General features: G+C 65.8%; 50 protein-coding genes and 1 pseudogene. 27 read left to right on the top strand and 24 right to left on the bottom strand.

Features of this window, described 5'->3' with window-relative positions; all coding sequences use genetic code 11:
* Together ACLQ7E_RS03400 and ACLQ7E_RS03395 are read right to left on the bottom strand one after the other, a co-directional pair.
* Window positions 1-284 (bottom strand): annotated as a pseudogene (locus ACLQ7E_RS03400) (malic enzyme-like NAD(P)-binding protein); the annotation flags it as partial.
* Between the two features lie 80 nt (window positions 285-364).
* Window positions 365-1,540, bottom strand: coding sequence for an NADP-dependent malic enzyme (locus ACLQ7E_RS03395; RefSeq protein WP_411731145.1), 1,176 nt, complete (start codon window positions 1,538-1,540; stop codon window positions 365-367).
* Between the two features lie 355 nt (window positions 1,541-1,895).
* Between ACLQ7E_RS03395 and ACLQ7E_RS03390 the strand changes: the two genes are divergently transcribed.
* From ACLQ7E_RS03390 to ACLQ7E_RS03375, 4 genes are all read left to right on the top strand, one after another.
* Window positions 1,896-2,297: a helix-turn-helix domain-containing protein gene (locus ACLQ7E_RS03390; RefSeq protein ID WP_411731144.1), complete on the top strand. Its 402-nt coding sequence runs from the start codon at window positions 1,896-1,898 to the stop codon at window positions 2,295-2,297.
* Between the two features lie 98 nt (window positions 2,298-2,395).
* Complete coding sequence (locus ACLQ7E_RS03385) at window positions 2,396-3,178, top strand: GerMN domain-containing protein (RefSeq protein ID WP_411731142.1); 783 nt, start codon at window positions 2,396-2,398, stop codon at window positions 3,176-3,178.
* Between the two features lie 68 nt (window positions 3,179-3,246).
* Window positions 3,247-4,500 carry a PLP-dependent aminotransferase family protein gene (locus tag ACLQ7E_RS03380; RefSeq protein ID WP_411731141.1) on the top strand — a complete coding sequence of 418 codons (1,254 nt, stop codon included), beginning with the start codon at window positions 3,247-3,249 and terminating at the stop codon, window positions 4,498-4,500.
* A 106-nt stretch (window positions 4,501-4,606) separates the two neighbouring features.
* Complete coding sequence (locus ACLQ7E_RS03375; protein WP_411731140.1) at window positions 4,607-4,903, top strand: DUF503 domain-containing protein; 297 nt, start codon at window positions 4,607-4,609, stop codon at window positions 4,901-4,903.
* A 51-nt stretch (window positions 4,904-4,954) separates the two neighbouring features.
* Here the strand turns inward: ACLQ7E_RS03375 and ACLQ7E_RS03370 are convergent, their stop codons facing one another.
* The 3 genes from ACLQ7E_RS03370 to ACLQ7E_RS03360 form a co-directional block, all read right to left on the bottom strand.
* The gene (locus tag ACLQ7E_RS03370; protein WP_411731139.1) at window positions 4,955-6,424 is read right to left on the bottom strand and encodes an L-lactate permease; all 1,470 of its coding nucleotides are present in this window, start codon (window positions 6,422-6,424) and stop codon (window positions 4,955-4,957) included.
* 207 nt (window positions 6,425-6,631) lie between these two features.
* The gene (locus tag ACLQ7E_RS03365) at window positions 6,632-7,084 is read right to left on the bottom strand and encodes a DUF4383 domain-containing protein (protein WP_411731138.1); all 453 of its coding nucleotides are present in this window, start codon (window positions 7,082-7,084) and stop codon (window positions 6,632-6,634) included.
* A gap of 115 nt (window positions 7,085-7,199) precedes the next feature.
* A complete protein-coding gene (locus ACLQ7E_RS03360; RefSeq protein WP_411731137.1) occupies window positions 7,200-7,577 on the bottom strand; it encodes a winged helix-turn-helix transcriptional regulator in 378 nt (125 codons plus the stop codon).
* 112 nt (window positions 7,578-7,689) lie between these two features.
* Between ACLQ7E_RS03360 and ACLQ7E_RS03355 the strand changes: the two genes are divergently transcribed.
* From ACLQ7E_RS03355 to ACLQ7E_RS03335, 5 genes are all read left to right on the top strand, one after another.
* Window positions 7,690-8,298 carry an NAD(P)-dependent oxidoreductase gene (locus ACLQ7E_RS03355; protein WP_411731136.1) on the top strand — a complete coding sequence of 203 codons (609 nt, stop codon included), beginning with the start codon at window positions 7,690-7,692 and terminating at the stop codon, window positions 8,296-8,298.
* A 280-nt stretch (window positions 8,299-8,578) separates the two neighbouring features.
* The gene (locus ACLQ7E_RS03350; RefSeq protein WP_411731135.1) at window positions 8,579-10,243 is read left to right on the top strand and encodes an ABC transporter substrate-binding protein; all 1,665 of its coding nucleotides are present in this window, start codon (window positions 8,579-8,581) and stop codon (window positions 10,241-10,243) included.
* 28 nt (window positions 10,244-10,271) lie between these two features.
* Entirely contained in the window at window positions 10,272-11,249 is a 978-nt protein-coding gene (locus ACLQ7E_RS03345) for an ABC transporter permease (protein WP_411731134.1), read from the top strand.
* Entirely contained in the window at window positions 11,246-12,139 is an 894-nt protein-coding gene (locus tag ACLQ7E_RS03340; RefSeq protein ID WP_411731133.1) for an ABC transporter permease, read from the top strand. The genes ACLQ7E_RS03345 and ACLQ7E_RS03340 overlap by 4 nt, the downstream gene beginning before the upstream one ends.
* Window positions 12,136-13,773: a dipeptide ABC transporter ATP-binding protein gene (locus ACLQ7E_RS03335; RefSeq protein ID WP_411731132.1), complete on the top strand. Its 1,638-nt coding sequence runs from the start codon at window positions 12,136-12,138 to the stop codon at window positions 13,771-13,773. The genes ACLQ7E_RS03340 and ACLQ7E_RS03335 overlap by 4 nt, the downstream gene beginning before the upstream one ends.
* 18 nt (window positions 13,774-13,791) lie before the next feature.
* On the opposite strand, the gene ACLQ7E_RS03330 is transcribed toward ACLQ7E_RS03335, so the two are convergent.
* Both ACLQ7E_RS03330 and ACLQ7E_RS03325 read right to left on the bottom strand, forming a co-directional pair.
* Window positions 13,792-14,877, bottom strand: a complete 1,086-nt coding sequence (locus ACLQ7E_RS03330) for a cation diffusion facilitator family transporter (protein WP_411731131.1) — start codon at window positions 14,875-14,877, stop codon at window positions 13,792-13,794.
* On the bottom strand, window positions 14,874-15,236 hold the full coding sequence (locus tag ACLQ7E_RS03325) for an ArsR/SmtB family transcription factor (RefSeq protein WP_411731130.1): 363 nt from the start codon (window positions 15,234-15,236) through the stop codon (window positions 14,874-14,876). Before ACLQ7E_RS03325 ends, ACLQ7E_RS03330 begins: the two co-directional genes overlap by 4 nt.
* Before the next feature lie 143 nt (window positions 15,237-15,379).
* On the opposite strand from ACLQ7E_RS03325, the gene ACLQ7E_RS03320 reads away from it, so the two are divergent.
* From ACLQ7E_RS03320 to ACLQ7E_RS03310, 3 genes are read left to right on the top strand one after another with little or no spacing between them, the layout of a single operon-like run.
* Entirely contained in the window at window positions 15,380-15,946 is a 567-nt protein-coding gene (locus tag ACLQ7E_RS03320) for a Chromate resistance protein ChrB (RefSeq protein ID WP_411731129.1), read from the top strand.
* A 13-nt stretch (window positions 15,947-15,959) separates the two neighbouring features.
* Entirely contained in the window at window positions 15,960-16,412 is a 453-nt protein-coding gene (locus tag ACLQ7E_RS03315) for a YkvA family protein (RefSeq protein WP_411731146.1), read from the top strand.
* On the top strand, window positions 16,409-16,918 hold the full coding sequence (locus ACLQ7E_RS03310) for a DUF2127 domain-containing protein (protein ID WP_411731128.1): 510 nt from the start codon (window positions 16,409-16,411) through the stop codon (window positions 16,916-16,918). Before ACLQ7E_RS03315 ends, ACLQ7E_RS03310 begins: the two co-directional genes overlap by 4 nt.
* A 47-nt stretch (window positions 16,919-16,965) precedes the next feature.
* On the opposite strand, the gene ACLQ7E_RS03305 is transcribed toward ACLQ7E_RS03310, so the two are convergent.
* Window positions 16,966-18,267: a benzoate/H(+) symporter BenE family transporter gene (locus tag ACLQ7E_RS03305; protein ID WP_411731127.1), complete on the bottom strand. Its 1,302-nt coding sequence runs from the start codon at window positions 18,265-18,267 to the stop codon at window positions 16,966-16,968.
* Between the two features lie 294 nt (window positions 18,268-18,561).
* Here ACLQ7E_RS03305 and benA point away from each other — a divergent pair, with 294 nt between their 5' ends.
* The 7 genes from benA (at window position 18,562) to ACLQ7E_RS03270 (ending at window position 28,154) form a co-directional block, all read left to right on the top strand.
* Complete coding sequence (gene benA / locus ACLQ7E_RS03300; protein WP_411731126.1) at window positions 18,562-19,962, top strand: benzoate 1,2-dioxygenase large subunit; 1,401 nt, start codon at window positions 18,562-18,564, stop codon at window positions 19,960-19,962.
* Window positions 19,946-20,485, top strand: coding sequence for a benzoate 1,2-dioxygenase small subunit (gene benB, locus ACLQ7E_RS03295; protein WP_411731125.1), 540 nt, complete (start codon window positions 19,946-19,948; stop codon window positions 20,483-20,485). Before benA ends, benB begins: the two co-directional genes overlap by 17 nt.
* 120 nt (window positions 20,486-20,605) lie before the next feature.
* Window positions 20,606-22,159, top strand: a complete 1,554-nt coding sequence (benC, locus tag ACLQ7E_RS03290; RefSeq protein ID WP_411731124.1) for a benzoate 1,2-dioxygenase electron transfer component BenC — start codon at window positions 20,606-20,608, stop codon at window positions 22,157-22,159.
* Window positions 22,156-22,995 (top strand): 1,6-dihydroxycyclohexa-2,4-diene-1-carboxylate dehydrogenase, encoded by an 840-nt coding sequence (locus tag ACLQ7E_RS03285; RefSeq protein WP_411731123.1) that lies wholly within the window; start codon window positions 22,156-22,158, stop codon window positions 22,993-22,995. Before benC ends, ACLQ7E_RS03285 begins: the two co-directional genes overlap by 4 nt.
* Before the next feature lie 185 nt (window positions 22,996-23,180).
* Window positions 23,181-24,542, top strand: a complete 1,362-nt coding sequence (locus tag ACLQ7E_RS03280; protein ID WP_411731122.1) for an MFS transporter — start codon at window positions 23,181-23,183, stop codon at window positions 24,540-24,542.
* 118 nt (window positions 24,543-24,660) lie between these two features.
* Window positions 24,661-27,321: a LuxR C-terminal-related transcriptional regulator gene (locus ACLQ7E_RS03275; protein ID WP_411731121.1), complete on the top strand. Its 2,661-nt coding sequence runs from the start codon at window positions 24,661-24,663 to the stop codon at window positions 27,319-27,321.
* Window positions 27,322-27,359: 38 nt separating this feature from the next.
* A complete protein-coding gene (locus tag ACLQ7E_RS03270) occupies window positions 27,360-28,154 on the top strand; it encodes an alpha/beta fold hydrolase (RefSeq protein ID WP_411731120.1) in 795 nt (264 codons plus the stop codon).
* Between the two features lie 179 nt (window positions 28,155-28,333).
* Here the strand turns inward: ACLQ7E_RS03270 and ACLQ7E_RS03265 are convergent, their stop codons facing one another.
* The 12 genes from ACLQ7E_RS03265 to ACLQ7E_RS03210 form a co-directional block, all read right to left on the bottom strand.
* On the bottom strand, window positions 28,334-28,522 hold the full coding sequence (locus tag ACLQ7E_RS03265; RefSeq protein WP_411731119.1) for a hypothetical protein: 189 nt from the start codon (window positions 28,520-28,522) through the stop codon (window positions 28,334-28,336).
* A 79-nt stretch (window positions 28,523-28,601) separates the two neighbouring features.
* Window positions 28,602-29,162: a flavin reductase family protein gene (locus ACLQ7E_RS03260; RefSeq protein ID WP_411731118.1), complete on the bottom strand. Its 561-nt coding sequence runs from the start codon at window positions 29,160-29,162 to the stop codon at window positions 28,602-28,604.
* A 171-nt stretch (window positions 29,163-29,333) separates the two neighbouring features.
* Window positions 29,334-30,188, bottom strand: a complete 855-nt coding sequence (catA, locus tag ACLQ7E_RS03255; protein WP_411731117.1) for a catechol 1,2-dioxygenase — start codon at window positions 30,186-30,188, stop codon at window positions 29,334-29,336.
* A 423-nt stretch (window positions 30,189-30,611) separates the two neighbouring features.
* A complete protein-coding gene (gene catC / locus ACLQ7E_RS03250) occupies window positions 30,612-30,890 on the bottom strand; it encodes a muconolactone Delta-isomerase (RefSeq protein WP_411731116.1) in 279 nt (92 codons plus the stop codon).
* 33 nt (window positions 30,891-30,923) lie between these two features.
* On the bottom strand, window positions 30,924-32,024 hold the full coding sequence (locus ACLQ7E_RS03245; RefSeq protein WP_411731115.1) for an enolase C-terminal domain-like protein: 1,101 nt from the start codon (window positions 32,022-32,024) through the stop codon (window positions 30,924-30,926).
* On the bottom strand, window positions 32,021-32,914 hold the full coding sequence (locus ACLQ7E_RS03240; protein WP_411731114.1) for a LysR substrate-binding domain-containing protein: 894 nt from the start codon (window positions 32,912-32,914) through the stop codon (window positions 32,021-32,023). The genes ACLQ7E_RS03245 and ACLQ7E_RS03240 overlap by 4 nt, the downstream gene beginning before the upstream one ends.
* A gap of 174 nt (window positions 32,915-33,088) precedes the next feature.
* Window positions 33,089-33,769 (bottom strand): phosphoribosylanthranilate isomerase, encoded by a 681-nt coding sequence (locus tag ACLQ7E_RS03235; protein WP_411731113.1) that lies wholly within the window; start codon window positions 33,767-33,769, stop codon window positions 33,089-33,091.
* Between the two features lies 1 nt (window position 33,770).
* A complete protein-coding gene (locus ACLQ7E_RS03230) occupies window positions 33,771-34,586 on the bottom strand; it encodes a hypothetical protein (protein ID WP_411731112.1) in 816 nt (271 codons plus the stop codon).
* A gap of 163 nt (window positions 34,587-34,749) precedes the next feature.
* Window positions 34,750-36,180 (bottom strand): dihydrolipoamide acetyltransferase family protein, encoded by a 1,431-nt coding sequence (locus ACLQ7E_RS03225; protein ID WP_411731111.1) that lies wholly within the window; start codon window positions 36,178-36,180, stop codon window positions 34,750-34,752.
* A gap of 60 nt (window positions 36,181-36,240) precedes the next feature.
* Window positions 36,241-37,221, bottom strand: coding sequence for an alpha-ketoacid dehydrogenase subunit beta (locus ACLQ7E_RS03220; protein WP_411731110.1), 981 nt, complete (start codon window positions 37,219-37,221; stop codon window positions 36,241-36,243).
* Window positions 37,218-38,366 carry a pyruvate dehydrogenase (acetyl-transferring) E1 component subunit alpha gene (pdhA, locus tag ACLQ7E_RS03215; protein WP_411731109.1) on the bottom strand — a complete coding sequence of 383 codons (1,149 nt, stop codon included), beginning with the start codon at window positions 38,364-38,366 and terminating at the stop codon, window positions 37,218-37,220. The genes ACLQ7E_RS03220 and pdhA overlap by 4 nt, the downstream gene beginning before the upstream one ends.
* Window positions 38,367-38,489: 123 nt before the next feature.
* Entirely contained in the window at window positions 38,490-39,611 is a 1,122-nt protein-coding gene (locus ACLQ7E_RS03210; protein WP_411731108.1) for a histidinol-phosphate transaminase, read from the bottom strand.
* A 118-nt stretch (window positions 39,612-39,729) separates the two neighbouring features.
* Between ACLQ7E_RS03210 and ACLQ7E_RS03205 the strand changes: the two genes are divergently transcribed.
* Window positions 39,730-40,125 (top strand): phage holin family protein, encoded by a 396-nt coding sequence (locus ACLQ7E_RS03205; RefSeq protein ID WP_411731107.1) that lies wholly within the window; start codon window positions 39,730-39,732, stop codon window positions 40,123-40,125.
* Between the two features lie 40 nt (window positions 40,126-40,165).
* Here ACLQ7E_RS03205 and ACLQ7E_RS03200 read toward each other — a convergent pair whose 3' ends face one another.
* Window positions 40,166-41,590 (bottom strand): hypothetical protein, encoded by a 1,425-nt coding sequence (locus ACLQ7E_RS03200; RefSeq protein ID WP_411731106.1) that lies wholly within the window; start codon window positions 41,588-41,590, stop codon window positions 40,166-40,168.
* A gap of 16 nt (window positions 41,591-41,606) precedes the next feature.
* Complete coding sequence (locus ACLQ7E_RS03195) at window positions 41,607-41,927, bottom strand: hypothetical protein (protein ID WP_411731105.1); 321 nt, start codon at window positions 41,925-41,927, stop codon at window positions 41,607-41,609.
* A 182-nt stretch (window positions 41,928-42,109) separates the two neighbouring features.
* Between ACLQ7E_RS03195 and purB the strand changes: the two genes are divergently transcribed.
* From purB to ACLQ7E_RS03175, 4 genes are all read left to right on the top strand, one after another.
* Window positions 42,110-43,519, top strand: coding sequence for an adenylosuccinate lyase (purB, locus tag ACLQ7E_RS03190; protein ID WP_411731104.1), 1,410 nt, complete (start codon window positions 42,110-42,112; stop codon window positions 43,517-43,519).
* A 279-nt stretch (window positions 43,520-43,798) separates the two neighbouring features.
* A complete protein-coding gene (locus ACLQ7E_RS03185; RefSeq protein ID WP_411731103.1) occupies window positions 43,799-45,193 on the top strand; it encodes an MFS transporter in 1,395 nt (464 codons plus the stop codon).
* Window positions 45,194-47,365, top strand: coding sequence for a molybdopterin oxidoreductase family protein (locus ACLQ7E_RS03180; RefSeq protein WP_411731102.1), 2,172 nt, complete (start codon window positions 45,194-45,196; stop codon window positions 47,363-47,365).
* Complete coding sequence (locus ACLQ7E_RS03175; RefSeq protein WP_411731101.1) at window positions 47,362-48,870, top strand: FAD-dependent oxidoreductase; 1,509 nt, start codon at window positions 47,362-47,364, stop codon at window positions 48,868-48,870. Before ACLQ7E_RS03180 ends, ACLQ7E_RS03175 begins: the two co-directional genes overlap by 4 nt.
* Here ACLQ7E_RS03175 and ACLQ7E_RS03170 read toward each other — a convergent pair.
* Together ACLQ7E_RS03170 and ACLQ7E_RS03165 are read right to left on the bottom strand one after the other, a co-directional pair.
* Window positions 48,856-49,425: a cupin domain-containing protein gene (locus tag ACLQ7E_RS03170; RefSeq protein WP_411731100.1), complete on the bottom strand. Its 570-nt coding sequence runs from the start codon at window positions 49,423-49,425 to the stop codon at window positions 48,856-48,858. The two genes, ACLQ7E_RS03175 and ACLQ7E_RS03170, sit on opposite strands and share 15 nt — an antisense overlap.
* Before the next feature lie 302 nt (window positions 49,426-49,727).
* A complete protein-coding gene (locus tag ACLQ7E_RS03165) occupies window positions 49,728-50,507 on the bottom strand; it encodes a VOC family protein (RefSeq protein WP_411731099.1) in 780 nt (259 codons plus the stop codon).
* Between the two features lie 302 nt (window positions 50,508-50,809).
* Between ACLQ7E_RS03165 and ACLQ7E_RS03160 the strand changes: the two genes are divergently transcribed.
* From ACLQ7E_RS03160 to ACLQ7E_RS03150, 3 genes are read left to right on the top strand one after another with little or no spacing between them, the layout of a single operon-like run.
* Window positions 50,810-51,772, top strand: coding sequence for a metal ABC transporter substrate-binding protein (locus tag ACLQ7E_RS03160; RefSeq protein ID WP_411731098.1), 963 nt, complete (start codon window positions 50,810-50,812; stop codon window positions 51,770-51,772).
* Window positions 51,769-52,512 (top strand): metal ABC transporter ATP-binding protein, encoded by a 744-nt coding sequence (locus ACLQ7E_RS03155; RefSeq protein WP_411731097.1) that lies wholly within the window; start codon window positions 51,769-51,771, stop codon window positions 52,510-52,512. Before ACLQ7E_RS03160 ends, ACLQ7E_RS03155 begins: the two co-directional genes overlap by 4 nt.
* On the top strand, window positions 52,509-53,414 hold the full coding sequence (locus tag ACLQ7E_RS03150; protein WP_411731096.1) for a metal ABC transporter permease: 906 nt from the start codon (window positions 52,509-52,511) through the stop codon (window positions 53,412-53,414). The genes ACLQ7E_RS03155 and ACLQ7E_RS03150 overlap by 4 nt, the downstream gene beginning before the upstream one ends.
* The last annotated feature ends 118 nt before the right edge of the window (window positions 53,415-53,532 follow it).

The following is a 53,532-nucleotide window of genomic DNA, read 5'->3' as shown; positions in this document are numbered from 1 at the left end:
GCCTGAGCGACGGCGGCGGCCACGGCGGGGCCCACGCGGGGGTCGAACGGCGACGGGATGACCAGGTCCTCGGACAGGTCGTCGCCCACCAGCTCGGCCAGGGCCCGCGCCGCGGCGAGCTTCATGGCCTCGGTGATCGCGGTGGCGCCGACGTCGAAGGCCCCGCGGAAGATGCCGGGGAAGGCCAGCACGTTGTTGATCTGGCTCGGGAAGTCCGAACGGCCCGTGGCCACCACGCGGGCGTGACGGCGGGCCACCTCGGGGTGCACCTCGGGGGTCGGGTTGGGGTATTGGCCCCCGCCCGGCGCGGGCCGGGCACCCCCGTGGGGTGGCGGGGCCGGAGCCGTTCAGCGAAGTCGAAGCGCTACTGGCCCTGTGCGGCTTTTCCGACGGCCGCGGCGACGGCCGGCATGACGCGCGCGTCAAGCGGCGAGGGCACGATGTAGTCGGCGGAGAGCTTGTCATCGACCAGCTCGGCAATGGCGTGGGCCGCTGCCAGCTTCATGGCGCCGGTGATGCGGCGGGCGCCGGCATCCAGTGCGCCGCGGAAGATGCCCGGGAAGGCCAGCACGTTGTTGATCTGGTTCGGGAAGTCCGAGCGTCCGGTGGCCACCACGGCTGCGTACTTGCGGGCAACATCCGGCATGACTTCCGGGTCCGGGTTGGACAGGGCGAAGATGATGGCGTTCTCGTTCATCTTCGACAGGTCTTCTTCCACGAACTTGGAGGAAGAGACACCCACGACAACGTCGGCGCCGTCGAGGGCCTCGCGGATGCCGCCGATCAGTCCGTCCTTGTTGGTCAGCGCCGCGTACTTGGCCTTCACTGCGTTCAGGTCGTCGCGGTCGCGGTGGATGATTCCCTTGGAATCGACAAGCACCACATCGCCCAGGCCCACGTTGATGAGGATCTCGGCAATCGCGATGCCGGCAGCGCCTGCACCGGAGATGACGGCGCGCATCTGGCCCAGTTCCTTGCCTGCAACCTTTGCCGCGTTGATCAGGGATGCGAGGACAACCACGGCGGTGCCGTGCTGGTCATCGTGCATGACCGGGCAGTCAAGGGCCTCGATGAGGCGTTCCTCGAGTTCGAAGCAGCGCGGGGCCGAGATGTCCTCGAGATTCACGGCGCCGAAGCTCGGGCGCAGGCGAACCAGGGTTTCGATGATTTCGTCGACGTTGGTGGTGTTCAGCACCAGCGGGATGGAATCCAGGCCGCCGAATTCCTTGAAGAGCGCGCTCTTGCCTTCCATGACCGGCAGCGAGGCGGCGGCACCGATGTTGCCCAGCCCCAGCACGGCGGTGCCGTCGGAGACCACCACGACCAGGCGCGAGGCCCAGGTGTGGGTGGCGTGCATGGCCGGATCCGCGGCAATGGCGCGCGAAACCTGGGCAACACCCGGGGTGTAGGCAATGGAAAGGTCCCGCTTGGTCGCCAGCGGCATCTTGGACTGGACGGTGAGCTTGCCGCCGATGTGTGCGTCGAAGATATCAGCGTCGGTAATGGCGGCGGCAGCGTTAAGAGAGGTATCGATAGACAATGGAAGTCTCCTTGAAAGTTCTGAAATGTGTCGGAGCGAGGAATCGATTCGATGATCGTAGATGTCACAAGTTTCAGCCGATCCCACGTCTACGTGGCGATCACCTACTGCTTGGCCTCGCTGTGCGTCTGCCGGCCCGGGGGTGGGGGCTCAGGCGATGCGCACTGGTCAGTACTTTCTTTAGACCGTATCTCTCACGATACTGCACTTCGCCGCACTTGTGCCACCACTTGTCGCAACCAGCTGGAAACGACCACTTCACGTGGCGCGCTTGGGGCCGCGGTTTCGACAGGCAGGCACGCGTCGCCGACGCGCCTGACCGGCACTTTTGTGCGGCATCATGCATGATGGAAGCATGTCGTCTCCCACACCGTCATTGAGCAAGGTCACGGCGTTCCCCGCCCTGGAAAAGAAGGCCGCGGCAAGGCTGGCGGCAGCCCTGGACGAGTCCGCTGACACCACGGTCTTCGTCAATGGCACCACTCTGCAATTGCCTGATGTCGCGCACGCGGCACTCATCGATGTGCTCCAACGCATGGCGCGCGGCGACGAGGTGAGCGTGAGCACCGTCGAGTCTTTGCTGAACACCTCGCAGGCGGCGAAAATGGCAGGCGTTTCGGCCAGCTACCTGCGCAAGCTCACCGACTCCGGAGTCATCCCGGTCGAATACCGGGGCACGCACCGCAGGATCCGCCCCGCCTCCGTGCAGGCCTGGCTCGATAACCGCACCGAGGCCCCGACCGACACCCCGGAATAGACCCAAACGCAACCCCGTCGTGCTGGATTGGATGGGCAAGACCTTCGTATGTTGGAAGTGGCCGCAGCGGCCATCGAAGGTGCTTGAAGGAGAGGGTCATGGTGTTCCGGAATCGCTTGATTCGACTCTCGCTGGGTGGGCTTGCGGGTGCCGGCATGGTCCTTGCCCTCTCAGGTTGCCTCGGCGGCCCGGCACAGCCCCCGACAACAACCGGGGCTTCGGAAACCGTAGCCCCCTCGGCCACCGCTTCTCCGTCAACCGCACCTTCACCTGCACCAACGCCGGCACCGTCTGCCACCGCTTCGGCCAGCGCCACCGAGACTCCGTTCAGCAGCGCCCCGCCGCCGGCAACACCTACGCCATCCGCCACCCCCTCTGCGAGCGCCACCGACATTCCGGCCAGCAGCGCCCCGCCGTCGACAACGCCCGCACCCCTGCCCTCCGCTTCGCCATCGGATGAGCTTCCGGCGACAACGACCTCCTCGCTGACGGTTTTCTATGTGGCACTGGGCGACCAAGGCCAGGCCGGTCCCATGATCGGGTGTGGCGACAGCATCGTCGCCACCGAAACCGGGCCCGTGATCTACGCCAGCCAGGTGGAAGCGTCGATGAGCGACCTGCTTGAGAACAAGGACACTGTGCATGGCGAGTCGGGACTGATGAATGCGCTCGCAGGCTCGGACCTGAGATACGTGTCATCCTCGGTGTCGGGTGACACCGTGACGGTCGAGCTCACCGGGGAGCTCAGCTCAGGCGGCATTTGCGACGATCCGCGCATCATTGCCCAGCTCACCTACACCGCCTTGGTTGCCGCAGGGACCGGGGAAGCGAAGGTCCTGGTTGACGGCACCGACATCAACGACAAACTGAGCCAGAAATAGCCAGATGTTGACTTATAGGCAACAAGTGTTGATAAAGTGCCGGTGTGACCTCTACAACAGAACCCGGCATGGGCAGTGAAACCGAAATCGCCATGGCTCGTGCGGCCGCGCACGAATCGCTCTTTTCCGAGCGGGCATCGCACATCAAGCAATCCGCGGTCCGCGACGTCTTTGAGCTCTCACTCGATCCCTCGCTGGTCTCGCTGGCCGGCGGCAACCCCTACCTGCAGTCGCTGCCCCTGGAAAAGCTCGGGGCCATGGCTTCGGAGATCATCGCAACCCAGGGCATGACCGCGTTGCAATACGGCAGCGGCCAGGGCATGGAGGAGCTGCGCATCCAGATCTGTGAAGTCATGGCCGAGGAAGGGATCACCGGGGTCGATCCAAATAACATTGTGGTCACCACCGGGTCACAGGCCGCACAGGATGTTGCCTGCAAGGTCTTCTGCAACCCCGGGGACACCGTATTGTGCGAGGACCCGACCTATGTGGGCGCCCTGAACACCTTCGAGGCCTATCAGGTGCGCGCGGAACCCGTTGCCACCGACGAACACGGACTCGTACCCTCCGCCCTGCGCCTGCGCATCGACGAGTTGCGGGGCGAAGGAGCACGGATCAAGTTCCTCTACACGATCCCCAACTTCAACAATCCCTCCGGCATCACCCTGGCCGCCGAGCGCCGGGCCGAGATCGCCGAGATCTGCATTGCCGAGAACATCCTCATCTTGGAGGACAACCCGTACGGCATGTTGCGCTATTCCGGGGAACCGATCAAGCCGCTGCGCGCCTACCACCCCGATCACGTCATCTACATGGGCTCGTTTTCCAAGATCCTGGCCCCCGGCCTGCGCATCGGCTGGGCAGTGGTGCCGACCCACCTCTTCCGCCGCTTCTACCTGGCCGCCGAGGCCGTCACGCTCTGCCCTGCAACGTTCAACCAGATGCTGATCAGCAAGTACCTCACGGAGCACGACTGGCGAGGCCAGATCGCCACCTACCGGGACCTCTACGCACGGCGTTGTGAGGCGATGCTCCAGGCCCTGGATCAGTTCATGCCCGAGGGCGTGAGCTACACCCGGCCCGAGGGCGGCTTCTTCATCTGGGTCACGCTGCCGGAAGGAATCGACACCTACGGGCTCTTGTCCAAGGGCATCGAGGCGGGAGTGGTCTTCATTCCCGGCGCCGCCTTCAGCCCCCACGACGGCGCCAGCCACCGGCTGCGCCTGGCCTTCAGCGCGGTGCCCGAGGAGAAGATCCGCGAGGGCGTCAAGCGCCTGGCCCCGGTGCTGGCCGAGGCCATCGCCGAAAACCGCGACCGATAGGAACCTGCCGATCCTCCCCCCGTTGCCACGGGCGCCACCTTCACGGATCTCCCGTGCACAGGGAATGCAAGACCCTGCCCGAAGCTCGATGGCGCATGATGTATCCATGTGGTTTGGGTGGATCGAGTTCGACCTGTTGCTGGGCGATGTGCATTCGCTCAAGCAGAAACGTGCCGTCGTGCGCCCGATCCTTGCCGAGATCAGGCGCCGGTTCGAGGTTTCCGCCGCGGAGACCGGCGGCCAGGAACTCCACCGGCGCGCCGGGTTGGCTGCCGGGCTCGTCGCGGCGGACGCCACGCACGTGATCGAGGTGCTTGACGGGATCGAGCGCCTGGTCGCGGCACGCCCGGAAGTGCAATTGCTCAGCGCACACCGTCGCATGGGTTCTTCCGAGGACGAATAGATGCCTCGGCACACGGGCCGGCTCGCCGTCGTGGAGTCAACGGAAACCGCGTTAGTGGATGACCCAGGTGACCAGGCCCAGCAGGGTGCAGACAACTGCCAAGAGGATTCCGAGCCGAGGGGCAATCCAGGCGGTGACCTCGGCTTCGCTCGGCGGCGCCGAATCCGGGGCCGGGGCCGGGACCGCGGCGACGGGCACGACCGCCATCTCATAGGCCAACAGGATTCGCGAGGGCGCCAGCATCGTGGCCATGGAGGCGGTCACGTTGGAGACGGCGACGATCTGCAGGACCGACGATCCCATGCTTGCGGCCGCCTGCGCCTGGGTTGCCGCCAACATGGAGTTTGCCGCGGTGTTGGATCCGGAAATGAATCCGGCCAGTCCGTTGACTACCGGCCCCAGGACCAGATAGCCGGCACCGATTCCGGCGAGCGCGGCACCCAGTTCCCTGCCCATGCCGGTTGCAGCGAGCAGTGCACCCAGGATGGTGAATCCGCCGGTGGCGATTCCCACGGGAATCCAGCTGCGGTAGGCCAGGGAAGCGCGTGCGCGCAGGCTGGCGGTCCCGCCCCCCAGGGAGGCGGAACCGTATTGGGCGACCAGGCAGGCGACAACCAGCCAGACGCCGCCGCTGGCGAGGGTGCGCTTGAGCAGGGAAGTTTCCATCGGCGAGCTCAGGGCGCGGGCAGCCAGCAATCCCAGGGTGAGCACCGCATAGGGCAGCAACGCCACCGCGACCGCGCGTCCCGCCGGCACCAGCGACCCGCCGATCCTGAAGGCCAAGAGGTGCGCCGCCAACACCAGTAGCGAGCCGACGATGCCCGCCGGCGGGGTGCCCATGAGCAGGTTGGCGGCCAGGATGCCGGCGTTGAGCAGCACCGCCGCACCCATCAGGTGCGCCAGCAGCCGACCGGGCCTGGGCGATTCGCCGCGCAGCACGAGCCACACGGTGATTCCCGCGCCAAGTACCACCGGCAAGGTCATCAGCGCCGAGCGGACGCCCACGTCAAAAAGGGTGAGTCCGGCCAGGTCCGCCGCCACCAGCGTGCCCGGGCCCAGTGCTCCCCAGGGCACGGCCACCAGCCCGAGCAGGCTCAGGATCGCCGAGTGCTTCACCGAATGGCCCAGCTGGATCAGCAACGGGACCCCCACGGTGACGCCAATGCCGAAACCCGTCACCGACTCGGCAAAGGGAACCAGCCCGAAGACCACCAGCACGGTCCCGGCTTGCTGGTTGGAGGCGCTTTGGCGCAGCCAGCCGGAGATCCTGTCCATGGCGCCGGTTTCGGTGGTGATGCGCGAGAGCAGCACGCCGCCAAAGAGGATCAGTAGCACCTCGAGGATGGTGGGGCCGAACATGGCCCCTGCCCGCATGAGTTCAACGATCGGTGTGGGGAAGAAAAGAATGGCCGCGAGAACACCGGTGAGCAATGAATAGATGGCCATGGTGGTGGCCTTCGTCCGGGCCAGGAACAAGGCCATGGCCACCACGATCGGGGAGGCGGCAGCCAGTGCCAGCATGCGGCGGATCCTTTGTTCGGGGTGCCGCACAGGGGGGTTCACGCGGCAGGCTCTGCTGCGATTGACGATACCGGTCCGGCGCAAGAACAACGACTTGGTTGCGGCGACAGTGCCATGAGGTCATGACAACCGAGAACCGCCGCACGTTTCACAATGTGAACGTACGGCGGGCCACGGGATCTGATTCAGTTTGTGGTTGGGCCTTGCTTAGGCGGTACGCCGGGCCGGGGTCAGGTTCCGACCCAGGGCCAGGCCCAGTCCGGCCATGCCCACGCCCAATGCGAAGTGCAGGATGTTGTCCGCCGTGTTGACCGGGACAAAGTTCGCGGCACTGGACTGGTCGATGAAGACCCCGTAGAAGCCCAGGACCAGGTAGATGATCCCGCCGACGACCAGGAAGGTCTTTGCCTTCGCCGCGCTGCGCCAAAGCGTGACTCCAAGGACTCCGAAGAGCAGGTGGACAATGTTGTGGAGGACCGATACCTGGAAAATGCCAAGCAACATTGAGCCGGAGTGGTGTCCGGCCATCCCTAGGTGTTCGGTGTTGCTGGTGATGCCGGGAATGAATCCCAGGACACCAACCAGCAGGAATACCGCACCAACCGCCAGTGCAACGTATTGCACCAGGGCGCGGTGGGTGGTGGTGTGTGTCGAGGCCATGGTGGGCTCCTTGGGTTCCTGTCGATTTTCAACGCCGCAGCGTTGCTGACACCAGGTATTCGGAACCGCTGCGCCGGCGGATTGCCCGCGGCGAAAAAACTTTTCAGGCCAGCCCTTACGCCTCGTGGAGCTCGTCGTAGTCGTTCCGGGCCCGGATGATTTTTTCCGCGTGATCCTGTGACCATTCCCGCATGATTTCCAGGGGTCCCTGCAAGGTGGCGCCGAGGTCGGTAAGTTCGTATTCCACCCGCGGCGGCACCTCGGGATAAATGGTCCGGGTCAACAACCCGTCACGTTCTAGGGAGCGCAGGGTCTGGGTGAGAACCTTGGGTGTGACGCCGCCAATGTCCTGCCTCAATTGAGAGAAGCGCCGGGGCCCGGACTCCAGGGCCAGGAACACCAACGCCGTCCACTTGTCGCCCATGCGTTGCATGATCAGGCGCGAGGGGCAGTCGGGGCTCATGACATTGAAGGCCGAAGGCTTGGTATCCATGAGGTAACTATATTACGTTGAGGTACTGGGTTTCAATTAGATACCATGGTGCCATTGAAGCGATGTCGTGCTTCAATCGCCCGACATCAACTACAGAGAAGGGAACAGCCCCATGAAGATTGCCGTTTACGGAGCCACCGGAATGGTCGGCAGCAAGATCGTCGCCGAGGCAGCCAAGCGTGGCCACGAGGTCACCGCGGTATCGCGCAGTGGACGTGAAGTCGAAGGAGCCTCCTCGGCGACGACCGCCGAACTTGGCGATATGTCGGCCTACCGCACCTTGACCACCGAGCACGACGTGGTCGTCATCTCGGTTCCGCCGTCGCGCACCGGCGATTCCCACCAGCCATTCATTGACGCCCACGAGGAAATCTCCGAGACCCTCGTTCCCGCCCGCGTGTTCATCGTCGGCGGCGCCGGCGCGACCGAGGTTGACGGCGTGCGCCTGTTCAACATCCCGGGCTTCCCCGAGGAATACAAGCCAGAGGCCCGCACCATGGGCGAGGTCCTGGACTTCTATACCTCGGCTTCCGGCCTGGACTGGACGATGTTGGCACCGGCACCGGTCATCGCACCGGGCGAAGCCTCAGGCGCAATCGTCCTGGGCAACGACTCCCCCGCGGGAGACCACGTCAGCACCGGAGACTTCGCTGTTGCCGCCCTGGACGAGCTCGAGGACCCCAAGCACCAGCACCGCCGCTTCACGGTCGCTAGCGCCTAAGCAATATCCGCACATGGCGGCGTCCGAAAATCTTTCACACGCCGCATAACGGGTGTGGTGGGACCGGCAATACCGGTTCCGCCACACCCGTTGGCAGTTAACCGCACCCCTGTCGCCCACTCGCCGGCGCTATGAACTGTCCCACACACCCCTGCGCCGTGCCCGCCACGCGGACTAAGGTTGAGGGCGGTACCCACCTGCCCGTTCCCGCCGCCATCCGCCCGGGAGCATCGCGGCCGGCGGCCACACGTCACTTCATCGGTTCGCAGGAAGCAGTTTCATGAGACACGTTCGCCCCTTGGCAACCCGCCTATTCCCGGCCGCCACGGCCCTGGCCGCGGCATTGGTGCTCGCGGGCTGCGCCCCTGCCACCACGGCACCCGAGTCCGGCAACGATCCCGGGATCCCGGTCACCGGCGGCACCCTGGTCTACGCCTCCGGCGATGCCGAGCCCACTTGCCTGGATCCGCACGTGGGCGGCAACTACCCCCAGGCGCTAGTCTCCTCCCAGTACCTGGAGACCCTGTACACCAAGGACGCCGAAGGCAAGCTGATCCCCTGGCTCGCCGAGGACTCCACCGTCTCCGACGACGGGCTGACCCGCACCGTGAAGATCCGCGAGGGCATCACGTTCACCGACGGTGCCCCGCTGACCGCCGAGGCAGTCAAGGCCAACTTCGAGCACCTGCTGGATCCCAAGACCGCTTCCTCCACCGGCTTCCTGGCCCTGGGCAAGATCGATTCCATGAAGGCGATCGACGAGGCCACCCTCGAGCTGAAGCTCAAGACCCCTGACAACTCCCTGCTGGAATCCTTCTCCATGCCGTGGGTTTCCATCCAGTCACCGGTTGCGCTCAAGCGCAGCCAAACGGAGAACTGCGCCGCCCCCGTGGGCACCGGCCCGTTCGAGGTCGAGTCCTGGAAGAAGCAGGATGCGGTGAACCTGGTGCGCAACGAGGACTACGTGCAGCCGGTTGCCACGCCGGGCCACGAGGGAGCCGCCTACCTGGACGGCATCACCTGGCGCTTCATCCCCGAGGCCGCCACCCGTTACGCCGCGCTGCAGGCCGGCGAGGTGCAGGTCATTGACAACGCCCAGCCGGACACCATTGCCGCAGCGGCGAAGAACCAGGACATCAAGCACCTGGACGCCCCGCGCCCCGGTGCCTCGAACCGCATCGAGCTGAACTCCTCCAAGGCCCCGTTCAACGACGCCTTGGTCCGCGAGGCCTTCATCCACGCGGTGAACGTCAACGCGGGCGTCGACTCGCTCTTCTTCGGCACCGCGCCGCGCTCCTACTCGCCGCTCTCCAGCGCCGAGCCGCTGGCCTACTCCGCCGAATCGCTCTTCACCTACGACCCGGCCAAGGCAGGCGAACTGCTGGACGCCGCCGGCTGGACCGAACGCGACTCCGAAGGCTACCGCGTGAAGGACTCCAAGCGCCTGTCCCTGACCTTCCCGGTGAGCACCAGCCAATCGATCCCCGCCGAACAGTCGCTTTTCCAGCAACTGCAGGCCACCGCCAAGGAATCGGGCATCGAAATCAAGATCAACCTGCTGGATCTCTCAAGCTGGTACGGCGAACTGTTCAAGAACAACTACAACCTGGTCTCCGCCCCGTACACCAAGGTCGGCCCGAGCGTGTTGGGCATCCTCTTCCACTCGGATTCCACCATCCCGGCGCCCTCGGGCTACTTCTCCAACCTCTCCCAGGTCAAGGACCCGGCGCTCGATGAGCTGCTGGACAACGCCGGTTCCACCAAGGACGAGGAGCAGCGCAAGGACCTGTACGCGCAGGCGCAGAAACTGGTGCTCGAGGGCCATTACCTGCTGCCGCTCTACAACCAGCAGAACCACTTCCTCTACTCGGAAAAGCTGAAGAACGTGGGAACCACCACCGCCGTGGCAACCCCGACGTTCTTCGACGCCTGGCTGGCCAAGTAGCCAGGCGCCGGAAATTCAGATTCCACCGATGAGCCTTCACACCCATGCAGGCGGACGATCGACCCGGATTGCCGGGACGGCCGCCCGCTGGGTGCTGGGCAAGATCGGCGGAGGGCTGTTCGTGCTGTGGGCCGTGGCCACCGCGATCTTCTTTGGCATCCGGATGATTCCGGGCGACCCTGCCGAAGCCATCATGGGCGGGCCCGGCTCCCAGGCCTCGGCCGAGGCCTTGGCCCAGGCGCGCGCCGACTACGGCCTGGACCAACCGCTGTATGTGCAATATTTCGGCCAGCTGTGGCGCCTGGCCACCGGGGACCTGGGCACCTCCTACTCGCTGAAATCCCCCGTGGCCGAGGTGCTCGGCGAGCTCGTCCCGCCCACCCTGGTCCTGGCGGTGCTCGCCCTGGGCGTGGCGTGGGCGTTGGCGCTGGTTGTCGCGGTGCTCTCCACGCGCAGCGGTGCCCTGGGTTCGGCCCTGGCCTCGGGCCTGGAGATCGTCTCGGCAGCCGTCCCGCACTTTTGGCTCGCCAGCGTGCTGATCATGCTCTTCGCCACGGCGCTGGGCTGGCTGCCGCCGGTGAGCACCAATTCACCGGCCGGGCTGGTGCTGCCGGTCTTCACCCTGGCACTGCCGCTGGCGGGGTTCCTGGGCCAGGTCATGCGCGACACCCTGGATGCGGCGCACCGTTCCCCCTTTGCGCTCTCGGCCCGGGCGCGCGGGGAATCGGAGACCGGGGTGCTGCTTCGACACTCCATCCGCCATGCCGCGCTGCCGGGCATTGCCCTCTCGGGCTGGGCATTCGGGTCCCTGCTCTCCGGAGCGGTCGTCGTGGAATCCATTTTCGCCCGGCCCGGCCTGGGCCGCTCGCTGCTGTCGGCTGTCACCGCCCGAGACATCCCGATGGTCACCGGCGTTGCCCTGCTCTCGGCCGCCGCCTACGTGGTGATCATGGCATTCTCCGACATTGCCGAACGCCTGGCCGACCCGCGGATGGCCGGGTCATGAGCATCGACAAGAACGAGCTGAGCCCGGGCGACCCGGTACTGGCACCACACGCCGCAAAACGGCCGGTGCCAGGCACCGGGGGGCCGAGGGCGCTGGCCGCCCGAGTGCCGCTGCTGCTCTCCGCCGCAGTGCTCGCCTTCTTCGTGCTCGCAGCGCTGCTTCCGGACCTGCTGGCGCCCTATGACCCGCTGGCCATCAATCCCGCCGACGCGTTCTCCGGCCCCGGACCGGCGCACCTGCTGGGGACCGACGAATCCGGACGCGACATCTATTCACGCATCATCCACGGCGCGCGGCCCTCGCTGCTGATCGGGGCCGCGGCCACCGCGATTGGCCTGGGCCTTGCCCTGGTGCTGGGCACGGTGGCCGGATTCGGCGGCAAGTGGCTGGACTTCGGGGTCGGACGGGTCCTGGAGGTGCTCTTTGCGCTGCCCGGCCTGCTGCTGGCACTGGTGTTCATTGCCCTGGCCGGACCCGGCGTGGGGACCACGGTGGTGGCAGTGGGACTGACCACCGCCCCCGGCTACGCGCGGATGATCCGCGCCCAGGTCATTGCCCTGCGCACCTCACCCATGGTCGAGGCCGCCACGGTGCTCGGGCGCTCCCGCGCCCGAATCCTGGGTACCCACATCCTGCCCAACGCCCTGGCCCCCATCGCGGTGCTGGGCACCCTGGGCCTGGGGCAGGCGGTGGTCTGGGCCGCGTCGCTGAGCTTCCTGGGCCTGGGCGCACCTCCCCCGGCCCCCGAATGGGGCGCCATGCTCTCGGCCGGTCGCACCTACCTGGCCCTGGCCTGGTGGATGACCTTCTTCCCCGGCCTGGCCATCGTGCTGGTGGCGGCAGCCTCCACCGTGCTTTCCCGGGCGCTGAAAGCGGCAGGTGCCCGATGAGTGCACCGGCACCGATCCTGCGGGTCGAGAACCTCGGCGTATCGTTCGACAAAACCCCAGTTGTCTTGGACGTTTCCTTCTCCGTCAACCCCGGTGAATGCCTGGCGCTGGTCGGTGAATCGGGCTCCGGAAAGTCAGTAACGGCACGCTCGCTGATTGGTTTGGCCGGGCCCGGATCCACCGTGCGCGCCGACGCACTGGAGGTGGCAGGGCTCGATGCCCGAGGCCTTTCGCAACGTGCCTGGCGAGGGATCCGCGGCAACAAGGTGGGATTCATCCTGCAGGACGCGCTCACCTCGCTCGATCCGCTGCGTAAGATCGGCAAGGAAATCGACGACACGCTGCGTCTGCATGGCTCCGGATCCGGGGCCGCGCGCGCCGCCAGGGTTGTCCGGTTGCTGGAGTCGGTGGGCTTGGACGACCCGGTGCGCCGTGCCGGACAGCGTTCGGGCGAGCTTTCCGGCGGCATGCGCCAGCGAGCCCTGATCGCCTCGGCCATCGCGCTGGACCCTGTGCTGGTCATTGCCGACGAGCCCACCACGGCCCTGGATGCCACCATTGCCGCGGCGGTGCTGGATCTGCTGGGCGAACTGCGGGCCGAAGGTTCCGGCATGCTGCTGATCAGCCACGACCTGTCCACGGTGTCCAAGGTCGCCGACACCATTGCGGTGATGAGGGGCGGGCGCATCGTCGAAACCGGTCCGACAGAACGGATCCTGGGCGACCCACAGCATCCCTACACCAAGGCCTTGCTGGCAGCGGTGCCCGCCGGCAAGGCCCGCTTTGCGCGGCTCTCCCCCGCGACGGCCTCCCCCGCCGCGGTTGCGGCTCCGGCAACAGCCGGCGAATCCGACGTGCGTCCCGTGCTGAGCGCCCGCTCGCTGTCCCGGGCCTTCAAGGTGCCGGGGGCAGGCGACTTCCCGGCGGTGAAAAACGTGGACTTCGAGCTGCTGCCCGGCCGCACGCTGGGGGTGGTGGGCGAATCCGGGTCGGGCAAGACCACCACCGCCCGCATGGCCCTGGGGCTGTTGACCCCGGACACGGGATCCGTGGAGCTTTTCGGCGAACCCTGGAGTTCGGTGCCCGAGGCCCAAAGACGCACCCGCCGCTCCTCACTGGGCGCCATCTACCAGGACCCGCTTTCCTCCTTCGACCCGCGCCATTCGGTGGGGCAGGTGCTGGCCGACGCACTCAGTTTCGGGGCCACCCGCAATCCGCGCAAACACGCCGGGAGGATCGCCGAGCTGCTCTCCTTGGTGGGCCTGGCACCGGAGCTGTCGGCGCGGAACCCCACCACGCTTTCGGGCGGGCAACGCCAGCGCCTGGCCATCGCCCGGGCCCTGGCGCCGAACCCGCGCGTGCTGATTTGCGACGAGCCGGTCTCCGCCCTGGATGTCTCCATCCAGGCGCAGGTGCTGGACTTGTTGGACGATCTGCAGCGGCGCCTCGGGCTCGGTTATCTCTTCATTTCCCACAACATGTCGGTGATCAGGCACATGAGTGACTCGGTGCTGGTGATGCGCGCCGGGGAGGTCGTGGAGTCAGGTGCCACCGAGTCGGTGTTCACCGACCCGCAACACCCTTACACGCGCGCCCTGCTGGCGGCATCCCCGGGGCTTTCCCCCGTCCGCTGAGCGCGGCCAGGACCGGGTTCAGCTCCTGAGGTCCCGGACGAGGCCCGATTTCGCCGGTTTCCCGGCCTCGTCCAGCTGGCGGGTGCCGGTTTGGATGAGGATGTCATCGAGCTTCGGCAAGGCACGAATGAGGAACTGCCTTGCTTCCTCGATAACGGCCTCCACCTCGGAGAGTGCTGCGTCCTCGAGAACGACCATTGCCGTGCAGTGCAGCCGGTGGCCCACCCAGCGCAGCTGGATCCGTTCCGTGGCCAGGATCCCGGGAACGGATTCGAAGGCGTCCTCGGCCCTGGCCAGGAGATCGGGTTCGATGCCGTCCATGAGCCGGCGTCCGATGCTGCGCACGGTGCCGAAGAGCAGCACCATGATGGCGGCGGAAATGAGCAGGCCCACGATGGGATCGGCCAGCGGGAACCCGAGCATGGCGCCGACGGCGCCCAGGACAACCGCCAGTGAGGTGAATCCGTCGGTGCGGGCGTGCACCCCGTCGGCAACCAGTGCGGCGGAGCTGATCTTGCGCCCGATCCTGATGCGGTACATGGCCACTGCCTCGTTGCCGATGAAGCCGATGACCCCGGCGGCCAGCACCCAGCCCAGGTGTTGGAGCGGTTGCGGGTGGACCAGACGGGCGATGGATTGCCAGGCGGCGAGGACGGCGGAGAGGGCCACCACCATGACGATGAACAGGCCGGCCAGGTCCTCGGCCCGCCCGTAGCCAAAGGTGTAGCGGCGGTTGGCGGCCCGGCGGCCGAGGATGAAGGCAATCCACAGCGGCACTGCGGTGAGCGCGTCGGAGAAGTTGTGGATGGTGTCGGCGAGCAAGGCCACCGAGCCGCTGGCCATGACCACCGCCAGCTGCAGCACGGTGGTGCCCAGCAGGATGAACATGCTGATCTTCAGGGCACGGATGCCCTGGATGTTGGATTCCAGGGCGTCGTCGATCGAATCGGCGGAGTCGTGGGTGTGCGGGACGAACAGTTCAAAAAGCCACACCTTGAAACCGGAATGGTGTTTGTGGGAATGGCCGCCATGCCCATGCCCCTCGTGGTCATGATCATGCCCGTGGTCGTGTCCGTGCTGCCCGGGTTCCGCGCCGGGACTCATGTCGGTTGCTGTCCGCGTGCGTGGTGGGCGGGGGTGCCGCCCAGCGCGTGTTCGGCCTGGTGGATCGCGTCGACGACGAGCTGGCGGGCGTGCTCGTTTTCGAGGCGGTAAAGGACCTTGGTTCCTTCTTGGCGGGTGGCCACCATTCGGGCCAGGCGCATCTTGGCAAGGTGCTGTGAGACCGAGGCCGGGGTCTTGCCCAGAAGCTCGGCCAGCGCACCAACCGCCATCTCCCCGTTTCTGAGGGCCAGGATGATCCTCACGCGGGTCGCATCGGCGAGCATGCTGAACACTTCCACAGCCAGCTCTACGTACTGGCTGTCGGCATCCAGGGAACACACCTTGTTATCTGCATTCATACGCACATAGTTGCACAGCCCCACCCCGGGATCAAGCATTCGCCGACCGCACGAACCGTCACGGTGGCCGGTGGCACCACGCTCCCGCATTCAGGTTTGTACTACTTGTTACATTTCTAGATGTAACGATGTATCGTGATCGCATGACATGGATGGTATTGATTGTTCGCTTGACCGGAGCCAGCTCGCGACACCGCGTCGCCGTGTGGCGGGAGCTGCGCCGCATCGGGGCGGCCCCCGTTTCCCAGGGGGTGTGGACGGTTCCCGACACCCCGCACTTCAAGGAAGTGGTCGCGAAGGTCGAGGAACTGGCCCGGAAGGGGTCCGGAGACGTCATCGTGCTCTCCACCGCAACGGCCGGGGCACCCGGCGAGGAAGCGATGGTCTCCGCCTTCCGTACCCAGCGCCTCGAGGAATGGGGGGAATTCGACGGCGACTGCCGCAAGTTCGAGGACGAGATCGCCAAGGAGATCCGCATCGAGAAGTTCACGTTGGCGGAACTCGAGGAGGAGGAGCAAAGCCTCGATCGCCTGCGGCGCTGGCACCGCGAACTCAAGAGCCGCGACGTGTTGGAACTGCCGGAGGCGGGCGCGGCCGAGGCACACCTGAGGGCGTGCGGCGAAGCCCTGGACGAGTACGCCGACATGGTTTACGCCCGTCTGCACAGCGACGAATCCCCGGACGGGGCAGCTTTCGGCGGAAGGGGCTGAGCTGGAGGTGACAATGCTCGAAGTCCCGCTCGCTGCGGCCGGCGGGTTGCTGCTGGTCTACGCCGTGCTGCTGGCCCTGCTGTGGCGCCACGCGCGCAGGAACCCGGGCACCGTCGGCCTGGGCGATGCCCTGCGCCTGCTGCCGGATTTCCTGCGGTTCCTGGGCAGGCTCGTGGCGGACGGGGACCTGCCACGGGCACCGCGATTCATGCTGGTGCTGCTGCTGGCCTACCTTGCATCCCCAATCGACCTGGTCCCGGATTTCATTCCGGTGATCGGCTACGCGGATGACGTGCTGGTCGTGGCGCTGGTGCTGCGTCTGATTGTGCGCACCGCCGGACACCGGGCACTGGCCCGGAACTGGCAGGGCGCCGAGGCGGGGTTGCGGATCATCGAGCAATTGGCGGGCTTGCCGACCGCTGCGCCGGAGACCCACGGGACTGCCCGAAGCGACGGTGGCACGTGAAGCATCTCGACTGGTGGGGGCGATTCTTCCGGATCGGGATCATTGCAAAGGGGCTTGACGGTGTCTTGGAAGCCATCGGTGGGCTGCTTCTGTTATTCGCGACTCCCGGCATGCTCGACAAGCTCACCGTGGCGCTGACCCGAAATGAGCTTGCCGAGGATCCCGGCGACTTTATTGCCACCCGCCTGCTCCACGTCGCCAGCGACATTACCGATCAGGGAATCATCTTCGCCGCCGCGTATCTGCTGATTCATGGAGGCACCAAGGTCGTCTTGGTGATCGCCCTGCTGCGGAAACAGTTTTGGGCCTACCCATGGATGATCGCCATGCTCGTGGCCTTCATCGCGTACCAGGGCTACGAACTGGCCATCTCGCCAACAGCCGGCCTTCTGGCGCTCACCGCCTTCGATATCGCGGTCACGGTGCTGACTTGGCACGAATACCTCCGACGCAAGCACGGGCACGACGTGGCGCCCCGTTCCAGACATCGTTCAGAACCCACCTGAACACCACCGCAGCGATTGCCGCGGGGCAAGGCACCCTCGAGAGCTGCCTAGGACCTGCCGTCGGAGGCGGCCCCAACCTTCCCCGCATCGCGTCTCCCGGAACCGGGATTCCCGCCTCGCCCCCTGGCCACCGTCATGACCAGGTACACCGCGGCACCTGCCAGCACGCCCCAGAACGGGGACACGATGCCCAGCGGCGCGATGCCCGAGGCCGTGACAATCAGGGTGACGATGGCGGCCTCGATGGCCGACGGGCCGTGCCGGCCCGCATCGAGCATGTCCAGCAGCGAACCCTGCAGCGCACCGAGCAGGGCCACCCCGGCCATGGCGGTGATCAGCTCGCCGGGAACGGCGGCAAACAGGTCAAGGATCGTGTCGCTGAACAGCCCGAAACCAATGAAGAACAAGCCACCGGCAGCCCCCGCAATGTATCGCCTGGCCGGATCCTCATGCGCCTCGCGCCCGCAGCAGATGCCCGCGGTAATGGCGGCCAGGTTGATCGCGTGGGATCCGAACGGGGCAAAGAGCACGCTGGCCACGCACGTGCCGCTCAGCAGCAGCCGGTCGTTGGGTGCATAGCCACTGGTGCGCATCATGACCAGTCCCGGGCCGTTCTGCCCCGCCATGGTCACGATCAGCAGCGGGACGGAAATGCCCATGATGGCCTGGATCGAGAACGTGGGCACGGTGAACAACGGGGTGGTCAGGGCGAGCGACAGCTCGGGGCTCTGGGCATGCCCGGCAACCATGGACAGCACGACGCCGACCACGAGGGCGGTCGGCACCGCGTACTTGGGGAACAGGCGCCGGCCGGCAAAATATGCCACCACCAAACCGCCGGCAACCAGTGGCGAGACAAGCACCGCCTGGGTGACATTCAGGACGAAGGGCAACAGCACCCCGGCCAGGACCGCGGCCAGGATCGGGCGGGGAACCGCGGCAAGCAGCCGGCCAAAGAGCCCGGTGAGGCTGAGCACCAGGCCCAGCAGCCCGGCCACAATGTAGGCGCCGATGGCTTCGGAAAATTCATAGTCGCCCAGCACCGTCAACAGCAGCGCCGAGCCGGGCACCGACCAGGCCACCACGACGGGCTGGCGCGTGAAAAGGCTCAGCACCAGGCCCACGATTCCGCTGCCCACCGACACCGCCCACACCCAGGAGGCGGTCTGTGCCGAATCCAGGCCCGCACGCTCGGCGGCCTGGATGATGACCAGCATCGGTCCGGCATAGGAAACGGCCACGGCGATGAACCCGGCGCAGACGGCACTGATCGAGACATCGCCCAGGATCCCGGGCAGGCGGGTGCGACGGCCTCGGATCCCGGCTCCGGATTGGTTGCGCTTGGGCACGATTGGAGCCGCCTTTCGGGTGGAGGGAAACGGCACGGTTTCCAGTGGCGGCGCAAGGCCCCGGCCCGGAAAGAACCATTTGGGGCCCAACGCTACGGTGCGGGTGGGTGCCAGACAAATATCCAGATGAGTGTGATTGATATCGCCATCCACTCAATAGGTACCCCCCTAGGTCAAGCCTAGGCATATGCCCAGTGTGAGGTCACGCACATCCTGACATGGTGTATCTCATGGTTTCGCCACCCACCGGGTGGACCAGGGCGCCAGCGCCCGCTACGAAGGATGGAGCACTCCATGACAGAAACACTTGATACCGTCTCGGCCCTGCTTGATGATGCACTGGTTGACAGCCCGGAGACCGGCGTCTTCCGCGCCAACCGAAATATCTTCACCGACGAAGAGATCTTCGACCTCGAGATGAAGCACATCTGGGAGGGCAACTGGATCTACCTGGCCCACGAATCCCAGATCCCCAACATTGGCGACTACTTCACCACCAACATGGGCCGCCAGCCCATCGTGATTTCGCGCAACAAGGAAGGCGTGCTCAACGCCCTCATCAACGCCTGCAGCCACCGCGGTGCGATGCTGTGCCGCCGCAAGACGGATAACCGCACCACGTTCACCTGCCCGTTCCACGGCTGGACCTTCAACAACTCCGGCAAGCTGCTCAAGGTCAAGGACTCCCGCGGCGCCGGCTACCCGGAGGGCTTCAACAAGGACGGCTCGCACGACCTGACCAAGGTCGCCCGCTTCGAGTCATACCGCGGCTTCCTCTTCGGCTCGCTGAACGCGGACGTCAAGCCGCTGACCGAGCACCTCGGCGAATCCACCAAGATCATCGACATGATCGTGGACCAGTCCCCCGAGGGCCTTGAGGTCCTGCGCGGTTCCTCGACCTACACCTATGACGGCAACTGGAAGCTCCAGGCGGAAAACGGCGCCGACGGTTACCACGTCTCTGCCACCCACTGGAACTACGCCGCCACCCAGGCCCGCCGCAGCGCCGGCGAATCCACCAACACCACCAAGACCATGGATGCCGGTGGCTGGGACAAGCAGGAAGGCGGCTACTACTCCTTCGAGAACGGCCACCTGCTGCTCTGGACCGAATGGCTGGACCCGGCCAACCGCCCGCTCGCCGAGAAGCGCGACGAGCTCGTCGCCAAGTACGGCGAAGCCAAGGCCGACTGGATGATCGGTGTCTCGCGCAACCTCTGCCTGTACCCGAATGTATACCTGATGGACCAGTTCTCCTCGCAGATCCGCGTCTTCCGCCCGGTCTCCGTGGACCAGACCGAGGTCACCATCTACTGCATCGCCCCGGTCGGCGAATCCGACGAGGCCCGCGCCAACCGCATCCGCCAGTATGAGGACTTCTTCAACGCCTCGGGCATGGCCACCCCTGATGACCTGGAGGAGTTCCGCTCCTGCCAGAAGACCTACCTGGCCACCGCCGCCAAGTGGAACGACCTCTCCCGCGGACAGGCACACCAGATCACCGGCGCCGACGAGAACGCCAAGAAGATCGGCCTGGAGCCGATCTCTTCCGGTGCACGCACCGAGGACGAGGGCCTGTACCCGATCCAGCACGGCTACTGGCTGAACACCATGCGCCAGGCCGTCGCCGCCGAAGCCGCCTCCACCACCACCGGCACCACCGAACAGGGGAACCACCATGACTGCAACCACTAACGACATCGTCACCACGGTCACCACCGGCGCCGGCGAGCTCGGGATCGAGGAGATCAAGCAGTTCCTCTTCCGCGAGGCCCGTTTCCTGGACGACCGCGACTTCGATCGCTGGATCGACTGCTACCACCCCGAGGCCACCTTCTGGATGCCGGCCTGGGCCGATGACGACAAGCTCACCGAGGACCCGCAGCGCGAGATCTCGCTGATCTTCTATGCGAACCGCGGTGGCCTGGAAGACCGTGTCTTCCGCATCAAGACCGACCGTTCCTCGGCCACGTCCCTGCCGGAGCCACGCACCGGGCACAACATCTCCAACGTGGAGATCGTGTCCGTCGACGGCGACAAGGTCGACGTGCGCTTCAACTGGTTCACGCTGTACTACCGCTACCAGAACGTCGACACCTACTTCGGCACCTCGTTCTACACCATCGACTACTCCGGCACCCAGCCGGTGATCATGTCCAAGAAGGTCGTTTTGAAGAACGACTACATCCACCACGTGGTCGACATCTACCACATCTAGTCCCACTCGGGCCCGTTCCTCGGCCCCGGAGACTGGCGTGCGGGGGCGTTGATTCGCCTCCGCACCACGACCTTGCACCACTGGCTGCACCCCCAGCACTATTTTGAAAAGAGCCCCCTCATGACCTATCAGGTTGCCCTCGCCTTCGAGGACGGTATTACCCGGTTCATTAAAGTTGGACCGCGCGAAACCGTCGCCGACGCCTCCTACAAGGCACGGATCAATATCCCGCTTGACTGCCGCGACGGCGCCTGCGGCACCTGCAAGGCCTTCTGCGAATCCGGCACCTTCGACGGCGGCGACTACATCGAGGAGGCCCTGACCGACGACGAAGCCGAGAAGGGCTTCTGCCTCCCCTGCCAGATGGTCCCCGAATCCGACCTCGTGCTGCAGATCCCCACGACCTCGGCTGTCGCCAAGACCGCTGCCACCACCTACTCCTCGACGCTGACCGAGATCCGCCGCATCTCCGAGACCACCTACGCCTTCAGCCTCGAGATCGAGAACCGCGACGAGCTTTCCTTCCTGCCCGGCCAGTACGTGAACATCGAGGTTCCGGGCTCCAACGGCCAGACCCGCTCGTACTCCTTCAGCTCCGGCCCGGAGGTCTCCACCCTCTCCTTCCTGATCCGCATCACCGATGGCGGATTGATGTCCACCTACATGCGCGACGTCGCGGCCGTCGGGGATGCGATCAACTTCACCGGCCCGATGGGCAGCTTCTTCCTGCGCGAGCCCAAGCGCACGGCCCTGCTGCTGGCAGGCGGCACCGGCCTGGCACCGCTGCTTTCCATCCTGGAAAAGCTCACCGGCATGCAGAACCAGCACCCCGTCCACCTGATCTACGGCGTCAACACCGACACCGACCTGGTCGAGCTGGAGGCGCTGGAAGACTACAAGGCACGCATCGACGGCTTCACCTTCGACACCGTCGTCGGCGACCCGGCCAGCAGCGCGGAAAAGAAGGGCTACGTCACCAACCACTTCGAGCCCCACCACCTGGCCGAGGGCGACGTCGACATCTACCTCTGCGGCCCCCCTCCCATGGTCGAGGGCGTCCGCCGCCACCTGGAGGCCGAGGGCCTCAAGCCGCAGAACTTCTACTTCGAGAAGTTCGCCCTGGCCGTCACCCCCGAGGCAGCCGCAGCACCGGCGGCACCCGTTGCCGAAGCACCGGCTCAGGAAGCCGCAGAGACTCCCGCAGCCCTGCCTGCCTACGAAATCGGCGAAGAGCACGCAACCTTTCAGGCGCAGTTCGACGCGCGCATGGCCCTGGAACTGGCCATCGTTGAACTGACCATGGGCAAGCTGACCCCGGAGCAGCTCGTTGAGTTCAAGGTCCTGGCGGAGTTGGCCGGCAAGACCCTGGACGGCGAGAAGTTCGTCAGCTCCGAGGCATTCACCGTCACCAACGAGGCCTTCCACCAATTCCTGTTCAACTGCGTCGGCAACGAGCACCTGCTGCAGGCCTACAAGCGCCTCGAGGTGCCGGCGACCATGGCCAAGGTGCTGCGCAAGGAGCACTGGATCGACGGAGCCGTCGACGCCGACCACTTGGCAATCGTCGCCGCCTTCGAGGCCAACGACCAAGCAGCTGCCCGCAAGGCGATTATCGCCCACAACGAGCACGCCAAGGCCACCATGGCAGCAGCGTCACGGAACCCCCTCTCATGAGCGCCGACAACGGTGCGGTGAACGAGACCGCAGCGGCCGGATTGCCCGATTCCTTCCATGCGGGACGCTTCGCCTCCAAGGTCGTGCTCATCACCGGTGCGGCCCAGGGCATTGGCTGGGCCGTGGCCCGGCGGATTGCCGCCGAAGGCGGGGACCTGGTCCTGGTGGACCGCTCCCCGCTGGTCCACGACGTCGCCGAGGGTTTGCGGACCCACGGTGTCAATGCGCTGAGCGTGACAGCGGACCTCGAGGCCTTTGAGGGCGCGATGTCCGCGGTCACCGCCGCGGTCACCGAATACGGCCGGATCGATGTGCTCATCAACAACGTCGGCGGGACCATCTGGGCCAAGCCGTTCGAGCACTACGCCCCGGAGGAGATCAGCAAGGAAATCCAGCGTTCGCTCTTCCCGACCCTGTGGATGTGCCGCGCGGCGTTCCCTGAAATGATCAAGGCCGGATCCGGAACCATCGTGAACGTTTCCTCGGTGGCAACCCGCGGGCTCAACCGCGTCCCGTATGCGGGAGCCAAGGGCGGGGTCAAGGCCATCACCTCGGCCCTCGCCATGGAAGGTGCCGCCCACGGAATCCGCGTGGTGGCCACCGCCCCCGGCGGAACCGAGGCACCGGAACGCCAAGTCAAGCGGGGTCCATCCCCCGCAGGCGAGCAGGAAAAGGCCTGGTACCAGCAAATCGTGGACCAAACCATCGATTCAACCCTCATGAAGCGCTACGGAACCCTCGACGAACAGGCAGGTCCCATTGCGTTCCTGGCCTCCGACGAGGCTTCCTACATCACCGGCAGCACGTTGGCCGTAGCCGGAGGAGACCTCGGCTAGTTAGGTACCTTCCATGGCGTGCAGGCGGCGGTTCCCCCGCCGCCTGCATGCCATCCAGGCCCGCCGCTCGAGATTCCCTCGAGTCACGGCTTCCACCCCGCGGCCCACCGCCGCGGCATTTATCCGTGCCCCGCATACCCGCACATTGTCGTGCGCCCGGGGCCCATAAAAATATGGAGCAAATCGTGAAATCACCGGAAGCAAGCGCCACCAAGAAACAACAAAACACCGTCCACTGGGTGGTGGCCATCGCCGCCATCGCCCTGGTCTTCGACGGATACGACCTGGTCGTATACGGAACCATCGTTTCCACCCTGCTCAACGATCCCACCCAGCTCGGCCAAATCGGCCCTGCCACCGCAGGTGTGCTGGGCAGCTGGGCCCTGTTCGGCGTCATGGTCGGCGCCTTGGTCACCGGCGCGGTGGGCGACTACCTCGGCCGCCGGAAAATCATGATCACCGGCATCGTCTGGTTCTCCGTGGGCATGGGCCTGACCGCCCTGGTTCCGAACGTCATCGCGTTCGGCGCCCTGCGCTTCTTCACCGGGCTTGGCGTCGGCGCACTCGTGGCCACCGCCGGTGCGGTCGTGGCCGAATTCGCACCCAAGGGCAAGCGCAACTACTACAACGCCATCGTCTACTCCGGCGTCCCGGTGGGCGGGGTCCTCGCCTCGCTGCTGGCCATCGTCCTGCTGGACCTTGTCGGCTGGCGCGGGCTCTTCCTCATCGGCGCCTCGCCCATCCTCTTCCTGCTTCCCATGGCGCTGGCGAAGCTGCCCGAGTCCCCGCAATGGCTGATGGCCCGCGGCCGCACCGAGGAAGCCGAGCGCGTCTCGATCCGCACCGGCGTCCCGATCGCCGCCCCTGCCCCCGCGCACGGTGCCCACGCATTGGCATCCGAACCAGTCGACACGAAGATCGGTTTCCGGGCACTGGCCTCCAAGAAGTACGCCCTGCCAACCCTATTGCTGGGCCTGATGAGCTTCGCCGGCCTGATGCTGACCTACGGCCTGAACACCTGGCTGCCGCAGATCATGACCCAGTTCGGCTACGGCAAGTCCTATTCGCTCGCCTTCCTGCTGGTGCTCAATGCCGGCGCCGTCTTCGGCGGGTTGATCGCCTCCGTGGGCGCCGATCGCGTCGGTGCCAAGCGCGTGGTTTCCACGACGTTCTTCCTCGCCGCGGTGGCCATGGTGATGCTGACCCTGCAGCTTCCCTTCGGAATCCTGCTCGCGCTGGTTGCCGTGGCAGGCGTGGGAACCATCGGCACGCAGGTGCTGATCTACGGGTTCGTGTCCAACTTCTACAACAGCGCCGCCCGCGGCGCCGGGGTTGCCTGGTGCGCCGGGTTCGGCCGACTGGGCGGCATCTTCGGCCCGTTGATCGGCGGACTGCTCATCGCTGCAGGCGTGCAGAACCACGTCGCCTTCTACGTCTTCGCCGCAGTTGCTATCGTTGGTGCAATGGTGACCGCCTTTGTTCCCTTGCGCAATTCCGAGACCCAGTTGCCGACGAGTTCCTCGGCACGGGTCAAGATCGCTAAGTAACCATAGGCCGGGTGGACAACCGGTCACTGGGGGCTGCGTGAACAACGGTGTTCATGCGGCCCCCATCTTTTTACCTTGAAAGGTTGGCTGCGGCGGATCCATGCATCAACAACGAACAATGGCACTCCTGGGACGGCTGCTGCATATGGCCGAGGCCGGTGCTGCCCAGCTGGTGGTTGTCAGCGGCCCGGCAGGGTGCGGAAAAAGCACCTTGGTTCGGCGCTTCATGGACAACAACAAACACCTTGCCTCGTGGATTTCCGCAGGGGCACGGTGGGAAAAGGACATCCCCGGATCAGCCCTGCAGGAATTGCTCGGCCCAAGCGATGCGGTAGCCGAGAAGCCACTGCCCGAACGCCTGCTCGCCTTCATCCAAAACGCAGGCAAGCACAGCGGAATCCTTCTGCTGGAAAACCTGCAGTGGACCGATGCCCAGTCCCTCGCCGCGCTCCTGTATGCCTGGCGACGGCTCCGCACGGAAAAGGTGCTGATCATCCTCACCCTCCGCCAGGAGGAAGCCGCATTCCTTCCGCCCGGGGCCCGCGAACTCCTGGAAGCACCGCACTGCACCACCATCGAACTGGATCCCCCAACCGCCGCGGGCTTGAAGGAAATTTCCGTTTCCAGGCTCGGCGTGGAGCTCTCGGCGGCCGCGGCCGACCAGCTGGCCACCTACACCGCGGGCAACATCCACACCGCATTGGAACTGATCCGGGAAAACCCCGACGAAACCTGGAACCACCTGAACCATCGGTTCCCGGCGCCACGGGCCGTGTCTGCAGAAGTTGCCGAGCGGCTTCACGCCCTGTCGACGCAGGCCCGATCCGTCATCGAGGCCGCCGCCATCCTCGGCAATGGGTCCCGGCTGGATGCGGTCGTCGCCCTGGCCGAGGTCGGCGAACCCTTGCCCCTGGTGGAAGAATGCGTGGCTTCTTCTCTCGTGGAGGTGGCTGGCAGCGGCGGAAACCTCTCCCTGATGTTCACCGGGAACATCAAGCACATGGCCGTCTACCACCTGATCCCCCTCTCTCGGCGTTTGGCGCTGCACGCCGCCGCTGCCGCCCTGGGCGAATGCGCGGGTGACGCCCTGGCCCACCGCGCCGATGCCACATTGCTTTCCGATCCTGCGTTGTCGCACCAGCTCGAACTCTTCGCAGAGAACCAGGCGGGCAAGGGCGAGTGGTCCTCCGCCGCAGCCGCCCTGCACCGGGCTGCCCACCTCGCAACCAACGCTGCCCAACGCGAGCCGCTGTTGCTCAAGGCCGTCGATGCCACGGTGGCAGCCGGCGAGCTGCCCCGCGCCCTGGCCTATTCCGAGGAACTGGCTTCCCTGGCCGCCAGCCCCGAGAGCGACCTGCTCTCCGGGTACATTGCCATCCTCCAGGGCCAGGCGCTGACCGCGGACCGTTGGCTCTCCCGCGCGTGGACGGGTGCCGAGGAGGCCCGGCAAACCGGGATCATGGCGACCGTTTCCCAGCGCCGGGTCCTTGACTCGTTGGGCAGGCTGGATGGGTTCAGGCTCGTCGAGTGGGCCGAGCGGACGCTGGAGCTGGCCGATGAGGGAAGCCCGGTCGCCGTGGAATCCTCGGCCATCCAAGGCCTGGGACTGGGCATGCTCGGGCGGGGTCTCGAGGGCGAGAAGATATTGGCCCGGATGCTCGCCACCCTGCCCACCGGCGCCCAGCGCCAGCGCGCCGAAATGGCCATGGGTTGGCTGCATGTGGCCGGGGACCAGATTGAGTTGGCCCGGCACGAACTGATGATTTCCAGTTCCACGGACTACACGGAAGGTTCCCACCGAATTGCCCTGTGGGCCAGGGCGTGGCTGGCCCGGGCCGAGTACTCCGCCGGCGACTGGGACCAGGCGCTGGAGACCGTGCGGGCAGGCGTCGCGCTCCAGGAACGATCCGGCATCGAGCTGGTTCGCCCGCTGCTGCACTACACCGCGGTGCAGATCCATGCCATGCGCGGCGAGCAGGAGGATGTCGAGGCGCATCTGGCCAAGGCCTGGGCCAGGACCGGAAGCTACGAGGTGATGCAGGTGCCCTACCGGATGGCCAGGGCGGCGGCGGCCCGGGCCCGCGCGGACTACGACGAGGTCATCCTGGCCTTGGAGCCCCTGTTGCTGCTGGACCGCTCGCGCGGAATCGACGAGCCGGGATTCTGGCCGTGGCACGACATGTACGCCGATGCCTTGGTGCGCAAGGAGCGCTTCGACGAGGCCCTGGAATTCATGGATCCGCTCATGGGCGCTGCCCGCAAGCGGAAGCACCGATCGACCATCGCACGTTTTTTGGTGGTGCGCGGGCAGGTGCTCGGTTCGCACGGCGACCTGGAGGGATCGCGCGATGCCTTCGAGGACGCGCTGGCCCAGTTGCAGGGCCTCACGCTGCCGGTCCTGCGGGCCAACATCGAGTATGCCTACGGGCAATCATTGCGGCGCGCCGGGAAGCGCGGCGAATCCGCCGGTCCGCTGACCCGGGCGCTCGCGGGTTACACCCAGTTGGGGGCCACGATCTACATCGAGCGCTGCAACCGCGAGTTGCAGGCCACCGGAATCAGCGTCCCTCGCCGGGACGCCGCGGACTGGTCCTCGCTCACCTCCCAGGAAAAGGCGGTGGCCTCGCTGGTCTGTGCGGGGGCCAGCAACAAGAAGGCCGCCGAGGAGCTTTTCATCGGCTCCAAGACGGTCCAGTACCACCTGACCAGGATCTACGCGAAGCTCGGCGTGACCTCGCGCACCGAGCTGGCCGCCCGGTACCGGGACAACGAGCGCTGAGCATATGCAGGCCCGTTTCCCCGGCGTAGCCTGAAACCATGGGATCCGAGGTCAGGAAGCTCAGGCTAGCCACGGGCATCGAGGTGCCGTGTTTCATCGACGGCGACCCGGCTGCCAAACCACTGATGTTGCTGCATGCGTGGGGGGAATCCTTCGAAAGCTTCGACCGCCTGGCACCCCTGCTTGCCGGCTTCAGGGTCTACGCGCCCGACCTTCGAGGCCAGGGAGATGCGGACAAGCCGGCGGACGGCTATTCGCTGGCGGAGCAGGCGGCGGATGCCGCCGCGATCCTCCAGGCCCTCGAAGTTCCGCGGGCCTTCATACTCGGTTCCTCGAGTGGCGGATACGTGGCGCAGGCGCTGGCCGTGGACCACCCGGAGAGCGTCGCGGCACTGGTGCTGGTGGGCGCGCCCCTGAGCCTGCGGGGACGGCCGGCCTTCGCGGACGAGGTCGAGGCCCTCACGGATCCCGTCGATGTGGCGTGGGTCCGGGATTCGCTGTCTTGGTTTCCCCTGCTGCACGAGGTTCCCGCATGGTTCATCGATGACCGGGTGGACGACGGAACCAGGATGCCCGCGCACGTGTGGAAATCCATTCTTGGCGGTTTGTGCTCCGCCGCCCCGCCCACCGAATCGGGAACCATTGATGCACCCACGCTGATCCTGTGGGGCGGCCACGACCACCTGCTTTCCCTGGCGGATGAGGAGATCCTGGCCGCACGCATCGCGGGGTCGGTCCTGAAGGTCTATCCGGACGCGGGGCATCTGGTCCTGTGGGAATGCCCGGAGCGGGTGGCGGCAGACGCAATGGAGTTTCTTGGCGCGCTCGGTTGAGCTGTGGCGGTGCGACACGTGGTGAGAGCCGGTTCGGCATTTCCGGGCCCATCGGTTCAGCCCACATGCATTGCCTCAATGTCCGGCAGGAACCAAGGACAAACATGGGAAGGGCCCAAGACAGCGCCTTTGCCGTCTTGGGCCCTTCCCAATGTGTCCGTACTGCTTGGGACGAAAGTTTAGGCGGCGAGCAGTGAGATGTGGTGTTCGGTGGACTGCAGTCCGGGCCGGGACAGGTCGCGTTCGGCTTCGGGCATCCACCCGGTCCAGGCCCAGTGGTTCAGATCCTGGACGGTGTCGGTGGTGGTCCCCAAGATGTTCGCGGGCCGGTGTTCTCCTGCGGTCTTTCGCCGTGTTGAGACAAACATGGTGTGCTCCTTTGTGGCCAAGTAATGCATGGATTGATCAATTGATGGGTGGGTGATCCGCGCCGTTGGGTGGCGAGGCTCAGTGCTGCTGCGGGACAATCGGCTGGAAGAACTTGGCGCCGGCGAACCAGCTGTCATCCTGCCCGTCCCCGAGCCGCTCACCGATTTGGTGGAACGAGCCCTCGTGGAAGAGCAGCGGGTCCGCGTCTCCCACTGTCAGCGAGCGAACTTCGCCAACCACGATGATGTGGTCGCCGCCGTCGTAGTTGTTCCACGCGCGGCATTCCAGCGTGGCTGCGTTGCCCACCAGCACCGGGACGTTTCCGTTCAGGACCCATTCCGGTTCGCGGTCATTTGGTTCGCCGGCGAAGTGCTTGGCGACCTCCAGCTGGTCTGCCGAGAGGATGTTGATGGCGAAGGACGACCCGTCCAGATGCTTGGCGGCCCTTGAGCTGCGAGTCAAGATGATTTGGGCCAGCGGCGGGTCCAACGACACCGCGGCGAACGCCGTCACCATGGCGCCGTAGGGGTTGCCGTCTGTCCCCTGCGTGGTGACCACAGTGACGCCGGTGGTGAATTGGCCAAATGCGCTCCGCAATTGGCTCGCATCCACCGAGTTCAACATGGTTTCCTGGGTCATTGCTGCTTCTCTTTCACATGGAATTTCCGGGATACGAACGTGGTCTTGGTGTTGCCTTGGTACCCGGCGGCGGCGCCGCGAGCGGCATCCCGGAAAGTGCGGTGGTACGACAACGGCGGGGTCCCCCGTATGCCTACCGGGAGCCCCGCCGTGACGAGGTGTGTGAGGACCCTACTTGGCTTCGGGGTCAAGCACGAAGTCGTAGGTGGTCTGCACGCCGGCACCCTCGGTGGCCGGCTGGATGTCGAGCAGCAGTTCCGGCTTCACAGCGGTTGCGATGTCGTCGTCGTTGTGCGCGTCGCCCGGGAAGTACAGCTGGGCGGTCAACAGCTCGTGACCCGGGGCCGAGACCTTCAGGTGCAGGTGGGCCGGACGCCAGGCGTGCCAGCCGGCGGCGGCGATCAGCTGGCCGCAGGCGCCGTCGGTCGGGATCTGGTACGGGGCCGGCTGCATGGTGTCGATGTGGAAGTTGCCTTCCTCGTCGGCGATGAAGCTGCCGCGCAGGTTCCATTCCGGGATGTTCGGGGCGAACTGCGAGTAGAAGCCATCTTCGTCGGCGTGCCACAGTTCGACCTTGGCGTTGGACAGCGGGCTGCCGTCGGTGCTGCGGACCTGGCCCTGGAAGAGCAGTGGGGTGCCCTTCTCGTCGTCGCGCATCTCGATCTTGGCCGGGGATTTCTGCTCCGGCGCTTCGGGGATGTAGTACGGGCCCTCGATGGAGCCCTTGTTGCCCTCGCGGTGGTCGGTGGCGACTTCCTCGACGGAGTGCTCGAGCCATACGTCCATGAACAGCGGCCATTCGCCGTCTTCGCCGACCTGGATCAGCCATGCCTTCAGTGCGTTGAACTCGTCGTAGGTCACGCGCTCTTCGAGGACGATGTCATTGGCAGCCTTGATCAACTTGCTGGCCAGCAGGTTGACGCGCTCGACGTCGGCCGCGATGGCAGAGGTCTTGCCGGACTGGCGGAAACGGTCGGTGGCTGCGTTGCCTGAGGCGGCTGCGCTGGCGGTGGTTTCGGTGATCACGAGTTGCTCCTTCTATCTCCCGCTGAGGGGGTGTTGATGCACTGGTCAGGTATCACAGGGTGCGGTGATAACAGTCACAGCGACTTTGCATGTATTCAATGTATGTCGCTTATTGAGAAGAGGGAAATACTTTTTTCGACTCTATTCATATCCTAGGCATCTTAGTAGGCACTTGGCGGCCGCCGGGGCGTTTCAACCGCACGAAGCTGCTGCACAACGCGGCCTCTCGGGAAGAGGCCACCCGAAGGGGACTCGCTGATCTGCAAGCCTTCCGCGAGGCATCGAACGCCCCAGAGACGGGGGGAATACGCAAGGCCGGCCGGGAATCTACGGACAGCGCCAACAGGGCAAAGAAGTGGGCCGCGCCTTGAAGACGCGGCCCACCTTCGCCGTGCGCTTGCGGCGATATCGCCGCCGATCCGCCTAGCGGATCGAGTTCGGGTGCTTTGCCAGCGGCGTGACCTTGATCTTCATGTACGGGTACATCGGGAATCCACTGAGGATCTGGTGCAGCTCGTCATTGGATTCAACATCGAACAGCGAGTGGTTGGCGTACTCGCCGACGATGCGCCAGATGCCGGCCATCTTGCCGCTGCCCTGCAGCTGGCCCGAGTATTCCTTCTCCTGGACCTGGAAATCGGCGATTTGTGCCTCGGTCAGGTGGGCCGGGAAGGTTACGTCCATGCGGGCTAGGAATATCATGTCTTCTCCTGGATTAGGCGTGATTGATGAGTGCTAGTTCTGGCGGTAGCGGGTGAGCTTGTTTTCGTCGATGGCAGCGCCCACACCGGGGACGTTGCGCACCGAGATGCGGCCGCCGTCGATTCGGATCGGCTCGGCGAGAAGGTCATCAGCCATGTCCAGGAAGTTGGACAGCTCGCCGGCGCGGCGCGTGGTGGCCTCGTGGGCGGCGCCGAAGGTGACGGTGGCCAGCGACCCGACCTGCGTATCGATCTGGTTGCCCATTGTGACATCCACGCCGAGCCCGGTGCACAGGCCCAGGATCTCGGTGGCCTCGGTAAACCCGCTGCGGGCGGTCTTGATGCAAATCGCGTTCGAACCCCCGGAGAGCAATTCGCGGGATACATCTCCGGCCGTGGGAACCGATTCGTCGCCCACGATGGGGATCGGGGACTTCTCCACGAGTCTGCGGCGGCTCATGGCTTCCTTCGCATCGCAAGGTTCTTCCAGCGCCGTCAGGCCCAGGCCCTCGGTGCGGCGCAGGACTTCCATGGCCTCGTTGGCACTCCAGCCGCGGTTGGCGTCCAGGTAGAGTTCCACATTGTCGCCGAGTCCGGCGCGCAAGACGTGGCAGGCCTCGATGTCCAGGGCCAGCGGGCGGCGCCCGACCTTCAGCTTGAAGGTGGTGATGCCGTACTCCTCGCCGAAGCGCAGGGCCTCGTCGAGCAGTTCCTGCGCCGGGCGGAAACCAAGCATGTGCGAGACGCGCATCGAGTCGGTGTAGCCGCCCAGCAACTTGTGCACCGGGGTGCCCAATGCCTTGCCCATCAGGTCCCACAGCGCGATGTCGACAGCGCCCTTGGCCACCTGGTTATGAATGGTCCGCGCCATCACCTCGTGCACCTTGCCGCGGTCGAAGGGATCGAGTCCGATCAATTGCGGCGCGAAGACCTTGTCGATGATGGTGATGATCGATTCCTGGGTCTCGCCATAGGTGTAGGGCCGCGGCGGGGCATCAGCCTCGCCAACCAGGCCCTCGTCCGAGTGGATGCGCACCAGCACGTGCTCAGCGTCGGTGACCTGCCCGCTGGCAAACTTGAGCGGGTGGTTATAGGGAATCGAGTAGGGGATCGCTTCGATGCGTAGGATCTTCACGCCGTGTTTCCTTCCGTGGGGGCTGGACTTTCAAAGAGGTCCAAGAACTTTTTCAGCAGGGGGGTTTCGTTGTCCGTCTTCCAGGCGACGGCCAAGTCGACCGCCGGCGCGTTGCGCAACTGGCGGAAGACGATGCCCTGCAGTCCGAACATGCGGCGGGCCGTGGGGACCAGGGCGACGCCCATCCCGGCTGCGACGAATGACAGCAGGGTCGAGGTTTCCCTGGTTTCCTGGATGACTTGTGGGCTGAATCCAGCCTTCCGACAGGCTTCAGTGGAGATCGCATGCACCGCAGATGACAGCGGGTAGGTGATGAAGGGTTCATCGGCCAGGTCTGCGAGATCAAGCAACCCGCGCGAGGCCAACTCGTGGTCCTCGGGCAGGGCCACGACCAGTTCATCCTTCTCCAGGAACTTCAGGCTCAATTGGTGCGAACGGATCGGCGGGCGCAACACCGCGACATCCACGCGCTGCTCTTCAAGTGCGATTTCCATTTCCGGCGTGAGCATTTCTCCGTACACGCTCAGACGCAGGCCAGGCATGTGGATCTTGGCGGCCTGCACCATCATGGGCATGAGGCGGTACGTGGCGGTGCCGGAGACCCCGACCCGCAGCACGCCACTGGCGCCTTGGCCCACAAGTTTGACGTCCTGTTCGAGCTTCTCGATCTCGGCCAGCAACAATCGGGCCCGGGCCAGGAGCAGTTCGCCGGCCGCGGTGAGGTCGACCTTACGCGTGGTTCGCACCAACAGCTGGGTGCCCAACTGCTCTTCGAGCGACTTGATCTGCTGGGACAGCGGAGGCTGGGCCATGTGCAGTCGTTGGGCCGCACGTCCGAAGTGTTTTTCCTCGGCCACCGCAATGAAGTAACGCATTTGACGTACTTCCACGTCGTCCACCTCCGGTCGTGGGGCACCAATGTGCACCATTGACAGATTAGGACGCAAAGATTACTTATGGGAAATACATGTTCTAGCTTGATTCAGAGCTTAGGAGTATCAGTGCTCGGTACGAGTGGCCGAACGGTGAGATGCGGGACACGGAAGGCGCCCCCGTTCCGGCGCCTAGGTGGTCGACATGTCGGCTGAACGCGCCGCCGCGATGAACGCTTCGATCAGCCTGACATCCTTGGTTCCGCGGCTGGATTCGACCCCGGATGAGACGTCCACCCCTGCAGGGCGAAGCGTGCCCACCAGGTGGGCGACATTCCCCGGGTTCAGCCCCCCGGCCAGGATCCAGGTTCCGGCAGGGGGCGCTGCGACGAGCTCCGAGGCATCAAAAGTGACGCCGGCACCGGGCTCGACTGCGTCAAGCAGGATCCGCCCGGATTCCCAGCGCTTTCGTTCCGCATCGTCCAGCCCGCGGTAGCCGTCGATGGAGAAGGCACGCAGCGTAGCAAACCCCTGCGCCTGCAGGGCCTCGAGATCCGCGTACGGTTCATTGCCGTGCAATTGGACGCTGCCCACACCTGCTCGGCGGGCGACGTCAATGACTTCCTCGACCGGCTGGTTGCGAAAGACACCGACGGTCTCGACGTGCTCCGGCACCTCGGCCACGAGGCACTTCACGAGTTCCGGCTCGACGGTGCGCGGACTGCCGGGCGCAAAAACGAATCCCACCGCGTTGGCGCCGGCGGCAACCGCCGCAGCGACAGTCTCCGGTGTGCGAAGTCCACAGATCTTGACGTACAGCTCGTGATTCACTCGGTTCTTCCACGTCGGCTCGGTGATTGCTTTCCCCTCCATGCTACTTCTCCACGCGAATGCTGAGCATCACTGCCCGCAGCAGGCGGTAATCCCGGCTCTGCATGATCTTCCGGGCATCCGCGAGGCTCACGTGGTCGTCGTGGAACCCCAGCTCCTCGGCCAGGTCGTCGGAGCTTGTCATCTGGCTGCCGAAGCCCTCCTTCGGCCGGAAGAAGCTCAGCGCCGGGTTCCCGTCCCGAGCCTTGGAGGCTGCCGCGTCGTTGAGCATCAGCAGCACCTTTTCTTCCCGGGCCTTGCCTGGGGTGTCAAGGACGAAGTGCTCGAAGAGTACCTCGGCAGGGGCGAGGAAGCCCGCCTTCACGGGGGTGGACTCCAGCACGGTGCGTTTGTAGGTGCTCATGTCCCCGTCGGTGTCCGTGGCCGAGTCGGCACGGAACTCGGCGATCTCATTGCCGTCGGCGTTCTCGATGTCCCACTTGGTGAATGGGTCCGCCAGCGGCTTGGCCGTGGCGTTGCAGTTGGAGCAGTCGTCCTCCTCGATGTTCCAGTCGGGAGGGTACTTGAAGCTCAGGCCCTGGGTGGCGAAGGTCTTCCAGTGCTTCGTATCGATCTCGCCGGCGGGTTTCGGGGAAGGGATTGCCGGCGATTTGCCGCCCTCCCCCGCCGCGGGCCGCTCGGAGGGTTCCTGCGGGGGGCCGAAGGGAGTCGAGTCGATGGTGCTGGATTCATCCGCTGCCCAGGGCGCGGGGTTCGCACAACCGGACAAGAGGACCATGCCAAGCAGAGAGACGATGCCCAACACCCGGGGCATTGCCATCGGTTTGCCGGGTGCGGTGGCGTCGGCGAAATTACTCATCGGTTGTCTCCTGGGCGCGAGTGCCAAATCGGACATCGATACCTTCCCCACTGTTCCCCATCCCGCGCACACTTGCCAAGGCTCGAGGGGGTCAGGTTCCGGTGCGCGCAATCCGCGCCGCACCGGCACCTGGCCGCTTTTCCTGACTGTCCAAACCCATGCGTCAGTCCAGCAGCAGCGCGGGCTCCTGCATGATCGAGGCGACATCTGCCATGAAGCGCGCCGACAGGTCGCCGTCGACCACGCGGTGGTCGAAGGAGCCGCCGAGGGTGGTGATCCAGCGCGGGACCACGGCTCCGTCGACAACCCACGGCTTCTGCCGGATGGTGCCGAAGGCAACGATCGCCACTTCGCCGGGGTTGATGATCGGGGTCCCGGTGTCGATCCCGAGCACGCCGATGTTGGTCACCGTCAGCGTGCCGCCGGTCATGTCCGCCGGGGAGGTCTTGCCCGCCCGGGCGGTTTCGGCCAGGTCGTTGAGCGCAATGGCCAGCTCGCGCATGGACAAATCCTGCGCTTCCTTGACGTTCGGAACCAGCAGGCCGCGCGGGGTTGCGGCGGCGATGCCGAGATTCATGAAGTGCTTGACCTGGATCTCCGCGCCGTTCTCAGTCTCGACCCAGGAGGCGTTGACCGAGGGGTTGCGTGCCGCGGCCCAGATGACGGCCTTGGCCAGCACCAGCAGCGGGGAGACCTTGATGCCCTCGAAATCGCGGCTCTTTTTCAGCCGGGCCACGTATTCCATGGTGCGCGAGGCATCCACGTCCACGAAGATCGACACGTGCGGGGCGGTGAAGGCGGATTCGACCATGGCCTTGGCGGTGGCCTTGCGAATGCCGCGCACCGGGGTGCGGATGATCCGCTCGTCGAGCTCCACGCCCTTGGTCGACCAGAACATCGGCGCCGCGTCGCGTTCGACCTCGCGCTGGGCCTTGTAGGAGAGCACGTCGTCACGGGTGATTTCACCCTGGCCGCCGGTTCCGGTGACCTGGGCCAAATCAACGCCGAGTTCCTTGGCGACCTTGCGCACCGGCGGCTTGGCCAGGACGCGGTCGACAAATGCCGCCACGGCCGGCTTGGCCGCGGCCGTCAGGCGCGTCGAGGCGTGGCCGAGTTCCGCGGCGCGGCGGGAAATGGTGTCGGCAAGAGCCGCAGGGATCACCGGGGCGCTTCCGTGCGCACCTGCCGCCTTGGCTGGCCGGGTCGGCGCCGGGCGGTTGGTGCGGGCGCGGCGCTTGACCGCATCGGCCTTGGGGCCCGAGCCGACCAGGGGGCCCGGCTCCTCGCTGGCGACCGGGGTGTCGGCCTCGGCGATGTCGGCCACCTCGGGCACATTGGTCAGCGGTGCGGGTCGGGAGCCGACCTCGTCCACGGAAAAGAGCGGGGAACCCACGGCCAGGGTTTCGCCCTCGGCCGCATGCAGTTCCTTGACCACTCCGGCGTAGGGGCTGGGCAGCTCGACCAGGGACTTGGCGGTCTCGATTTCCACGAAGACCTGGTTGACGACCACGGTGTCCCCGGGTTTGACTTTCCAACCGACGATTTCGGCCTCGGTGAGGCCTTCGCCGACATCGGGAAGGTTGAAGGTGCTCATCGTCTGACTCCTTTAAGAAACAATGCTGCAGCGGTGCGGTGGCGCGTGCGCACCACTGAATTAGTAGGCGAAGGACCGATCGAGTGCTTCGAGGACCTTGTCGATGTCGGGCAGGTATTGTTCCTCGACCTTGGCCACCGGGTAGGGCATGTGGAATCCGCCGACGCGGATGATCGGTGCTTCCAGCGAGAGGAAGGCGCGCTCGGCCACGCGGGCGGCGATTTCCCCGCCGATGCCGCCGAAGGTCGGCGCCTCGTGGGTCACGATGAGCCGTCCGGTCTTTTCCACCGATTCGGTGATGGTGTCAAAATCGATCGGTGAGACCGAGCGCAGGTCGATGACCTCGATCGAGCGGCCATCCTCGCGGGCGGCTTCGGCCGCGGCCAGGGCGACGGGCACCAGCGGGCCGTAGGTGACGATGGTGGCGTCCGCGCCGGGCCGGATGACCTGGGCCTTGAAGGCGTCGGCTGCCGGGTTTTCGGTGTCGACCTCGCCCTTGAGCCAGTAGCGGCGCTTGGGTTCGAAGAAGATCACCGGGTCCTGGCATGCGGCGGCCTGCTGGATCATCCAGTAGGCGTCGTGCGCGTTGGACGGGGCCATGATGCGCAACCCGGCAGTGTGGGCAAAGAGCGCCTCCGGGGATTCGGAGTGGTGCTCGATGGAGCCGATGCCGCCGCCGTAGGGAATGCGGATGACCACCGGCGCCCCGAAGCGGCCCTCGGAGCGGGCACGCATCTTGGCCAGCTGGGTGGTGATCTGGTTGAACGCGGGGAAGACGAAGCCGTCGAACTGGATCTCGGCGATCGGCGAGTAGCCGCGGATGGCCATGCCTATGGACGTGCCGATGATTCCTGCCTCGCCTAGCGGGGAGTCGATCACGCGGTCAGGGCCGTAGGTGTCGATCAGCCCGTCGGTGACGCGGTAGACCCCACCCAGGCGTCCGATGTCCTCGCCGATGAGCAGGGACTTGGGGTTGTTGGCCAGGACCGCGTCGAGCCCGGCGGTGATGGCCTTGGCCAGGGTCATCGTGGTGGTGCTCATCGGGTGGCCCCTTCCTCGGTGGTGTCGGCGAATCCGGCCTCGTATTCCAGGTGCCATTTCAGCTCTTCCTGGATCAGGGGGTGCGCCTCGGCGTAGACGTTGGCGAAGGACTGGGCGAGTGACGGATCAGGGAATGCCATGGCTTCCTCGCGGACCCGGGTGGCCATTTCGTTTCCGTCGACGACCACCTGCTTGAAGAACACGTCGTCGGCCAGGTTGTTGTCCTTCAGGTGCTTTTCCAGACGCAGCAGCGGGTCGCGTGAGACCCAGGCTTCCTCGTCGGCGCTCATCCGGTATTTGGTCGGATCATCGGCCGTGGTGTGTGCGCTCATGCGGTAGGTGATGGCCTCGATCAAGACCGGGCCCTCGCCACGGCGGGCACGTTCCAGGGCCCAACGGGTCACGGCCAGGACGGCAAGCACGTCATTGCCGTCCACGCGGATCCCGGGGAACCCATACCCGGCGGCACGCTCGGCCAGGGGCACCTTGGACTGCACGTGGAACGGGACGGAGATGGCCCACTGGTTGTTCTGGCAGAAGAAGACCACCGGCGAATTGAAGCTGGCGGCGAAGACCATGGATTCGTGGACCTCGCCCTCACTGGAGGATCCGTCCCCGAAGTAGGCGACGACCGCGGTGCCGTCCTTCTCAAGGCGTTCGGCGTCCCAGCCGGCCTGGTCGCGCTGCACACCCATGGCGTACCCGGTGGCATGCGGCATCTGGGCCGCGAGCACCATGGTGTACATGTGGAAGTTGTTTTCCCTCGGGTCCCACCCGCCATTGGAGATGCCGCGGAAGATCCGCAGCATCTGCGGGAAATCGACATCGCGGGTCAGTGCGACACCATGTTCGCGGTAGGTCGGGAAAATGTAGTCGTTGGGCCGGGTGGCCCGACCCGAACCGATCTGCGCCGCTTCCTGCCCGCGCAGCGGAACCCACAAGGCCAGCTGGCCCTGGCGCTGCAGCGCGGTGGCCTCCTGGTCAAAACGGCGAGTGAGCGCCATGTCGCGGTAGAAACCACGCAACATTTCCGCGTCGACGTCCTGGATGTAGTTGTCGTACTCGGCGTGCGAGCGACGTTCCCCCTCGGGGGTAAGTAGCTGGATCAGCGCCTGCTCCGAGGGCTCGTGCACGGTGTTGGTCATACCGAGGGCGTCCTTACGTACATGAAATATGCCCCGAACGGAATAGATTCCGCATGGGGCATATAGCGGGTTTGTCTGTTCTAGCCTAACGGTGGAAAGCCGCAAATCACGACTTACCCACCCCTAGGAAAGCGTCGAGCCTTTTGGATAGTTCCGACAAAGCTCGAGGAAGCGCGTGTTGGCCTCGACCTCGCCGATACTCACCCGCACGCCCTCGCCGGCGAACCCGCGAACGGCCAAGGCCTGCTCCGAGGCAAGCTCAACGAATTCAGCAGTATTGGCACCCAAGGGCAGCCACACGAAGTTGCCCTCGGCGGCCGGAATCTTCCATCCGAGCTCCTGGAGCCCGGCCACCACGCGGGTACGTTCGTCGACGATCTTTTGTACCCTTTCCACAACCTTGCCGTAGTGGGCCAGCGAGGCCACGGCCGCATCCTCGGCCACGGATGACACAGCGAACATCGTGGCGGCAACCCGGATGTTGTTGGTGACTTCCGGGTGCGAGACCGAGTACCCCACGCGGAGATTTGCCAGCCCATGCGCCTTGGAGAAGGTCCGAAGCACCATGACGTTCGGGTGGTTGCGGTAGGTCTCCATTCCGTTCACGGCCTCGGGATCGCGTACGAATTCCTGGTAGGCCTCGTCAAGGACGATCAGCACGTTGGAGGGAACCTTGGCAATGAAGGCTTCGACCTCGTCCCGCCGCAGCGAAGGACCAGTGGGGTTGTTCGGCGTGCACAGCAGGATCACCGACGTGCGTTCGTTCACCGCCGCGGCCATGGCGTCCAGGTCGTGGCGCCCGTCTTTCAACAACGGAACCTGCACCGGCAGGGCACCTGCGGTTTCAACCACGATCGGGTAGGCCTCGAAGGAGCGCCAAGCAAAAATGACTTCGTCCTGGACGCCGTCGTCGTCCTGGCCGGCAAAGGTCGCCAGGATCTGGGTCAGGGCGCCAAGCGAACCGGCACCCGTGACAATGTCTTCGGACGGGACCGAAAGGAATTCGGCAAGCGCGTTGCGCAGCTTGGTCGACAGCGGATCGGGGTAGCGATTGATATCGAGCTGGGCCCGAATCGCGTCCATGACCTCCGGGATCGGGGGCAACGGGGTTTCGTTCGAAGAAAGCTTGTAGGCATTCAGGCCCGGGATCTCCCGAGGCGGCTTGCCTGCAACATACTTCGGCATCCGACCAATGACTGTGCGGGGCTGGACCGGATCGAGGGGCGCTGGGTTTTCGGTGGTCATGTCCCAAAGCTTAGCCGTTGCCATGCCGGCTGGCCCCATGCGTTTCACTGCCTTTCTCTCTCCGGGAAACCGCCGGTGCACGACGCCCGAACACAGAAAGGTGTGCCAGTATGGGTCCATGATTGCGTTCATCCTCCGGGTGGTGATCAACGCGCTGGCCCTTGCCGCCGCCGCGTGGATCCTTCCCGGCATCACTGTCACTGCCGCTCCAGCCTCGGATGCAACCCTTGGCCTTGTCCTGGCCTACCTGGTGGTGGGCCTGGTCTTCGGGCTGGTCAACGCCGTGGTCCGGCCAATCGTGAGCCTGCTGTCGATGCCCATCACCTGCCTGACCCTGGGCTTGTTCACCTTGGTCATCAATGCGGCCATGCTCATGCTGACCTCGTGGTTGACCCAGTACCTGCCCTTTGGGCTGCACGTCGACAAATTCTTCTGGGACGCCATCATCGGTGCCCTAGTCATTTCCCTCATCTCCGCCGTGATGGGTTGGATCGCACCAAAAAAGCAGCGCTAGTACCGCCCGGAATACCGGCTCGCCGCCGCTCTCCCCCGCATTAGTGCGACGGGGCGATCCTTTTCAGTCGTTCCTGTTTCCCATCCTTCGCGGGCACCTTCGTCTTGGGCTTGGGCTGGCGAGCCAATTGGAACGACCTGACCCGCCCCTGTCTGGACTGGCCAAAAAGGGTGCCCAGCAGACCCAGCGATTCAACGGCTCCCGGATCCTTGGTGCCTCGCAGCTCCTTGGCGTGCGAGTCGTAGTTCTCGAGCTTGTGGGCCTCGCCGAATCCATCATTGCCCAGCTCGAGTGTTCCGTCTGGACCGTCGAAGACCACCGTCAGCCGGTTGCGCTCATCGGGGTTCCGGCTACCGTCGGTGCCCGGCACAATGTCGTTCTTGTCTTCCAGATGCAGTGCAGGGGTGTCCTTCGGGACCGGGATCCTCCCCGTCGGAGACCCGAATGTCGAAAGATGCGGGAATACGAAGAGTTCGTTGAGGTGTTCGTCGTTGACGATGTTCGCTGCGTGGATCCCTCCCTGGCTGTATCCGGTCACCACCACGCGGTCCCCGTTGCGCGCCCCGGACTGCCTCAGGGCTTCCTCAACGGAGGGGATGAGGTTCTTCGATTCGTTGCCCATCCCCTCGACAATGCCCACCCCATCCCAGGGGTTGCCCAGCTCCCGTCCCGGCCCCGCTCCCTCGATCCGGCGGATATTCCCTTCCCTGTCCTCGGGCGGACCGGACTGCGTCCCGGGAATCGTCAGCACGTAGACCGGGCCTTGAGGGCCCTCGATCCGGGTGACCAGAAGGCTTCCCGGAGGTTCGCGCTCGGCCAGCTTCTGCAGGTCCACCAAGGATTCGATCGATCCGTCAAACTCCACGTCCCGGTCCGGGGCGTGCCCGACCACCTCGATCGGCGTCAGATCAACGAGGTTTTGTCCGCGCAGGAAATCGGTGAGCTGCGGATACAGCCGGTCGGGATAAGGCGCTTGGAACAGCCCGCCGTGCTCCCTGTCACGCAGAAATCCCAGGGGAAACCCCATGAACCCGGGCAAATCGTTGATGAGGTCCTCGGTGGTTTGGGTGCGTGGCCTCCCCTTGTTGCTGGCCAGATCCCACATCAAGGTCAGCGGCAGCTGGTCGCCTCGTGCATTGTTCATTTCGCGCTGCGCCTGAGCCTCGGCCTGTTCATAGCGGGTGCGTGCGGTGGCCACGTTCAGGGCCATCATTCCGGCTTCCGCCGCACGCAGGGCACACAATGCCGTGATCTCGCCAATGTCGGCCTCCACGCCGGCCACCCGCTGGCGCAGCCGCACGGTGCCGCGTGCCACCAGCGCGGCAGGGATGTTCGGGGAGCGCGCAAGGAAAGAGGCTCCCTCCATCAAGTCCTCCTTGGCGCCGCCGAGCATGGAGGTGGTGCGCTCAAGTTCGGTGATGGAGTACCGGATCGATCCGGGTCCCCCACGGACCTCGTATCCCATGGCGGCCCCAGTTCGGCTAGAGTCCGCCGAGCAGCCCGCGCGGCGGGCCCCCGGGCAGCATGAGGGAACCCATCGTGCCCATGGTGGAGAGGATCACTGCCTCAAGCTCGGCCAGGTCGGCGCGGGCAGCCCAGATTTCCCCGCGAGCCTCCTCCAACCTGGTATCGAGCTCCGCGACCTTGCCGGCAAGTTCCGCAGCCCGGTCGCGGAACGCCCTGCCGGCCGGGGATTCCCATTGCAGGTTCTGCACCTGTTCAAGTTGTCCACGGGCCCGATACACCGCAGACTGGGCGGCAACCACCCGCATGAGCATTTCATCGGCAATTGCTTCCAACATGGTCTTTTTCACCACACCCTTTCCGTGCCCGCAACGGTTTCCCGGAGCCGTTGTCCTGAATCCCAGAGTGACAGCGGCCGGGTCCCGGCCGCATTCAGGAGGAGACGCCGTGTGGATAACCATGAAGTGGGCGACGTCACTCTCTGGGCGTGCCCGGGATGAATCGTGAAAGAATGGGCACCATGGCTGATTCCGCGCGCATTTCACTTGCATCCGAACCCCTCGCCCTTGGTGCCCTGGACGGTCGTTACCGTGCCGCCGTGGCCCCGCTGGTCGACCACCTCTCCGAAGCGGCACTGAACCGCGACCGCGTCCACGTGGAAGTCGAATGGCTGATCCACCTGACCGACAACTCCGTGCTGCCGGGCACCTCCCCGCTCACCGAGGCCCAGCGCACCGCGCTGCGCAAGATCGTCACCGATTTCAACGCCGCCTCCGTCACCGAGCTCGCCGAGATCGAAGCCGTCACGGTGCACGACGTGAAGGCAGTGGAGTACTACATCGGCCGCCGCCTGGGGAACATCGGCATCGAGGATCTCACCGCGCTGGTCCACTTCGGCTGCACCTCCGAGGACATCAACAACCTCTCCTACGCCCTGGGCATCAAGGACGCGGTCCTGAACGTCTGGCTGCCCGCCGCCCGCACGTTGGTCGCCCAGATCACCGGCATGGCAGAGGAATCCCGCGACGTGCCGATGCTCTCGCGCACCCACGGACAGCCCGCCACCCCCACCACCCTGGGCAAGGAACTTGCGGTGCTGGCCTGGCGCCTGACCCGCCAGCTGGACCGCATCGAGAAGACCGAGTTCCTAGGCAAAATCAACGGCGCCACCGGCACCTACGCCGCCCACTACGCCTCGGTCCCCTCCGCCGACTGGCAGGAAGTCTCGCGCGCCTTCGTCGAGGGCCTGGGATTGAGCTGGAACCCGCTGACCACGCAGATCGAGTCGCACGACTGGCAGGCAGAGCTGTACGCCGACGTGGCACGCTTCAACCGGATCCTGCACAACCTGTGCACCGACGTGTGGAGCTACATCTCCATCGGCTACTTCGCGCAGATCCCCGTCGCGGGCGCCACCGGCTCCTCGACCATGCCGCACAAGGTCAACCCGATCCGCTTCGAAAACGCCGAGGCAAACCTGGAAATCTCCAACGGCCTGCTCGACACCCTGGGTGCCACCCTGGTGACCAGCCGCTGGCAGCGAGACCTCACCGACTCCTCCTCGCAGCGCAACATCGGCACCGCCTTCGGCCACTCGCTGCTGGCCATCTCCAACGTCGCCAAGGGCCTTGACCGCCTGGACGTTGCCGAGGCCGTGTTGGCCAACGACCTGGACCACAACTGGGAGGTGCTCGGCGAGGCCATCCAGATGGTCATGCGTGCCGAGGCCATCGCCGGTGTCGAAGGCATGGAAAACCCGTACGAGCGCCTCAAGGACCTGACCCGCGGACAGCGCGTCGACGCGGCCCGCATGCAGGAGTTCGTCTCCTCCTTGGGCCTCTCGGCCGAGGCCGAGGCACGCCTGCTGGCATTGACCCCGGGCAGCTACAACGGCATCGCCTCGAAGCTGGTCGACCACCTCAAGAAGTAGCCCGCACAAGTGTTGGCGGGGTGCCGCATGGCACCCCAAGGCCGGTGGCCTGCCCGGATCCAAACGGATCCCGGCAGGCCGCCGGCCTTTAACGCGGGATCCGGCGGGTGTGCCGGACGGCGCGGGTGCGCATGTTTCGGGCAGGTTACCGTTTTCCCCCTCCCCGGGCCGCCATGGTGATCTACATGTTCGCTTCCCGCAACAACAAGTGCGGCCAAGTGAAACCTCTCCCCGGGATGCTTAAGGCATCAACCACCAGGTAAGAGGGGACGATCAGCCTTGAGCGCACAGCTAGAGCAGGAACAATATCGCGCCGGTACGACGACGCAGCCGGTCCGTCTCGAGATGGGTCCGGGACGCTGGGTACAGAACTGGGATGCGGAGAACCCGGTGTTCTGGGAAGGCATCGGTCGGGACACCGCCCGGACGAACCTTTACTGGTCGATCTTCGCCGAATTCCTCGGCTTCGTGGTCTGGCAGCTGTTTGCCGTCGTCGCCGTGTACCTGCCGGCCGCCGGATTCGACCTGAACAACAACCAGCTCTTCTGGCTGATCTCGATGCCCAGCCTGGTCGGTGCCACGCTCCGGATCCCCTACACCTTCATGGTCGCGCGCTTCGGCGGCCGCAACTGGACGATCGTCTCGGCGCTGCTGCTGCTGATACCCGCCGGCGGCCTGGCCTTGGCGGTTTCCAACCCCGCCACCCCCTTCTGGGTGCTGCTGACCCTTGCCGGCCTGGCCGGATTCGGCGGCGGCAACTTCGCCTCCTCGATGGCCAACATCACCTACTTCTTCCCTGCCTCGCAGAAGGGCTGGGCACTTGGCCTGAACGCCGCCGGCGGCAACCTGGGTGCCGCAGTGGCCCAGCTGATGGTGCCCATCGCCATCACCGTCTTCGCCGCAGGATCCCTGCAGCTGCCGCTGGCCGGGCTGATCTGGATCCCGCTGATCCTGCTGGCAGCCTGGGGCGCCAAGCGCAACATGCACAACCTCAGCAACGCCCGCTCGGATGTCCGCGGCGCACTGGCCTGCCTGAAGGAACCGCACCTGTGGATCATCGCCACCCTGTACATCGGCACCTTCGGTTCGTTCATCGGATTCTCCGCGGTCTTCCCCAAGCTCATCCGCGATACCTTCCCCGACTACTCCTCCTTCACGCTGGGCACCGCAGCACTATCCCTGGCGTTCCTCGGCCCGCTGGTCGGATCCCTCGCCCGACCCGCCGGCGGCAAGCTCGCCGACAAGCACGGCGGAGCCCGCATCACCCTCACCGCCTTGGGCGTCATGGGCCTGGTGACCCTGGCCGTGGTCATGATCCTTCCGGCGGCAAACTTCTGGGTCTTCCTGGCCCTGTTCCTCATCCTCTTTGCCGCCAGCGGCATCGGCAATGGTTCGACCTACCGGATGATCCCCATTGTCTTCGCCCTGCGCGCCGAAAACGGCGACGGCAACGTCTCTGCGGCACGCAAGGGCGCAGCGGCCCTCGGGCTGATCTCGGCCATCGGCGCCTACGGCGGATTCCTGATCCCGCAGGCCCTGGGGCTCTCGTTGTCCAAGAGCGGCTCCTACAGCTCGGCCTTTGTCCTCTTCGTGGCGTTCTACGCGGCCCTGATGTTCCTGGTCTGGTTCTGCTACATCCGCCGCGGCACCGCCTTTGCCGGGCGGAGCATCTAAATGACACTCACCGCCGTTGATCCCAGGACCACGCCCACGCACTGCCCCTACTGCGCCCTGCAATGCGGCATCAGCCTGGACCCCAGCCCGGGTGCAGCGGCCAGGGAACCGGTGCTGCTCAGCGGGCGCAACTTCGAGACCAACGGCGGTGCCCTGTGCCGCAAGGGATACAGCGCGGCCAACCTGCTCAACCACCCCGAGCGGATCAGCTCCCCGCTGCGCCGCCGGGAAGACGGCGGCTTCGACCCGGTGAGCTGGGACGAGGCCCTCGATGAGCTGGCGCAGCGTGCGGCATCGATCCGCAAGGAGCACGGCGCCGATGCGGTGGCAGTCTTCGGCGCCGGCGGCCTGACCAACGAGAAGGCCTACCAGCTGGGCAAGTTCGCCCGCCTGGCCCTGGGCACCTCACGCATCGACTACAACGGTCGCTTTTGCATGTCATCGGCGGCTGCAGCCGGCAACCGGGCCTTCGGCCTGGACCGGGGCCTGCCCTTCCCGCTGGCGGATCTGGATACCGCCTCGATGATCCTGATGCTGGGATCCAACGTGGCGGAAACCATGCCTCCGTTTGTGCGGCACCTGGAAAGCGCCCGCGCCTGCGGAGGGCTCATCGTGGTTGACCCCCGGCGCTCCCCCACCGCCGGGTTGTGCAGCGACGGCTCGGGCTGGCACCTGCAGCCCACCCCCGGCACCGATCTCGAGTTGCTGCTGGGTCTGGCGCATGTACTGCTGGCCGAGAACCTGGTTGACGATCACTACCTCGCCACGCGCACCAACGGCCTGGCCGCGCTGCGCGCCTCGGTGGGCGCATGGTGGCCGGAACGGGTCGCGACAATTACCGGCGTGCCCGCCACCGAGATCAGGCGCACCGCCCGTTCCCTCGCTGCGGCCGCCACCGCCGCACAGTCGGAGAACGGCGGTGGCGTCTACATCCTGACCGGCCGCGGGGTCGAACAGCACGCCAACGGCACCGACACCACCACCGCTGCCATCAACATCGCCCTGCTGCTCGGGCTGCCCGGAACCCTTGGCGGCGGCTTCGGCACCATCACCGGGCAGGGCAACGGCCAGGGCGGGCGCGAGCACGGGCAGAAGTCCGACCAGCTGCCCGGCTACCGCAAGATTACCGATCCCGCCCACCGGGCCCACGTGGCCAAGGTGTGGGGCGTGGACCCCGAAATCATTCCCGGCCCCGGCATCCCCGCCACCGAGCTTCTGCACACCCTGGGCACGGAGTCAGGGTCGCGCATGCTGATGGTGCACGGGTCCAACCCGGCGCTCTCCTCCCCCGATGCCTCCAAGGTCATCGCCGGGTTGCGTCGCCTGGACTTCCTGGTGGTCTGCGACTTCTTCCTCTCCGAGACCGCCGCCGAGGCGGATCTGGTGCTTCCGGTGCTGCAGTGGGCCGAGGAGGAAGGCACCATGACCAACCTGGAGGGCCGGGTGCTGCGCCGGCGGAAAGCCCTGGCGGCACCGGAGGGGGCGCGCGGCGAATTGTGGATCATGTCCGAGCTTGCCAAGCGGCTTCAGGCCCCCGGCACGTTTTCCCCCGACGCGCGCGAGGTGTTTGAGGAGCTGCGCCTGGCCTCCGCCGGCGGGCTTGCGGACTACTCGGGTGTCGATTGGGACGACCTTGATGCAGGGGCCGCCATCTATTGGCCTTGCTCCACCGAGCACGCCGTCTCGCGTGTTCCGGGGCAGCGCTCGGGAACGCCCCGACTCTTCCTGGACGGATTCGCCCACCCCGATGCCCGGGCGCGGCTGATCCCCGTGTTCGCTGTCGCCTCCGGCGAGGCACTGCACACCGAGGGGCAGTTGGCGCTGGTCACCGGCAGGTTGCTGGAGCACTACCAATCCGGGACGCAAACCCGGCGGGTCGCCGAGCTTGCGGGTGCGGCCCCCGAGGCACGCCTGGAAATCCACCCCGGCACGGCTCGCGCCCACGCCATTTCCGAGGGCCAACGCGTCGCGGTGCGCAACGGGCGCGGAGAAGTGGTTGCCCGGGCCACCCTGACCACCGCGGTACGCCTGGACACCGTGTTCCTGCCCTTCCACTTTGCCGGCGACCAGAACGCCAACCTGCTCACCGGCTCCCGGGTGGACCCGATCAGCGCCATGCCCGAATTCAAGAACGCACCGGTGTCCCTGCACCCCTTGGGAGATGAATCATGAGTGAGACCATCTGCGAACGCATTCTCATCATCGGCTTCGGCCCGGTGGCAGCCTCACTGATCGAGGGCCTGCTTCCGGGACTCGCCGCTGGCCTGTTCGGCCTCGACGTCGTTTCCGCCGAGGAACACGCCGCCTACAACCGCGTGCTGCTGGCCGAGGTGGCCAGCGGCGCGACCTCCCCGGAGCACCTGGCCATGATCGACCCGCTGCGCCTGGCGGCGGCCGGCGTCGGGCTGCACCTCGGGGAATCCGTCACGCGGGTGGACCGCTCGCGGCGCCAGGTGCGTCTGGGTTCGGGCCGCGTGCTGGGCTACGACAGGTTGGTGTTCGCCACCGGCGCCCGCCCGGTGGTCCCGACCCTCAACGGATTGGACTTCGCCCCGCATGCCGAGGCCAACCTGCCCGCCGGGGTCATGGCGCTGCGCACCCTTGAGGATGCAGCCGCGCTGAACCGGGTGCTGGAATCCGGTGGCCGGGTGTTGGTGCTCGGCGGCGGCATCCTGGGCATCGAGGCCGCCCTGGCCATGGCCGAGGCCGGGCACCGCCCCGTGCTGGTGCACCACGGCTCCGCCCCTCTGGGCCGTTCCGTGGACTCGGATGGCGGGATGCTGCTGGCAAGATCCCTGCGCGCTGCGGGCGTCGAGGTCGTTTCCGGGGTCAGGGCCACCGCCGTGCGGCGGGATGCCAACGGGTTCACGGCGCTGGCGACCGAGGACCACGGGGAGATCACCGGGGATGCGTTGCTGCTCTCCTGCGGCGTGCGGGCACGCACCGAACTGGCTGCGGGCTGCGGGCTGAAGGTGGGCCGCGGCATCCAGACCAACGAGCATCTGGTGGCCGACACCGAGAACCGGGTCTTCGCGCTGGGTGACTGCGCCGAGGTGGCGGGTGCGGTACCCGCAGGGTTGTTGGCCCCGGGCTGGGCGCAGGCCGCCTGGTTGGCCGACTTCCTGCTGACGCACCGGGCTCCGGCCCCGGACGCGGCGAGCGGGCCGATGGATATCCAGACCGCCGCCCCGCGCCATGAGACCTCCAACGTGTTGATGCTCAAGGGCCAGGGGCTGGAACTGGTCGTAGCGGGAAACGTGATGGCCGGCCCGTGGGACGAGGGCCAGGCGCGGGTGAGCGTGTTTGCCGATCCGAAGGCGGGCCAATACCTGAAGCTCGTCACCGAGCAGGACGTCCTGACCGGATTCCTGGCGATCGGGTTGCCGCGCACCGGCGCCGAATTGGTGCTGGCCTTTGAGCGGGGCAGCACGCTGCCCCGGGACCGTTCCACGCTGTTGCGGCTCGATGACCCGGGCATGCCCGAGTCACTCGTTGCTGCCGGTGCCGATGACCAATTGTGCCGCTGCACCGGTGCCACGCATGGCCAGGTGGCCCATGCCGTGGAGGAAGGTTGCAGCACCGTTGCCGAGGTCGGTGCGGCCTGCCGGGCAGGCACCGGCTGCGGCGGGTGCCGCGAGAAGATCGAGGCAATGCTCAGGGTTTCAGTCCCGGCCTAGGCGTGGCCAAGCGGGCGGATGGCCGCTGCGCAGCCCCAACGTCCGTCCGATCGCGGTCAGCGCCGCCAAGGGTGCGCTGAGCATGCGGTGTTGTGCCTCGGTCGCGAAATCGAATTCCTCGCGATAGGCGTCCAGCAGCACCGCCATCCGCAAGGGGTTGCGGGGAAGTCCCGCGGCGTTGGCCTTGCCTTCGGCCGCCAGCAGGCAGAACATCGCAAAGAACTCCTCGATGTGCAGGGCGGGGCTCAGACGCACGATCGCGTGGGAGAGTTCCCCGGCGTTGCCCCACCGGTGCGCGGTCCCCGGCGGTATGACCCCTTCGTCCCCCGGCCCCAGCACGGTTCGAGCGTTCCCCTTCACCAGTGCAAGGCTCCCGGAGACCGTGGTGACGCGCTCTTCCTGGTTTGGATGGCGGTGGGCGGCGGCGACCCGCGCGCCCGGTGCCAGATACAGGTCGAACTCGCAGTATTCCCCACCCGTTGACTCGCGCGTCGCACGCCAGACGAAACGCTCGCCGGAGCGGGAGTTGACCATCTCATCCCCGATTGCCACCATGGTCAGAGACTAGACCCATTGCCGCCGCCAGGCCATGGCCACAGGGCACTCTCCCGCCGGACCCGGCCGGTGCCAGAGTGCGGCCTTCGATGGGATGGCACGCTCGAATTTGTGCATCCAGTTGCCCTGCAATGGACACGATCTTGCCGTGGAACTCCCCGTACCAAAGTTCAAGTCGACTCCCGGGACAGCAGCACCGAATCCATGACAGTTCACAATCTGCGCCGCTGTACGTTTTGAGACGTTCGAGCGTCAATGTTTCCCCCCAGCCGCCGGGAACCGGTCGCCCGTTCCCGGCACTCTTATTCTTGCCCGATGTCCTGCGTGATCCAGAACTCCGCGCCGGTTGGATCCGTCAGTGCGGCATTGCGCCCAAAGGGCGTGTCCTGCGCGGGCTGGACGACCGAACCGCCCAGGGCCAGGGTCGTTTCGATGGTGGCGTCCGCATTTTCCACCGCGAAATACACATGCCAGCTGGCCGGAGCGCCCTCCGGCAGGAACGAGCTGGCGTCCATGATCCCTGCCTTCGAGTCGTCCCCTGCCCCGAGCGTGGCGTAGCGGAACTCGTCGGTGTCTCCCACCACGGCGGTTTCCCAGCCGAAGACGTCCTCATAGAACTTCACGGTCGGGGCAAAGTCCCGGGTGAAGAGTTCGTGCCAGGCCGGTGCCCCGTTTTCGAATGCCAGTTCGTATCCGGTGTGACCGCCAAACTCCCAGATCCCGACGGCTGCACCTCCGGCGTCACCGAACATCGCCATCTTGCCCTGCTCCGGAACCTCCATCGGCGGCATGTAGACCTGCCCACCGTGCTCGGCTGCTGCCTTCGCCGCCGCCTCGATGTCGTCCACGCGCAGGTACGTGGTCCACACATCCGGGGAACCGGAGGTTCCGTCGTTGTTCATGATCCCGGCAACCATCTTCCCGTCCTTGGACGCGGTGATGTAGCCACCGTATTTTTCCTCATCCCCGGCCTCGTAGGTCCATCCAAAGAGCGTGTTGTAGAACTCCTGGGATTTCTGGGGGTCAGAGGTCAGCAAGTCGATCCAGCAGGGGGATCCAACGGTGAGGTCGGGCTTGGGCATGGTGCCTCCAACTAGTGAATGAGGTGTGTGAACGTGGGTTCAGGCGTGAGTCTATGCCCGTTGACGTGGCACATCAATGGCCCGGAACCCGATACCCTGCAGTAGGTCGAGAATTACCCCGATCCATGGGAATCCCCCGCCCAGGGGCTACTGCCGGCAATGGCTCCGGCGGTTGTCTTCGGACCCTTCTTGCACGCAAGAATGAACAAAGTTACGCCAAGGCGTACATTCATCTACGTCATGCCGTACTATGAATTACCCGCTCATTTCACCGATCGACACACCGCACGCATAGGACCTCAATGACGACTCCTCACCGCACCCGCGCCTCCACCTCCACCTGGCGCCGCCGCTTGTCGGCCACCCTCGCCTGCATCGCGTTGGCCGCGACGCTCGCCGCGTGCGATTCCCCCGGTGCCGTCTCCGGCCAGGGTCCCTCCGACCGCCCGGTCGTGCTGACCACCTTCACGGTGCTGGCCGACATTGCCCAAAACGTTGCGGGCGACAAGATCACCGTCGAATCGATTACCAAGGCCGGCGCAGAGATCCACGGCTATGAACCCACGCCCCAGGACATCGCCAAGGCCTCACGGGCACAACTTATCCTGGACAACGGACTGCACCTCGAGGCCTGGTTCGAACAGTTCATCGCCGAACTAGACGTACCCCACGTGGTGGTCAGCGACGGCATCGACGTCATGGATATCACCGAGGACGCCAATGCCGGATTACCCAATCCACACGCCTGGATGAGCCCGGTGAACGTGCAGCACTACGTGAAAAACATCCGGGACGCCTTCGTCAAGCTTGACCCGGAAAACAGCGAGTACTACACCGAAAATGCCCGCGCCTACACCGCCGAGCTCGAAGCGCTGGAACAGAACTTGATTGAGGGACTCTCCGGGCTCAAAGAAAACGAACGTGCCCTGGTGTCCTGCGAGGGCGCCTTCTCTTACCTGGCTCGCGACGCAGGCCTGGAGGAAAAATACATCTGGGCGGTCAACGCCGAGCAGCAGGCCACCCCGCGGCAGATCGCCTCGGTGATCGAGTTCGTCAAGGAAAACCAGGTCCCTGCAGTCTTCTGCGAATCAACTGTGTCCGATGCTCCGATGCAGCAAGTGGTACAGAGCTCCGGGGCCGCATTCGGTGGGACATTGTTTGTCGACTCACTCTCCGAGGCCGATGGCCCGGTACCCACGTACCTGGAGATGATCCGGCACGACAGCGACGTGATCCTCGAGGCCTTGACCGGGGAAAAGCAGTGAGCACCCCTGCAGTCACCGTCACGGACCTCACCGTGCGCTACGGCGACGTACTGGCCCTCCAATCAGCTTCCCTCGAGTTGAACAACTCGCGCATCTGCGGGCTGGTGGGCATGAACGGCTCAGGCAAGTCGACCCTCTTCAAGGCCATCATGGGCCTGGTCAAGCCCGACTCCGGGACGGTGAGCATCAACGGCGGCACCCCGGCGCAGGCCCGCAAGTCGGCAGCCATCGGCTACGTGCCGCAAAGCGAGGACGTCGACTGGGCGTTCCCGGTCTCGGTCCACGACGTGGTCATGATGGGCCGCTACGGGCACATGGGATTCACCCGCCGCCCTTCCAAGGCCGACAAGCTGGCGGTGGACGAGGCGCTGGAACGCGTGGAACTCACCGACTACGCACACCGACAGATCGGGCAGCTCTCAGGGGGCCAGAAGAAGCGGGCCTTCGTGGCGCGCGGCATCGCGCAGAACGCCACGATCCTGCTGCTCGACGAGCCGTTCGCGGGCGTCGACAAGAGATCCGAGGCCACGATCACCCGGCTGCTGCGCGAGCAGGCACGGGCCGGGGCCGCGATCCTCATCTCGACCCACGACCTTCATGCCCTGCCGGACCTGGCCGACGAGGCAGTGCTGCTGATGCAGAAGGTGCTCATGCACGGGGACCCGAAGACGGTCCTGCGCCCAGAAAACCTTGCCCTGGCCTTCGGCCTTGACGTCCTGGGAAGGGGCACCGACGCATGAACCCGATCGACCTGATTCTCGAGCCCCTCGGCTACGGATTCATGATCAACGCCCTGGCCACCGCGGTGACCGCCGCGGCAGTCTGCGCGGTGCTCTCCTGCTGGCTGGTGCTCATCGGCTGGTCGCTGATGGGAGATGCCGTCTCCCACGCGGTGCTCCCGGGCGTCGTGCTGGCCTACGTGTTCTCGGTGCCCTTCGCCATCGGCGCCCTGCTCTTCGGCTTCCTGGCCGTGGCGCTGATCGGGGCGGTGCGCGACACCAGCCGCATCAAGGAGGACGCGGCCATCGGCATCGTCTTCTCCACGCTCTTTGCCCTGGGACTGGTGCTGATCTCCGTCACCCCCTCGCAGACCGACCTGGGCCACATCATCTTCGGTAACCTGTTGGGCGTCTCGAAGGCCGAGCTGTTCCAGATCGTGCTGCTTGGCGTGCTGGCCCTCGGCGCCCTGCTGCTCAAGCGCCGGGACTTCACGCTCTTTGCCTTTGACGCCACCCACGCGCATGCCATCGGCCTGAACCCGCGACTGCTGGGTGCCGCACTGCTGGGCCTGCTGGCACTGACCTCCGTGGTGGCCCTGCAGGCGGTGGGCGTCATCCTGGTGGTGGCCATGCTGATCATTCCCGGCGCCACCGCGCACCTGCTCACCGATCGCTTCGGGCGCATGTTGGTCATCGCCCCGGCGGTGTCGGTGGGCTGCGCCGTCATCGGGCTGTACGTGAGCTACTACCTGGACACCGCCTCCGGCGGCATGATCGTGCTGACCCAGGGAGCCGTGTTCGCGCTGGTCTACCTCTTCAGCCCCACCCAGGGTCTGCTGGGACGCCGGATCGCCAGGTCGGCGCGCCGCCTGCGCGCCTCCCGCGGGACCCGGTTGCCCGACGTGGCCGGCACCCGGCGCTAGGTGCTTGTCCCGGTCCCGGCCAGATCCCCCTGACGCCGGGGAAAATACAGGTGATGGCCGGGGTGGGGGGGAGGCTAGGGGGGGACACGGTTGTGGGGGGGGGGGGGGGGGCGCGTGG

The sequence above is a fragment of the Paeniglutamicibacter sp. genome (assembly GCF_046714615.1).
Classification (GTDB): domain Bacteria; phylum Actinomycetota; class Actinomycetes; order Actinomycetales; family Micrococcaceae; genus Paeniglutamicibacter.
This window is presented reverse-complemented; position numbering and strand designations above follow the sequence as displayed.

Bases quoted from the DNA above. Each gene is read 5' to 3' on its own strand.
- ACLQ7E_RS03205 (WP_411731107.1), top strand. From the start codon at position 39,730: ATGATTGCGTTCATCCTCCGGGTGGTGATCAACGCGCTGGCCCTTGCC.
- ACLQ7E_RS03165 (WP_411731099.1), bottom strand. From the start codon at position 50,507: ATGCCCAAGCCCGACCTCACCGTTGGATCCCCCTGCTGGATCGACTTG.
- ACLQ7E_RS03335 (WP_411731132.1), top strand. From the start codon at position 12,136: ATGAGTGCACCGGCACCGATCCTGCGGGTCGAGAACCTCGGCGTATCG.
- ACLQ7E_RS03160 (WP_411731098.1), top strand. From the start codon at position 50,810: ATGACGACTCCTCACCGCACCCGCGCCTCCACCTCCACCTGGCGCCGC.
- ACLQ7E_RS03270 (WP_411731120.1), top strand. From the start codon at position 27,360: ATGGGATCCGAGGTCAGGAAGCTCAGGCTAGCCACGGGCATCGAGGTG.
- ACLQ7E_RS03370 (WP_411731139.1), bottom strand. From the start codon at position 6,424: ATGCTGGCACTGGCTGCCGCCTCCCCGATCGTGGTGGCCATGGCCTTG.
- catC (WP_411731116.1), bottom strand. From the start codon at position 30,890: ATGATATTCCTAGCCCGCATGGACGTAACCTTCCCGGCCCACCTGACC.
- ACLQ7E_RS03315 (WP_411731146.1), top strand. From the start codon at position 15,960: ATGCTCGAAGTCCCGCTCGCTGCGGCCGGCGGGTTGCTGCTGGTCTAC.
- benC (WP_411731124.1), top strand. From the start codon at position 20,606: ATGACCTATCAGGTTGCCCTCGCCTTCGAGGACGGTATTACCCGGTTC.
- ACLQ7E_RS03220 (WP_411731110.1), bottom strand. From the start codon at position 37,221: ATGAGCACCACCACGATGACCCTGGCCAAGGCCATCACCGCCGGGCTC.
- ACLQ7E_RS03175 (WP_411731101.1), top strand. From the start codon at position 47,362: ATGAGTGAGACCATCTGCGAACGCATTCTCATCATCGGCTTCGGCCCG.
- ACLQ7E_RS03330 (WP_411731131.1), bottom strand. From the start codon at position 14,877: ATGAGTCCCGGCGCGGAACCCGGGCAGCACGGACACGACCACGGGCAT.
- ACLQ7E_RS03355 (WP_411731136.1), top strand. From the start codon at position 7,690: ATGAAGATTGCCGTTTACGGAGCCACCGGAATGGTCGGCAGCAAGATC.
- ACLQ7E_RS03385 (WP_411731142.1), top strand. From the start codon at position 2,396: ATGGTGTTCCGGAATCGCTTGATTCGACTCTCGCTGGGTGGGCTTGCG.
- ACLQ7E_RS03375 (WP_411731140.1), top strand. From the start codon at position 4,607: ATGTGGTTTGGGTGGATCGAGTTCGACCTGTTGCTGGGCGATGTGCAT.
- benB (WP_411731125.1), top strand. From the start codon at position 19,946: ATGACTGCAACCACTAACGACATCGTCACCACGGTCACCACCGGCGCC.
- ACLQ7E_RS03170 (WP_411731100.1), bottom strand. From the start codon at position 49,425: ATGGTGGCAATCGGGGATGAGATGGTCAACTCCCGCTCCGGCGAGCGT.
- ACLQ7E_RS03180 (WP_411731102.1), top strand. From the start codon at position 45,194: ATGACACTCACCGCCGTTGATCCCAGGACCACGCCCACGCACTGCCCC.
- pdhA (WP_411731109.1), bottom strand. From the start codon at position 38,366: ATGACCAACACCGTGCACGAGCCCTCGGAGCAGGCGCTGATCCAGCTA.
- ACLQ7E_RS03235 (WP_411731113.1), bottom strand. From the start codon at position 33,769: ATGGAGGGGAAAGCAATCACCGAGCCGACGTGGAAGAACCGAGTGAAT.
- purB (WP_411731104.1), top strand. From the start codon at position 42,110: ATGGCTGATTCCGCGCGCATTTCACTTGCATCCGAACCCCTCGCCCTT.
- ACLQ7E_RS03150 (WP_411731096.1), top strand. From the start codon at position 52,509: ATGAACCCGATCGACCTGATTCTCGAGCCCCTCGGCTACGGATTCATG.
- ACLQ7E_RS03210 (WP_411731108.1), bottom strand. From the start codon at position 39,611: ATGACCACCGAAAACCCAGCGCCCCTCGATCCGGTCCAGCCCCGCACA.
- ACLQ7E_RS03350 (WP_411731135.1), top strand. From the start codon at position 8,579: ATGAGACACGTTCGCCCCTTGGCAACCCGCCTATTCCCGGCCGCCACG.
- benA (WP_411731126.1), top strand. From the start codon at position 18,562: ATGACAGAAACACTTGATACCGTCTCGGCCCTGCTTGATGATGCACTG.
- ACLQ7E_RS03195 (WP_411731105.1), bottom strand. From the start codon at position 41,927: ATGTTGGAAGCAATTGCCGATGAAATGCTCATGCGGGTGGTTGCCGCC.
- ACLQ7E_RS03325 (WP_411731130.1), bottom strand. From the start codon at position 15,236: ATGAATGCAGATAACAAGGTGTGTTCCCTGGATGCCGACAGCCAGTAC.
- ACLQ7E_RS03390 (WP_411731144.1), top strand. From the start codon at position 1,896: ATGTCGTCTCCCACACCGTCATTGAGCAAGGTCACGGCGTTCCCCGCC.
- ACLQ7E_RS03230 (WP_411731112.1), bottom strand. From the start codon at position 34,586: ATGAGTAATTTCGCCGACGCCACCGCACCCGGCAAACCGATGGCAATG.
- ACLQ7E_RS03360 (WP_411731137.1), bottom strand. From the start codon at position 7,577: ATGGATACCAAGCCTTCGGCCTTCAATGTCATGAGCCCCGACTGCCCC.
- ACLQ7E_RS03340 (WP_411731133.1), top strand. From the start codon at position 11,246: ATGAGCATCGACAAGAACGAGCTGAGCCCGGGCGACCCGGTACTGGCA.
- ACLQ7E_RS03275 (WP_411731121.1), top strand. From the start codon at position 24,661: ATGGCACTCCTGGGACGGCTGCTGCATATGGCCGAGGCCGGTGCTGCC.
- ACLQ7E_RS03225 (WP_411731111.1), bottom strand. From the start codon at position 36,180: ATGAGCACCTTCAACCTTCCCGATGTCGGCGAAGGCCTCACCGAGGCC.
- ACLQ7E_RS03345 (WP_411731134.1), top strand. From the start codon at position 10,272: ATGAGCCTTCACACCCATGCAGGCGGACGATCGACCCGGATTGCCGGG.
- ACLQ7E_RS03265 (WP_411731119.1), bottom strand. From the start codon at position 28,522: ATGTTTGTCTCAACACGGCGAAAGACCGCAGGAGAACACCGGCCCGCG.
- ACLQ7E_RS03285 (WP_411731123.1), top strand. From the start codon at position 22,156: ATGAGCGCCGACAACGGTGCGGTGAACGAGACCGCAGCGGCCGGATTG.
- ACLQ7E_RS03200 (WP_411731106.1), bottom strand. From the start codon at position 41,590: ATGGGATACGAGGTCCGTGGGGGACCCGGATCGATCCGGTACTCCATC.
- ACLQ7E_RS03260 (WP_411731118.1), bottom strand. From the start codon at position 29,162: ATGACCCAGGAAACCATGTTGAACTCGGTGGATGCGAGCCAATTGCGG.
- ACLQ7E_RS03380 (WP_411731141.1), top strand. From the start codon at position 3,247: ATGGGCAGTGAAACCGAAATCGCCATGGCTCGTGCGGCCGCGCACGAA.
- ACLQ7E_RS03365 (WP_411731138.1), bottom strand. From the start codon at position 7,084: ATGGCCTCGACACACACCACCACCCACCGCGCCCTGGTGCAATACGTT.
- ACLQ7E_RS03320 (WP_411731129.1), top strand. From the start codon at position 15,380: ATGACATGGATGGTATTGATTGTTCGCTTGACCGGAGCCAGCTCGCGA.